This is a genomic window from Peribacillus sp. Aquil_B1, assembly GCF_022603275.1.
Classification (GTDB): Bacteria; Bacillota; Bacilli; order Bacillales; family DSM-1321; genus Peribacillus.
The window spans coordinates 461373-519043 of sequence record NZ_JAKXEE010000003.1 but is presented as its reverse complement, the minus strand read 5'-3'; the positions used below and the strand labels follow the sequence as shown (position 1 = coordinate 519043).

Annotated in this window: 63 protein-coding genes, 1 tRNA gene, 1 pseudogene and 1 riboswitch (2 of these 66 cut by a window edge); of the genes and pseudogenes, 59 read left to right on the top strand and 6 right to left on the bottom strand. The window is 44.5% G+C overall.

Annotated elements, in window-relative coordinates; genetic code table 11:
* Window positions 1–1311, bottom strand: the 5' portion of a protein-coding gene (locus MPH60_RS20670; protein WP_034316019.1) for an ABC-F family ATP-binding cassette domain-containing protein. The gene continues 240 nt to the left of window position 1, outside the view; 1311 of the gene's 1551 nt are visible here — the first part of the coding sequence; it begins with the start codon at window positions 1309–1311; its stop codon lies off the left edge, out of view.
* 233 nt (window positions 1312–1544) lie between these two features.
* On the opposite strand from MPH60_RS20670, the gene MPH60_RS20665 reads away from it, so the two are divergent.
* Window positions 1545–3737 carry a DNA topoisomerase III gene (locus MPH60_RS20665; protein WP_241589513.1) on the top strand — a complete coding sequence of 731 codons (2193 nt, stop codon included), beginning with the start codon at window positions 1545–1547 and terminating at the stop codon, window positions 3735–3737.
* A gap of 202 nt (window positions 3738–3939) precedes the next feature.
* Here the strand turns inward: MPH60_RS20665 and MPH60_RS20660 are convergent, their stop codons facing one another.
* Entirely contained in the window at window positions 3940–4104 is a 165-nt protein-coding gene (locus MPH60_RS20660) for a hypothetical protein (RefSeq protein WP_241589514.1), read from the bottom strand.
* A gap of 521 nt (window positions 4105–4625) precedes the next feature.
* On the opposite strand from MPH60_RS20660, the gene MPH60_RS20655 reads away from it, so the two are divergent.
* Window positions 4626–6614 (top strand): acyltransferase family protein, encoded by a 1989-nt coding sequence (locus MPH60_RS20655; protein ID WP_241589515.1) that lies wholly within the window; start codon window positions 4626–4628, stop codon window positions 6612–6614.
* Window positions 6615–7053: 439 nt separating this feature from the next.
* Here the strand turns inward: MPH60_RS20655 and MPH60_RS20650 are convergent, their stop codons facing one another.
* Window positions 7054–7281: a helix-turn-helix transcriptional regulator gene (locus tag MPH60_RS20650; RefSeq protein ID WP_241589516.1), complete on the bottom strand. Its 228-nt coding sequence runs from the start codon at window positions 7279–7281 to the stop codon at window positions 7054–7056.
* Window positions 7282–7560: 279 nt separating this feature from the next.
* On the opposite strand from MPH60_RS20650, the gene MPH60_RS20645 reads away from it, so the two are divergent.
* From MPH60_RS20645 to MPH60_RS20625, 5 genes are all read left to right on the top strand, one after another.
* Window positions 7561–8865, top strand: a complete 1305-nt coding sequence (locus tag MPH60_RS20645; RefSeq protein ID WP_241589517.1) for an FtsK/SpoIIIE domain-containing protein — start codon at window positions 7561–7563, stop codon at window positions 8863–8865.
* Window positions 8798–9412 carry a replication-relaxation family protein gene (locus MPH60_RS20640; protein ID WP_241589518.1) on the top strand — a complete coding sequence of 205 codons (615 nt, stop codon included), beginning with the start codon at window positions 8798–8800 and terminating at the stop codon, window positions 9410–9412. The genes MPH60_RS20645 and MPH60_RS20640 overlap by 68 nt, the downstream gene beginning before the upstream one ends.
* A gap of 12 nt (window positions 9413–9424) precedes the next feature.
* On the top strand, window positions 9425–9877 hold the full coding sequence (locus tag MPH60_RS20635; RefSeq protein ID WP_241589519.1) for a hypothetical protein: 453 nt from the start codon (window positions 9425–9427) through the stop codon (window positions 9875–9877).
* On the top strand, window positions 9874–10536 hold the full coding sequence (locus MPH60_RS20630; protein ID WP_241589520.1) for a M23 family metallopeptidase: 663 nt from the start codon (window positions 9874–9876) through the stop codon (window positions 10534–10536). The genes MPH60_RS20635 and MPH60_RS20630 overlap by 4 nt, the downstream gene beginning before the upstream one ends.
* Before the next feature lie 82 nt (window positions 10537–10618).
* Window positions 10619–11107, top strand: a complete 489-nt coding sequence (locus tag MPH60_RS20625) for a hypothetical protein (protein ID WP_241589521.1) — start codon at window positions 10619–10621, stop codon at window positions 11105–11107.
* A 103-nt stretch (window positions 11108–11210) separates the two neighbouring features.
* Here the strand turns inward: MPH60_RS20625 and MPH60_RS20620 are convergent, their stop codons facing one another.
* A complete protein-coding gene (locus MPH60_RS20620; RefSeq protein WP_241589522.1) occupies window positions 11211–11480 on the bottom strand; it encodes a helix-turn-helix domain-containing protein in 270 nt (89 codons plus the stop codon).
* A gap of 260 nt (window positions 11481–11740) precedes the next feature.
* On the opposite strand from MPH60_RS20620, the gene MPH60_RS20615 reads away from it, so the two are divergent.
* The 37 genes and pseudogenes from MPH60_RS20615 to MPH60_RS20445 all read left to right on the top strand — a co-directional run bounded on the left by MPH60_RS20615 (window position 11741) and on the right by MPH60_RS20445 (window position 44699).
* Window positions 11741–12007 carry a hypothetical protein gene (locus MPH60_RS20615; protein ID WP_241589523.1) on the top strand — a complete coding sequence of 89 codons (267 nt, stop codon included), beginning with the start codon at window positions 11741–11743 and terminating at the stop codon, window positions 12005–12007.
* Between the two features lie 201 nt (window positions 12008–12208).
* The gene (locus MPH60_RS20610; RefSeq protein WP_241589524.1) at window positions 12209–13366 is read left to right on the top strand and encodes an AimR family lysis-lysogeny pheromone receptor; all 1158 of its coding nucleotides are present in this window, start codon (window positions 12209–12211) and stop codon (window positions 13364–13366) included.
* A 16-nt stretch (window positions 13367–13382) separates the two neighbouring features.
* The gene (locus tag MPH60_RS20605; protein ID WP_241589525.1) at window positions 13383–13535 is read left to right on the top strand and encodes a hypothetical protein; all 153 of its coding nucleotides are present in this window, start codon (window positions 13383–13385) and stop codon (window positions 13533–13535) included.
* Between the two features lie 2087 nt (window positions 13536–15622).
* The gene (locus MPH60_RS20600; RefSeq protein WP_241589526.1) at window positions 15623–16603 is read left to right on the top strand and encodes a hypothetical protein; all 981 of its coding nucleotides are present in this window, start codon (window positions 15623–15625) and stop codon (window positions 16601–16603) included.
* Between the two features lie 820 nt (window positions 16604–17423).
* Window positions 17424–18302 carry a hypothetical protein gene (locus tag MPH60_RS20595; RefSeq protein ID WP_241589527.1) on the top strand — a complete coding sequence of 293 codons (879 nt, stop codon included), beginning with the start codon at window positions 17424–17426 and terminating at the stop codon, window positions 18300–18302.
* Between the two features lie 120 nt (window positions 18303–18422).
* The gene (locus MPH60_RS20590) at window positions 18423–18620 is read left to right on the top strand and encodes a hypothetical protein (protein ID WP_241589528.1); all 198 of its coding nucleotides are present in this window, start codon (window positions 18423–18425) and stop codon (window positions 18618–18620) included.
* Window positions 18617–19105 carry a hypothetical protein gene (locus MPH60_RS20585; protein WP_241589529.1) on the top strand — a complete coding sequence of 163 codons (489 nt, stop codon included), beginning with the start codon at window positions 18617–18619 and terminating at the stop codon, window positions 19103–19105. The genes MPH60_RS20590 and MPH60_RS20585 overlap by 4 nt, the downstream gene beginning before the upstream one ends.
* Window positions 19102–20034, top strand: coding sequence for a hypothetical protein (locus tag MPH60_RS20580; protein WP_241589530.1), 933 nt, complete (start codon window positions 19102–19104; stop codon window positions 20032–20034). The genes MPH60_RS20585 and MPH60_RS20580 overlap by 4 nt, the downstream gene beginning before the upstream one ends.
* 476 nt (window positions 20035–20510) lie before the next feature.
* Window positions 20511–20909 (top strand): phBC6A51 family helix-turn-helix protein, encoded by a 399-nt coding sequence (locus MPH60_RS20575; protein WP_241589531.1) that lies wholly within the window; start codon window positions 20511–20513, stop codon window positions 20907–20909.
* A 24-nt stretch (window positions 20910–20933) separates the two neighbouring features.
* Window positions 20934–21254, top strand: coding sequence for a hypothetical protein (locus tag MPH60_RS20570; RefSeq protein WP_241589532.1), 321 nt, complete (start codon window positions 20934–20936; stop codon window positions 21252–21254).
* 475 nt (window positions 21255–21729) lie between these two features.
* Window positions 21730–23556 (top strand): phage terminase large subunit, encoded by a 1827-nt coding sequence (gene terL, locus MPH60_RS20565; protein ID WP_241589533.1) that lies wholly within the window; start codon window positions 21730–21732, stop codon window positions 23554–23556.
* A 19-nt stretch (window positions 23557–23575) separates the two neighbouring features.
* Window positions 23576–25045, top strand: a complete 1470-nt coding sequence (locus MPH60_RS20560; RefSeq protein WP_241589534.1) for a phage portal protein — start codon at window positions 23576–23578, stop codon at window positions 25043–25045.
* Complete coding sequence (locus MPH60_RS20555) at window positions 25045–25872, top strand: phage minor capsid protein (RefSeq protein ID WP_241589535.1); 828 nt, start codon at window positions 25045–25047, stop codon at window positions 25870–25872. Before MPH60_RS20560 ends, MPH60_RS20555 begins: the two co-directional genes overlap by 1 nt.
* A gap of 75 nt (window positions 25873–25947) precedes the next feature.
* Window positions 25948–26574 (top strand): hypothetical protein, encoded by a 627-nt coding sequence (locus tag MPH60_RS20550; RefSeq protein WP_241589536.1) that lies wholly within the window; start codon window positions 25948–25950, stop codon window positions 26572–26574.
* A gap of 69 nt (window positions 26575–26643) precedes the next feature.
* On the top strand, window positions 26644–27450 hold the full coding sequence (locus MPH60_RS20545; RefSeq protein ID WP_241589537.1) for a N4-gp56 family major capsid protein: 807 nt from the start codon (window positions 26644–26646) through the stop codon (window positions 27448–27450).
* 144 nt (window positions 27451–27594) lie between these two features.
* Window positions 27595–27978, top strand: a complete 384-nt coding sequence (locus MPH60_RS20540; protein WP_241589538.1) for a hypothetical protein — start codon at window positions 27595–27597, stop codon at window positions 27976–27978.
* Complete coding sequence (locus MPH60_RS20535; protein ID WP_241589539.1) at window positions 27978–28298, top strand: hypothetical protein; 321 nt, start codon at window positions 27978–27980, stop codon at window positions 28296–28298. Before MPH60_RS20540 ends, MPH60_RS20535 begins: the two co-directional genes overlap by 1 nt.
* Window positions 28298–28717 carry a hypothetical protein gene (locus MPH60_RS20530; protein ID WP_241589540.1) on the top strand — a complete coding sequence of 140 codons (420 nt, stop codon included), beginning with the start codon at window positions 28298–28300 and terminating at the stop codon, window positions 28715–28717. Before MPH60_RS20535 ends, MPH60_RS20530 begins: the two co-directional genes overlap by 1 nt.
* Before the next feature lie 3 nt (window positions 28718–28720).
* Entirely contained in the window at window positions 28721–29164 is a 444-nt protein-coding gene (locus tag MPH60_RS20525) for a hypothetical protein (protein ID WP_241589541.1), read from the top strand.
* Window positions 29165–29314: 150 nt separating this feature from the next.
* Entirely contained in the window at window positions 29315–30250 is a 936-nt protein-coding gene (locus MPH60_RS20520; RefSeq protein ID WP_336275380.1) for a phage tail sheath subtilisin-like domain-containing protein, read from the top strand.
* Window positions 30251–30267: 17 nt separating this feature from the next.
* On the top strand, window positions 30268–30705 hold the full coding sequence (locus MPH60_RS20515) for a phage tail tube protein (protein WP_241589543.1): 438 nt from the start codon (window positions 30268–30270) through the stop codon (window positions 30703–30705).
* 62 nt (window positions 30706–30767) lie between these two features.
* Window positions 30768–31133, top strand: a complete 366-nt coding sequence (locus MPH60_RS20510; RefSeq protein WP_241589544.1) for a phage tail assembly chaperone — start codon at window positions 30768–30770, stop codon at window positions 31131–31133.
* A 186-nt stretch (window positions 31134–31319) separates the two neighbouring features.
* Window positions 31320–33401 (top strand): phage tail tape measure protein, encoded by a 2082-nt coding sequence (locus MPH60_RS20505; protein WP_241589545.1) that lies wholly within the window; start codon window positions 31320–31322, stop codon window positions 33399–33401.
* A complete protein-coding gene (locus tag MPH60_RS20500; protein ID WP_241589546.1) occupies window positions 33401–34063 on the top strand; it encodes a LysM peptidoglycan-binding domain-containing protein in 663 nt (220 codons plus the stop codon). Before MPH60_RS20505 ends, MPH60_RS20500 begins: the two co-directional genes overlap by 1 nt.
* Window positions 34060–35919, top strand: a complete 1860-nt coding sequence (locus MPH60_RS20495) for an XkdQ/YqbQ family protein (RefSeq protein WP_442957024.1) — start codon at window positions 34060–34062, stop codon at window positions 35917–35919. The genes MPH60_RS20500 and MPH60_RS20495 overlap by 4 nt, the downstream gene beginning before the upstream one ends.
* Entirely contained in the window at window positions 35880–36203 is a 324-nt protein-coding gene (locus MPH60_RS20490) for a DUF2577 family protein (protein ID WP_241589548.1), read from the top strand. The genes MPH60_RS20495 and MPH60_RS20490 overlap by 40 nt, the downstream gene beginning before the upstream one ends.
* On the top strand, window positions 36203–36622 hold the full coding sequence (locus tag MPH60_RS20485; protein ID WP_241589549.1) for a DUF2634 domain-containing protein: 420 nt from the start codon (window positions 36203–36205) through the stop codon (window positions 36620–36622). The genes MPH60_RS20490 and MPH60_RS20485 overlap by 1 nt, the downstream gene beginning before the upstream one ends.
* A complete protein-coding gene (locus MPH60_RS20480; protein WP_241589550.1) occupies window positions 36623–37666 on the top strand; it encodes a baseplate J/gp47 family protein in 1044 nt (347 codons plus the stop codon).
* Window positions 37663–38232, top strand: coding sequence for a YmfQ family protein (locus MPH60_RS20475; RefSeq protein ID WP_241589551.1), 570 nt, complete (start codon window positions 37663–37665; stop codon window positions 38230–38232). The genes MPH60_RS20480 and MPH60_RS20475 overlap by 4 nt, the downstream gene beginning before the upstream one ends.
* A gap of 15 nt (window positions 38233–38247) precedes the next feature.
* Window positions 38248–39153: a pyocin knob domain-containing protein gene (locus tag MPH60_RS20470; protein WP_241589552.1), complete on the top strand. Its 906-nt coding sequence runs from the start codon at window positions 38248–38250 to the stop codon at window positions 39151–39153.
* 16 nt (window positions 39154–39169) lie between these two features.
* Window positions 39170–39523, top strand: coding sequence for a hypothetical protein (locus tag MPH60_RS20465; protein WP_241589553.1), 354 nt, complete (start codon window positions 39170–39172; stop codon window positions 39521–39523).
* Between the two features lie 2 nt (window positions 39524–39525).
* Window positions 39526–39636, top strand: a complete 111-nt coding sequence (locus MPH60_RS27840; protein WP_272492792.1) for a CD1375 family protein — start codon at window positions 39526–39528, stop codon at window positions 39634–39636.
* A 131-nt stretch (window positions 39637–39767) separates the two neighbouring features.
* On the top strand, window positions 39768–40280 hold the full coding sequence (locus tag MPH60_RS20460) for a phage holin family protein (protein ID WP_241589554.1): 513 nt from the start codon (window positions 39768–39770) through the stop codon (window positions 40278–40280).
* The gene (locus tag MPH60_RS20455) at window positions 40277–41074 is read left to right on the top strand and encodes an N-acetylmuramoyl-L-alanine amidase (RefSeq protein WP_241589555.1); all 798 of its coding nucleotides are present in this window, start codon (window positions 40277–40279) and stop codon (window positions 41072–41074) included. The genes MPH60_RS20460 and MPH60_RS20455 overlap by 4 nt, the downstream gene beginning before the upstream one ends.
* 56 nt (window positions 41075–41130) lie before the next feature.
* Window positions 41131–41316, top strand: a pseudogene (locus MPH60_RS27995) (hypothetical protein); the annotation flags it as partial.
* A 174-nt stretch (window positions 41317–41490) separates the two neighbouring features.
* The gene (locus tag MPH60_RS20450) at window positions 41491–43338 is read left to right on the top strand and encodes an Ig-like domain-containing protein (protein ID WP_442957025.1); all 1848 of its coding nucleotides are present in this window, start codon (window positions 41491–41493) and stop codon (window positions 43336–43338) included.
* Window positions 43339–43352: 14 nt separating this feature from the next.
* Window positions 43353–44699: a hypothetical protein gene (locus MPH60_RS20445; protein WP_241589557.1), complete on the top strand. Its 1347-nt coding sequence runs from the start codon at window positions 43353–43355 to the stop codon at window positions 44697–44699.
* 164 nt (window positions 44700–44863) lie between these two features.
* Here the strand turns inward: MPH60_RS20445 and MPH60_RS20440 are convergent, their stop codons facing one another.
* Complete coding sequence (locus MPH60_RS20440; protein WP_241589558.1) at window positions 44864–45913, bottom strand: tyrosine-type recombinase/integrase; 1050 nt, start codon at window positions 45911–45913, stop codon at window positions 44864–44866.
* Window positions 45914–46062: 149 nt separating this feature from the next.
* Window positions 46063–46136: transfer RNA gene (locus MPH60_RS20435), tRNA-Arg, on the bottom strand.
* A 225-nt stretch (window positions 46137–46361) separates the two neighbouring features.
* Between MPH60_RS20435 and MPH60_RS20430 the strand changes: the two genes are divergently transcribed.
* The 15 genes from MPH60_RS20430 to MPH60_RS20365 all read left to right on the top strand — a co-directional run.
* Entirely contained in the window at window positions 46362–47213 is an 852-nt protein-coding gene (locus tag MPH60_RS20430; RefSeq protein ID WP_245406244.1) for a polysaccharide deacetylase family protein, read from the top strand.
* Between the two features lie 86 nt (window positions 47214–47299).
* Window positions 47300–47474, top strand: a riboswitch (cobalamin riboswitch).
* 159 nt (window positions 47475–47633) lie between these two features.
* Window positions 47634–48605: an ABC transporter substrate-binding protein gene (locus MPH60_RS20425; protein ID WP_405390513.1), complete on the top strand. Its 972-nt coding sequence runs from the start codon at window positions 47634–47636 to the stop codon at window positions 48603–48605.
* Window positions 48568–49623 carry a FecCD family ABC transporter permease gene (locus tag MPH60_RS20420; protein WP_241589561.1) on the top strand — a complete coding sequence of 352 codons (1056 nt, stop codon included), beginning with the start codon at window positions 48568–48570 and terminating at the stop codon, window positions 49621–49623. Before MPH60_RS20425 ends, MPH60_RS20420 begins: the two co-directional genes overlap by 38 nt.
* A 6-nt stretch (window positions 49624–49629) precedes the next feature.
* On the top strand, window positions 49630–51102 hold the full coding sequence (locus tag MPH60_RS20415) for a heme ABC transporter ATP-binding protein (RefSeq protein ID WP_241589562.1): 1473 nt from the start codon (window positions 49630–49632) through the stop codon (window positions 51100–51102).
* Complete coding sequence (gene cbiB, locus MPH60_RS20410; RefSeq protein WP_241589563.1) at window positions 51099–52064, top strand: adenosylcobinamide-phosphate synthase CbiB; 966 nt, start codon at window positions 51099–51101, stop codon at window positions 52062–52064. Before MPH60_RS20415 ends, cbiB begins: the two co-directional genes overlap by 4 nt.
* Window positions 52039–53112 carry a threonine-phosphate decarboxylase CobD gene (cobD, locus tag MPH60_RS20405; RefSeq protein ID WP_241589564.1) on the top strand — a complete coding sequence of 358 codons (1074 nt, stop codon included), beginning with the start codon at window positions 52039–52041 and terminating at the stop codon, window positions 53110–53112. The genes cbiB and cobD overlap by 26 nt, the downstream gene beginning before the upstream one ends.
* A complete protein-coding gene (locus MPH60_RS20400; RefSeq protein ID WP_241589566.1) occupies window positions 53085–53660 on the top strand; it encodes a bifunctional adenosylcobinamide kinase/adenosylcobinamide-phosphate guanylyltransferase in 576 nt (191 codons plus the stop codon). The genes cobD and MPH60_RS20400 overlap by 28 nt, the downstream gene beginning before the upstream one ends.
* Window positions 53657–54448, top strand: coding sequence for an adenosylcobinamide-GDP ribazoletransferase (gene cobS, locus MPH60_RS20395; protein WP_241589567.1), 792 nt, complete (start codon window positions 53657–53659; stop codon window positions 54446–54448). Before MPH60_RS20400 ends, cobS begins: the two co-directional genes overlap by 4 nt.
* On the top strand, window positions 54406–55023 hold the full coding sequence (locus tag MPH60_RS20390; RefSeq protein WP_241589568.1) for a histidine phosphatase family protein: 618 nt from the start codon (window positions 54406–54408) through the stop codon (window positions 55021–55023). The genes cobS and MPH60_RS20390 overlap by 43 nt, the downstream gene beginning before the upstream one ends.
* Window positions 54939–55403, top strand: coding sequence for a bifunctional adenosylcobinamide kinase/adenosylcobinamide-phosphate guanylyltransferase (locus tag MPH60_RS20385; protein WP_241615860.1), 465 nt, complete (start codon window positions 54939–54941; stop codon window positions 55401–55403). The genes MPH60_RS20390 and MPH60_RS20385 overlap by 85 nt, the downstream gene beginning before the upstream one ends.
* A gap of 14 nt (window positions 55404–55417) precedes the next feature.
* Window positions 55418–56002 carry a cob(I)yrinic acid a,c-diamide adenosyltransferase gene (locus tag MPH60_RS20380; protein ID WP_241589569.1) on the top strand — a complete coding sequence of 195 codons (585 nt, stop codon included), beginning with the start codon at window positions 55418–55420 and terminating at the stop codon, window positions 56000–56002.
* Between the two features lie 2 nt (window positions 56003–56004).
* Window positions 56005–56499: an ECF transporter S component gene (locus MPH60_RS20375; RefSeq protein ID WP_241589571.1), complete on the top strand. Its 495-nt coding sequence runs from the start codon at window positions 56005–56007 to the stop codon at window positions 56497–56499.
* Window positions 56496–57194 (top strand): ATP-binding protein, encoded by a 699-nt coding sequence (locus tag MPH60_RS20370; RefSeq protein ID WP_241589572.1) that lies wholly within the window; start codon window positions 56496–56498, stop codon window positions 57192–57194. Before MPH60_RS20375 ends, MPH60_RS20370 begins: the two co-directional genes overlap by 4 nt.
* Window positions 57195–57329: 135 nt before the next feature.
* The gene (locus MPH60_RS27990) at window positions 57330–57446 is read left to right on the top strand and encodes a GntT/GntP/DsdX family permease (protein ID WP_405390657.1); all 117 of its coding nucleotides are present in this window, start codon (window positions 57330–57332) and stop codon (window positions 57444–57446) included.
* Window positions 57447–57485: 39 nt separating this feature from the next.
* Window positions 57486–57671 carry the 5' portion of a GntP family permease gene (locus tag MPH60_RS20365; protein ID WP_241589573.1) on the top strand. The gene runs 126 nt beyond the window's last position, so the window shows 186 of its 312 coding nt (coding positions 1–186); the start codon lies at window positions 57486–57488; the stop codon falls past the right edge of the window.

Sequence of the window (57671 nt, the reverse complement as noted above, 5' to 3'; positions counted from 1 at the left end):
CATCGGACGTGTAATGTGCTCGTTTTTCAAACCGACACGGGCAAGAATCGCACGTACCTGCGGTTGGTCCAAATGCGGAAATGCATTCCATACTTCATCGATCGGCGTCGTATCGCCTGCTTTCACTTCTTGTTCAAAATAAGAAGAAAAAAGGAAATCGCCAAGCGATCTTTTACCGCCTAGAGGATCGATTTTACCCAAAATCGTTTTTAATAGAGTGGATTTACCAACACCGTTACAGCCGACCACGGCAATTTTTTCTCCCCGCTCGATGGTCATGGACAACTTCGGAAGCAATGGGCGGTCATATCCGATTTCCAGATCTTCACCCTCAAATACATAACGGCTGCTCGCACGTGACTCTTTAAAGTCAAAGGTAGGTTTCATTGCAGTTTCTGGACGATCGATACGTTCCATGCGATTCAATTGCTTTTGACGGCTCTTTGCCCGGCCGGTCGTTGAATAGCGGGCTTTATTTTTTGCAATGAAATCTTCCTGCTTTTTAATGAATTCACGCTGTTTTTCATAGGCGTTAATATGTTGGTTTTTATTCAATTCAGCCAGCTCAAGGAATTTTTCATAAGTTGCCGTGTAACGGGTCAGTTTAGAAAATTCAAGATGGAAAATGACGTCGACGACGCCGTTCATGAACTCAGTGTCATGCGAAATTAATAAGAATGCATTAGGATATTCCTTTAAGTAGCTGCTCAGCCAGCGGATATGCTCCACATCCAAGTAGTTCGTCGGTTCATCAAGGAGCAGTACTTCAGGCTGTTCCAAAAGTAGCTTGGCTAGTAAAACCTTTGTCCGTTGTCCGCCGCTTAGGGCAGAGACATCACGGTCCAAACCGATTGCATCCAAACCTAAACCGCGGGCCGCTTCTTCAATTTTAATATCCAGATTGTAAAAACCGCCGGCTTCCAGCTTGTCCTGAATTTCACCCATTTGTTCCAAGAGTTCTTCAAGTTCCTCCGGAGTGGCAGTACCCATTTTCTCTGTAACTTCATTCAGTGCTTTTTCCTGCTCGAATAAAGGCAAGTAGGCATCCCGTAAGACGTCGCGAATCGATTTACCTTTTGAAAGTATCGTATGTTGATCAAGATAGCCATATTCGACACCTGGTGTCCATTCGACCCGGCCATCATCATGGATAAGTTGTCCTGTAATGATATTCATCATCGTTGATTTCCCGACACCATTTGCCCCGACCAGACCAACATGTTCGCCGGCCATCAGGCGGAAGGAAACATCCTTGAATAAGGTACGGTCGCCAAAGCTGTGTGCTAATTTATCTATAGAAAGTAAGCTCATTTTATATTGAACCTCCCAATTAATTTGAAAAAATCCCTACGTTTCATCATACTAAAATCTGTACGGGAATGCTATCTAATCTATTAATTTACATATATGTGGGTACGGGGAGCCCCCCGAAGGGTAATCCTTAATGTGAATCAATGGATTCAATGCCATGCCGTGGATGATCGCCCTGTCTTAAATTATATGAGATAATAAAGGAACCAGTTTAAAAGCGAAAGGATGTTATTATGAGTAAAACAGTCGTACTGGCCGAGAAACCTTCGGTCGGCAGAGATATAGCAAAAGTGCTGAATTGCGGGAAAAAGGGTAATGGCTTCTTTGAAGGCGATCAGTATATCGTCACTTGGGCACTGGGTCATTTGGTCACCCATGCTGATCCTGAATCTTATGATGAAAAATATAAAACGTGGCGCCTTGAGGACCTGCCCATGCTGCCGCCTGCTTTGAAATTGGTCGTGATCAAGCAATCAGGCAAACAATTTCAATCGGTTAAAACACAATTGAATCGCAATGATGTCAAGGATGTCATCATTGCAACAGATGCAGGCCGTGAAGGGGAACTTGTTGCACGCTGGATTCTCGAGAAAGCGAATGTGAAGAAGCCGGTCAAACGGCTTTGGATTTCCTCTGTAACGGATAAAGCGATCAAAGATGGATTCAAAAATCTGAAGGATGGCAAGGAGTATGAGAACCTATTTGCCTCTGCTGTAGCAAGGGCGGAAGCGGACTGGATCGTTGGGATGAATGCGACACGTGCCCTAACAACGAAGCACAATGCCCAGTTATCCTGCGGGAGGGTCCAAACGCCGACACTTGCGATGATTGCAAAAAAAGAAGAAGAAATAAAACAGTTCCAGCCTAAGAAATTTTATGGCGTTTCGGCAATTGCCGAATCCAATTTGCGCCTGATCTGGCAAGATGCCCAATCAAAAGATATCCGCACATTCGAAAAAACCAAGGCAGAAAAGGTTCTTGCAGCCGTTAAGGGGAAAAGTGCAGAAGTGGTTGAAGTGAACAAGTCACATAAGAAAAGTTTTGCCCCTTCTTTATATGATCTAACAGAACTTCAACGGGACGCCAATAAGAAATTCGGCTATTCGGCGAAAGAGACGCTTTCGATCATGCAGCGCTTATATGAAAGCCATAAGGTCTTGACTTATCCAAGGACGGATTCACGCTTTTTATCAACGGATTTGGTTGATACGCTAAAGGAAAGATTACAGGCTGTAAGCATTAAACCATATGCCCAGTATGCATCAAGGATCCTGCGCAGCCCGATTAAAACCAATAAATCGTTCGTGGACGATAGCAAGGTTTCCGATCATCATGCAATCATCCCCACTGAGCAAACGCCGCTGCCGGGAAAACTGAGCGACAAAGAATCGAAAATCTATGATTTGGTCGTTAAAAGGTTCCTTGCTGTATTGATGCCGCCTTTTGAATATGAACAAACGACCATCACCGCAAAAATGGGGCAGGAAACGTTCGTGGCAAAAGGGAAGGTCGTCCTGAAATCGGGATGGAAGGAAGTCTATGATCACCAATTCGATGAGGAAGAAGCTAAAGATGGCCTTGCCGAGCAACTGCTTCCGAATGTTCAAAAAGGTGACCGTTTAACCATTTCGACTGTGAAACAAACAGAGGGTGAAACGAAACCGCCGGAACCATTCAATGAAGGGTCGCTTCTTTCGGCAATGGAGAATCCTGCTCGTTTCATGGCAGGGGAAAGCAAAGAGCTCATCAAGACTCTTGGTGAAACTGGCGGGATCGGTACTGTGGCAACGCGGGCTGACGTTATTGAAAAACTGTTCAATAGCTTTCTGATCGAGAAGAGAGGAAAGGGCCTTCATGTTACCTCGAAAGGAAAGCAACTTCTTCAATTGGCACCTGAAGACTTGCGATCTCCAGCTTTGACAGCCCAATGGGAGCAAAAGTTAACTGCGATAGCAAAAGGGAAGCTGCCAAAACAGGCCTTCATCGGCGATATGCGCGCTTACGCCAAAAATATCGTCCTTGAAATCAAAAATAGTGACCAAAAATTCAAGCATGATAACGTGTCAGGAACGAAATGTCCTGAATGCGGCAAGCTGATGTTAGAAGTGAATAGTAAAAAGGGAAAAATGCTTGTCTGCCAAGACCGTGAATGCGGCCACAAAAAAAGTGTTTCACGTGTAACAAATGCCAGATGCCCGCAATGTCATAAAAAGATGGAAATGCGCGGTCAAGGAGAAGCACAGACATTCACCTGTAAATGCGGTTTTCACGAAAAACTTTCTTCTTACAATAAACGAAGAGGGCAAAATAAGAATCAAAAAGTATCCAAAAATGAAGTATCCAATTATATGAAAAAGCAGAATAAAGAAGAGCCGATCAATACTGCATTGGCGGATGCCTTGGCAAAACTGAAATTCGATAAATAAAAGAAAAGAGTCCTTCACCTCCAGCTCCATGGTGAAAGGGCTCTTTTTTATGAGGTGATATGCATGGAACAGGACTGGGCAAAGTTCCTTGTGAAGGCCCGTCTTTCGACAACAAGGTGAAGTGGCAAAATGGTGTATAAAAGAAAAAGGCAGAAAGGGATGGAGCGTTCGCTCCATCCCTTTCCATATATCGCTGCATCTGTTAAGTTTCATTCAGTACGGTGCCATGTAAATCATATTCAAGTGTTTTGTCAGTGTGTGTGTGTTTATCCGAATCTACTCGTATGAGCGTACTGAATGGCTTCTGATCACCCGGACTGAAAATTGCTTCATCATTCTCTGGATTCCATAGGCTGTAAATACTCATGATCGTATCCTCCTCCTTTGGATGAGAAGACTAGTAATTCCCATATTTGATTATCATCCAACTCTTCAATTGACTCTAACGCTGATCACCGGGACTAAACACCGCTGCGTCATTCTCTTTGTTCCATTGGCTTCTGATTGTACTCATCATGCACTATCATCTCCTTTGGTGAGAATGTCTTACAGTATTTATATACCCGGATGGGACAGGTTAAAACATATATTTTTAAAAAACATGATTATGTTTCTGAAATAACAAGTTGTAACATGCTGAGTTTGCGTCTGCTTCCAAATATCCATAATGCCCCATGGTGGACTGACTTTTTTTCATAAAGCAACGTTCTGTTGTAGGCTTCGTGCCCAGGCAACGACATTTTCTGTAAGGGGCCTTGGTTGAAAAGTTGGAAAAAAATCCGTACTTGTGAAAATTAAAGAACCTTATCTACTATGTTGACAAATCATTATTGTAAAGTGATATAATTTTAAATTGTATGCATGACAAAAGGTAGGAGATAGAATCAAATGAATCAAAAATTAATTAATACTGAGAGTAAGTTCAGACCCGAAATCGAAGGGTTACGCGTTGTTGCCGCACTGCTGGTGGCGGTTTATCATATATGGCTTAATCGTGTCTCTGGCGGGGTTGATGTATTCTTTGTAATTTCAGGTTTCCTTATTACTACTTCAATTGTTTCCACAATCAATCGAACAGGGGAATTTCGTTTTCTTCCATATGTCACAAAATTAATGAAAAGATTACTTCCTTCTGTATTTTTTATTCTTGCCATTGTTCTGGTTTTAAGTTGGTTTTTATTACCTAAATCAATTTTGGATAAAACTATACATGAAGTATTTGCCTCCATGTTTTTCTATCAAAACTGGCAACTGGCTTTTTCGAGCACGGATTATTTAGATTCCAGTCAAATGAAAACACCTGTTGAACACTTTTGGGCTTTGTCTATACAAGGACAATTTTATATAATTTGGTTTTTATTATTCACTTTGATTTTATTTTTAATAAAAAAATATAAATTAACTAAAGTTAAAACATTAATTAATACGATTTTAGGAATATTATTTATTTCTTCTTTTATATATTCCATATATTTAACCTCTGTCAATCAGCCATGGGCTTATTTCATAACGATGACACGTGTGTGGGAATTTGCTTTAGGCAGTTTGCTCTGTATCAATTTATCATCCATTAAGGTAAATAAATATATAGCAACAGTGATAGGGTGGCTTGGATTAATCGGTTTAATTTTAACGGGAATAGTTTTCAATGTATCTGAAATGTTTCCGGGGTATATTGCCTTATGGCCAATGACCTGCGCATTATTCATTGTTTTGTCTGGTACACGCGATACGAAATATGGTGTAAAACGCTTTTTAGGTTCACCCGTAATGGTGAAGCTAGGTGGAATCGCTTTTGGAATCTACTTGTGGCATTGGGTATTATTGGAGTTCTATCGTTATAATGTCCAGGAAACTCCAGGATTCATCGTCGGAACGCTTATTATCATTTCATCAATTGCCCTTTCATTTTTAATGACTCGATATATAGAAGAGCCAATTCGAAGCTCAAAGGATAATAAATTCTCATTCAAGAGAATCGGGATAATGGGCAGTGTGAATGTACTCTTGATTGCATCTCTTTTAATTGGGGTATATATAGATCAAAATAAGCTGGAAAATAATATAAACGATAAAAATTATCCAGGAGCGTTAGCTGTGAAAAACCCTGACGATATACCTGAACAAGAACCAATTCCATCATATTCTGAAGTCTTTGATGATTTACCAAAAGCACATTTGGACGGCAGTAACCAAGGGCTAAAGGAAAGTGACTTGAAAATTGGGGAATATGGCGAAACTGAAAATTACGATGCTACAATTGCCCTGATCGGCAGTTCCCATTCAGAGCATTGGTTAGGTGCCATTTTAGAAGCAACCAAAGATGACAATTATCGTGTATTGAATATGACTCGTTCAGGTACACGTTTTTCAACAGGTTATGCGGATGATGATTTGAAAGGTATCTGGGTCAATAATGTTCTCGATTATCTAAAGGATTCAGATGTAGATCTTGTTATTTCTCACGCCACAGCTTCTGATTCACCCAATAATAAAATACAACAACAAATGGTTGATCAGCTGCAGTATGTTAAAGATGAATATGGTATTGAAGTGTTAGCGGTTCGTGATGATCCAAGATATAGTTTTAATGTACTGGAATCATTAGAAACACATGGAATAGAAGAAACAACAAAAAAAATGAATTCAGTAGATAATCAGAAAGACGAAAGCTTTTGGAGACAATTTGAAAAAGAGAATAAATCATTGCATAAAATTGACTTAACAGAGTACTTTAAAGTGAACGGTAAATTTCAGCCCATTATTGGTAATGTTATCATTTACCGGGACAATAGACATTTAACGAATACTTATTCTGAAAGTTTCGGACCTATTTTTGATAAAAAAATCAACGAGATAGGCTTAGATGGGAAGTAAGTATAGCTAAAGGGAATTTTGTTTGGAACTATTGGTTATCTTTGATATAAAAAATCTGAGTTCTGTGTTTTACAGGGCTCGGATTTTTTTATATGAACTTGTGATTAGCTTTGTCTAATCGCATCATAAATCACAGAAAAAAACCCTGTTACTACGCGGAAGAACCGCATTGTAACAGGGTTTTTAATTAGCGTCCCAGATAGGAATCGAACCTACGACCTACAGCTTAGGAGGCTGTCCGTTATGTCTTTCGCTATGTCAACGTTATGTCAAAACGTTATGTCATCGGTGATTGTGACGTATTTCTCGTCGTAAGAGTGACCGACAGTGTCGTCGCAAGTCCTACGGTGTAAAATTCTTGTACCTACATACGCTATTTTGCCGAAATAAGGCGGACATGTCAATGCGTAAAGATTTCCGGTTCGGTTTGCGTAGGAGGCTATAGGTCAAAGAAGTCCTCCGAACGCGCATCCTTGTCGACCGTTCGAATCGCTGCCATTATTTTCTTTATTGTTTGCACGGTAGGTTCCCGTTTATCGGCGCAAAGCTCAGAGATAGTATTACGACTGACCTTCGATTTCTTTACAAGCCATTCCTGCGATATTCCCCGATCATCTAACCACTTACCCAACTTCGAACGCGACTTTCCTCCGAATAATCCAAACATATTAATCTCCCTTTCAATCCCTTGATACGTCTATTTATGCCCGTGAAAAGTACGAGTTATACCTACGGATAGGGAAATTATTTTAGCCGGACGTGTAAACGTGGACGTGCGTAGTTGCATACACTCTACTATACGGATTCACAAACGGTCGAATCTACGATAACACGAACGGTTAAAATCTGGCGAAATCCCTTTACCTGATAACGTTTTAATCCTTCGTTTTTAGAATTCGTTTTCCGAGGAACTATCATTCTGATATTTAAAAAGGGGAGTGGCGTTTTGTTATTCGAATTGTTTTCAACGGCGAGCATGCTAGGAGTTTGGGGAGCAAGTCATTATTACAAAACGAATTCTAACGACGAAAGCGAGAAGATTTTAAGAATCGCTGATAACTGCGGATTGAACAAAGGAGAGGATAAGTTACGCTTATACCGCCGAAACACCAATAAGAATAACGACCCGAACTATACGGAATATGTCTTCAAAATTCCATTAGGGCTCGAGCTTAGCGACTTCCAAGATAAATACGGCAAGTTTAAGGATGGACTTAATAATCGGAGTGCTTATCGGATCAATTTACGGCAATTTAAAGAGCTTAAATTTAATCGGACATTTATTAAGCAATTACGGAGCATCCTCGAAAATCGCGAGCAGTTTCGGAAGGAAATCGAAATCGAGTACGATGGTATGTTAATTTTCCGAGTATACGACAAGGGGCTTACCCGTGACTATACGTTCGACGATGCGCTACTTAAGAAAGTTTCGAATTGGGAAATCCCTATCGGCATTACTTTACGCGAATTTATCCGCCATGACTTCGAAAAGCTGCAGATGTTGGTAGTCGCCGGAATGACTCGGTACGGGAAAACCGTTTTTCTAAAGAACGCGGTTACTACGCTTATTCATAACGAGCCAGATAACATAAAGTTTACTCTTATCGATTTAAAAGGCGGGCTGGCATTTAGTCGTTTCGCAAATTGTAAGCAAGTAAATACGGTAGCCAAGAACGCGGAGGAAACAATCGACGCACTCGAAGCCATACACGCGGAGTTATTAGAACGGCAGGAGCTATTCTTAGCGAACGGGTGGGAAGACATTACCGAGGCAGGATGGAAGGAAAGGCACTTCGTAATCGTTGACGAGGGTGCAGAAATCTCAGGCTTTCCCGATAATAAAGAGCGGGACCGATGCTCGTATTTACTTGGCGAAGTGGCTCGAATTGGTGCGGGGCTCGGCTATCGGTTAATATTTGCGACTCAATATCCGACTGCCGATGTTTTTCCGCGGTCGATAAAATCAAATACGAGCGCAGCCTTATGCTTCAAGCTGAAAAATAGCACGCAGAGTATGGTCGTATTGGACCGTAAAGGGGCGGAGTCCTTGCCGATAAAATTGCCAGGGCGAGCGATTTACCAAACAGACTGCGACCTGATCGTGCAAACGCCATACATTACGAATGACTTTATCGATACGAAAATAACGCCTCATATAACAATTAAATCTAGGAGTGAAAGCCGTGCACCACAAAGAAGCGACGAGAAAGCAACGGGAGGAACATATACTGCGCAGTTTGAAGAGGTTTGACTACCTGACACGCGGGCAAATACAGGCGATTCACGACCTTAAAAGCGACCGTAATGCTCAGCGAGTTCTAAAACAGATGGAAGACTACGTTAACATTTTAAAGGATGGCGAGAATATTTATTACCTCAATTCGAAAGGTCGGGAAATAGCGAACTGCGAAAAGATTCGAAAGAGCACCGGAAATATTCAGCACTTTATTATGAGAAATCACTTATACATTGCTTGCGGTTGTCCGCAAAACTGGCGTAATGAAATACGTATTAAAAGCGAGGGCCGTACAAAAAAGGAAAATATCGTTTGTGTAGCCGATGCCTTATTCACAAAGGGCGATGCCTATACAATCGTAGAGGTCGATAATACGCAGAAGATGAAAAAGAACCAGTTGAAAATTGAAAAGTATCGGGAATTAAAACAGCGTGGAACCTTCGGATTTATGGCACCAACTTTCCTATGGATTACAACCTCAGAATACCGCCGCAAAGAGCTCCTAAAATTAAGCCACGGATTGAATACGCAGGTCTTTTTATTATCGGAATTAACCAACTAAGGGGGAAACATCATGTTATTTTCACGTAAAGAAGAGGTTTTTACTATTAAAGAGTTTATGGCCCGTAAGGATAGGAACGTAGTCGCATCGGATACTTTCGAATTTAAAGAAGAGGTACGCGAATCACTCGGCGTAATGGGAGCGCTCGGCCTTATCCCGTTAGCCATGAAACCTTTATTCGCCGCCAGTCCTGCGTTTGCTGCCGGAGCCGTTACCGCAACGCAAGCCAGCAACGCTATGTACGACAAGATGTTGCATGCGTTCGATCCCCTTATCGTTTTAATTCAAGCACTCGCGTACCCCGTGGCCCTTACCGTAGTCCTCGGCGGAGCAATTATGATTATGATCGGCGATAAACCGAAAGGCGTTTCCATGATGTCCGGCGCAGGTCTTGGTTATGTTCTCGTCCAAATGACTCCCCTTGTACTCGGAATCCTAGTCGATGCGATGAAAGTTGCCGTATGATAGTCCGCATTACTTCGAAGTTTGGAGCGGTCGATGCGGTCCACAAAACGCCCCATACTGGCAACGATTACGCAATACCGGAGGGAACAACGTTGAGGGCGGTCGGCGATGGCATAGTCGATAAGGTATTCGATGGCTCGGATAAAATCGGGCGGGGCTTATCAGTGCAGTTCGATGATGGTTCACGGGTTATATACGGACATATGAAAGAGGTAAGCGTAAAGGTAGGCGAACACATAACAAACGGTGAGGTCGTAGGACTTAGTGGAAATACGGGACACTCAACCGCCCCGCACTTGCATATTGGCGCGAAGGATGCGGCGGGAGGTTGGTTGGATCCTACACCTATCGGCGAGCGGGTCGTAAAGAGTGCCGGAGATTTAAACATATTCGAACGGTTCATGGCGAATGGTCGAGTCGGTGATGGAATCGGAGATATTCCGAAATTTAGCGTTTGGGAGTTTTTACATGAAAAAGTGGCGGAAGTTACCCTTAACGGCAGCGTTGATTTTATCGCGGATATTGCTATTTCGTTGCCTATCGTCTCCGTTGTTGGCGCTGGCGTGTATTGTCTTATTAACATGTTTAGTAAGAGCCTTGCAAAATGGGGCATGGTAGGGACGGTTATATACGGGATATGCGTTATAAAGAACGTTTGATTTCCGAAACTTCACAAAATTAGACGAATTTACCAAGATACGTGATATTCTAAGGATAAAACTAATAATTGGGGGATGTACGATGAAAAAATTACGTAACAGTATGGGCTTATTATTACTTGCGTTCGCTATTACGGGATGTTCTTCCGAAGAGAAGCCGACGGAGCCAGTTAAGGCAGAGGTTAAGGCGGGGCCGGTGCAGGAAGGCGGAACGGTCGATGTATCCTTTTTTGAGATAGCCGAAAAGGTGAAAGTTACAGAAGCGAAAGCCGAGAAGCATATCGACCTCGTAATTACTGCGGATTCAGAGTTTAATTCGGTTCAATCGGGCTATATTTTTCGCGATGTCGTCGAGCAGACCTACGGATTTTTGCAGCAGTCGGGCATTGAGTGGGCCGAAACAGTTACGGTCGGCGTTATGCAGGGCGGTTCCAGAGTCGCACAGTTTACCGTAGAGACTGCGAAGTTTGAGGCCGGAAAAAACAAAAATGATTCCGTATTGAATGCCTCTACTATCGATAGGATGGACGACGACATCCGCGAATTCGGATCACTGCAGGATAAATGGTAATAAGCTCAGCGCCCGGCTAACGAGTCAGGGCTTTTTTTTTATTTGTACCGAAAGAGGAGAGGAAGCCGTAAATGGCCGCCCCTCCTCTTTTTTGTTTAACCACCTAGTTACCGCCAATACCTCCGTGAGGTTTAACTTGCTCTACGCTGATAAATTCCACAACTTCCTCGATTCGGCAATCCAGGTATTCGCAGATCAATGCGATTACATCTAACGCTATATATTCGTTATTTGTCATTTTCGCCAGGGTAGATGATGAAATACCGATATCATTACGTAAGTCTACACGCTTTTTATCTCGCTTGATAAGTGTTATGTCCATCGGCTTATACGACGGGATAATACCCTCGGCTTTTCTGCGTTCCTTCTTCATTTACCTATCACCTCACCTTCATTTTACCATAAACTTCGCCCATTTGCACAAAAAGTTTGAGAAATCGAATTTATTTAGTATTTTTTGGTTGACATGCCATATACTAAGAGTGTAAGATAAAGACAGAAACAGCGATAAGTCGAACTTAAAAACCGAAATATCAAATTAAATGAGCGATTTAAAAAGAATGGTACGGAGCTTTAAGAGCCGGCAAGCTCACTGTTCTGTACGATTTCGGATATAGGGGGGGTCATCACATTATGAAGGTCTACGTAATAGCAACCGGCGATCCTTGCTGGGAAAACGAAGTAACTGACTATCCGGTGTTTGGCGACAGTTGGATAGTCGAGATTCAAGAGGGTTTTCTTACCTTTAAAAAACTTACTGACAAGCGAGTAAACGGACTGCCGGTCCTCGATATCGGAGTATGTCCACGGTTTGAGATTGTTTGGGATAAAGGAGTGCCGGATTTAGAGTGGTTACGCAGAGCAACGTTACTGGAAGTAATGGAGAAATTCGCAAGATAAAGCCAGTAAGAGCGTGTGAGCTATTACGTTCCTACGTCAAGGGCATAGGCGTAGGAGCAAGTAGCCTTTAACGATATCACGAAATACTACGGAGCGAACGAGCCGGCAAGCTCGTAGTTGTGTACGATTTCGGCACAAATATCGGCATGCTATCGATTTATTGAGCGGCTACTTAAATAAAACTTAGGGGGCAAAATATATATGGATACGAGAAAATTTTTAGAGGAATTAATGGAAGGTAAAGAGCGAGACGTAAAGGCGGCAGAATTAGCAAAAGCTATCGGATGCTCTAAGACTTATATTTCTAACTTTTTCGGTTATAGATGCGAGCTTACGTTTCACGTTTGGGTACGAATAATCAGGTATTTAAAACCGGAAAGAGAATCCGAATTAATAAGCACGGTAACCGAAATGATGCTCTTAGAGGGAGATAGCCCGAAGAATATACGCTCACTAATGGAGTATTATTCTACGCAAAGAAAGATCAGTCTCTTAGAAGCGTTACTCGATTCCGATGAAGTAAAGAGTGCGGGAGTGGAAACTAAGGATTTCGCGAAAATTTACCGTATAGCCTTACAATTCCAAAAAAGGGCCGTTCCTAACGAGGAGCTTTTATTCCAAATAGAAAGCTTCCGCACTCAATCCGTCGAAGCTCAAATATTCGCGAACATTCTAAAGGCTTACGTACTCTATATGCTAGGCGAATATAAAACGGTTTTTCGTCTCGGCAATAGTCTCGAAACTCAAATCGCCAAAATTAAAAACCCACTAATTCGAGATAGCTATTCGGCAAGGATCAGCGAAATAATGGCACGCGGTTATATGAACTTAAAGAACGATGTTAAAAAGGCGAGATTTTACGCTAATGTCGTCCTAAATTCAACGTACTTAGGGAAGGATTTCAAAGTGCATATGTACCACTTGTTAGGAACTTCTTACCTTTTCGAAAGTTACGAAGAGAGTATTAAATGGTTTACCTTATACCGCGATACTATGGAAGAAGCCGGCCGTTACGATATGGCGGACGAAGTAGCCGATAAGGAAATGTTCTTCGCGAGAGTGCTATGGAATAAGGCCGGAGCTAACAGCCACGACAGCCTAGAAAGTGCGCACCACTTGGCTAGAAAAGGCGATGTCACTGCGGTAGAGGCTATATGTAAGGAATACGAAGACGATCCTTTCGCGCTATGTTATCTTGGCATCGCGAAGAAGAATGCGGAGCTATTACTTAAATCGATGGCGAAGTTTATCGAGACTGGCGATAAATTCTACGCTGAGCTTCCGCGACGTGAGCTTACGAATAATCATCCGGATTTTACCGTATCGGCCAACGTAATTAGTAACATCCAAATAGCTTGAAAGGAGGTGAAACGTAATGAAGAAAGTAGTTATCGTAATGTTAATGGCAGTAGCTATAACCGCAGGCTTTTCGCAACCGGCACCGAGCACTAGCACGGACCAAGCGAGTGAGATTATTATAAACGGTCCTGGCGGAGGTATCGGAGGGAATAGATACGTAAGGTCTTAATTATTAGGACTAGGTACTAATTTATACTAATATATCTTTTAAGGCATTCGGACAGCAATCCGGTGTCTTTTTCTTTTAGGTATCCGGCAGCGGTCGCAATTTAGGCGGATCGGCTACGTATGTCGTTTTTGCTTATTCTACACGGGAAAATAGCGCTTGAAGGGTCGAGGGGTTACGAATACCCTCGGAAGACCTTAGCGCCTTTAAAACGCCGTGTATTTCGTGGGAAAATCGTACAGAGAATCGATGGCAAGGGGCTCATTTCAAATGATACCCCCGGAATAATCCCTCAGAGGCCCATACGGGCGTTTTAAGGGGAGGTGGCTGTATTGGTATTCAAACGGCAGACAAACGGATATATGCCCGCCTTAAACGTGCGAGAAACGTATGCCAAACCGTAGGGAACGCTACAAGGCGCCTGAGAGGCCCGTGAGAGCATTTTAGGGGCGGGGTGCTGTATTTACCCTCGGAGGCTATTACGAGGGCTTAAACGCCGTGCTGAGCGTGCGAGAAACGTATCTCAAAGCGTAGGGGAAAGCCTGCCTATGCGAAATCCTTGTTTTTTGGGCGCGTGCGGGCGTTTTAAGACGTGGGGGTTGTCTAGGTATCTAAACGGGGTTAGGAGCGCTATATGCCCGTGCTGAGGCCGTAGGAAACGTATGCCAAGCGCAGAGGGGCGATGGTAAGGCGGTATTACCTTTGTTTAAAGTAAATTGTTAGGGTATTTCCTTCGGGAAGAGCGCCCTCAGTAAAACCCAATTATTAAAGGTCGTCACGCTTTAGCCTTCCAGTCTACTTTTAGCCCTCCATTCCATTTGAGAGGGCGTAAAAGCTAGCCTTACAGGCAAAAGCTTAGCCGAAACGGGCCGGGCAAACACCTAAAAAGATAGTTTTTAAGGCGTTTTTCTTTGAGAAATGTAGGTGTGACGCGGGTTTTAATACGTTTTTTAAAATAAATTTAAATATTTTTAAAAAAGTGTTGACTATTCGTTTTGCTTGCTGTATCCTTAAAAGATTTAGAACTTAAAGAACTTGAACTTAAGTACTTAAAGATCTTAGTAATTAAATACATTGCACCAAATTTAAAAATTTGTTGCCAATAAGCGCGAATAAAAACCGTTAAAAAACTCCAAGTGCTGCCGAAAAGGGAAATACAAAGAACAAGGACCAAGGGAAAACGTTATAAGGCGTCATTAAAGACCTAAGAGACTGCAATCGGACAAAGAACGTGTCCTCTTGCCAATATATTTACTTTTCGATGGACCTTACAAGCTAAGAGCTTTACGAAAAAGGGAGTTGGCAGAGCCGAAGGCGAGGCAATCTTTTGAACTTAATTCGTTGTTATTACGTTGTTCTCGTTAAATTCCCGCTAGTAGGAGTCGATTGATTCCCGCTAATGGGAGTCGGGGGCTGGCGATCCTTCTGGCGGTGGGTAAAGGATTATATAAGATTTCGCGGCTAAAATAGCGCTATCCATTGCGGCAGTAAGCACGGAGCCACTTCTCGTATGTCCGGATAGAAACACACTTTTCGCCGTATTTGTCCGAATGGCGACACACTTTTCGCGTTTGGAAGACTAAGACACCTACCGCAGCCTAAAACGCCCGCAAGCCTTCCGTCAGTAGCCACGGACCCACATTTTCGGCGTTCTGTTTTCGCCACACTAAAACGCGAATATGTTCTGTTTTCGCCACACTAGAATTTTCGAGGAGCCGTTTAAAATTAGCGACGTCGCTAAAATCATCCGATGTCGGACGGTTTAAAAACGAGTACGTGCTCGCATTTGTAAAACGGGAAGACATCTTCCCACTTTCGAACGACCGTACGACATCGTACGTACTCCGAATCGTTGCACGTTCAACGAAATAGCCGGTACGACATCGTACCACTTCGGCGATTAAAACTGACGACATCGTCATATTTGAAAAGGTGCGACGTCGCACTATTTGATTCGTTGAACTGTACGACATCGTACACTTTACGAAGGGTTAGAAGCTTATCCGCTATATTACAATAACAACTACGACTTATATCGCTTATATTCTTATGACCAGGTACTAACTTATAACGAAAGGGGATAATTAAAAATGGCAAACGACTTTAAATCGAAGGTAATCGCGTACCAACAATCGGGGGATAGGACGATCATTAACGATATCATTTCCTCAGTAGAGACTGATTTCATGATAAACCACGGGCGCTATCGTGTTAATGACGGCACAAAGTCCGGAGGCATCCGCATACGACTCGCTAACCACCACGAATATATCTCGTATCGTATCCGGGCTATGCGCGAGCTAATGATGAAGCACGTTAAGGACGAGGTAATCACGAAAAACGATGCGGAATTTCAGCGGCTTCTTTCTATCTTATATATCGACTTAAAAATCAACTTCGCGAAGCCCTGCAACTCGGACTACTACACTTACGAATGGGAGTTAAACGAGGAACTATTCGCGGTACTGGCTCGTAACTGGCGTCAAATTAAGCGCAGGCTTACCGAAGCCTTTGACGAATACCATTTCGCATACTTTAAACGCTTGTATAAGGCTCACCAAGCGGAGGAAATCGAAACTCGCGCGGTATTTGAGGCTAGGAAGAAGGAAATTGAAGAGTCGGCAGTCTCCGGAATCGAGTACGCCTTGAAATTCGTTAACGCGGACCGTAGCGAAATGGAAATCGTGAAGTACATTAATAAAACGTTTAGCTGCAGATTTGCTGACGATGAGAAGGAGCGCAACGGAATGCGTAAAATACAACGTAAAGAGGATGGAAAGCGAAGTAATCACGTAGTAACGCCGCACTTTGCGGAGGATAACTACCGTACAGCGTTAGGAATTGACGTAACGGTCGAGAAATTGAAGAGATTAAACAAGGGGCAAAGCGAATTCGTGGAGCAAATCGTGGATATCGTTATCGCGGACCGGATAAAAGGTGCGATGGAAAACTACACTTGCGACCTATCGGGCGAAATATTGATACGTAAGGAGTACATTTCGGCAGAATTAGGGATAAAAGGGGCCGCGGTTAGGCAAAAACTTAAAAGAATTAAGGAAAAGCTTGCATAAAGTGTCACGCTATACCTGTATTTATAAAATAGTGAAGGGATAAAAGGAAGTAAAGTACTTTTTCTCTTCCCCTGAGTGTTTGTTTTTGTGGGACTTACTAACGAGTCCCTTTTTTTATTCAGTTTAGAAAATATTTTTAAATAATAGGTAGCTATTTTGCTCTCCCGACACCTATAGATGGGAAAGAGAAATAATAACCTTCGTTTTCGCCTTTTAAGCACCTATAAAGGGGGAGAAACTTATTTTAAAAATAGGTTATATTTTCGCCGTTTAGGCACCTATAGATGGGATGCGGAAAATTTAAAATTGAGGTTGTGATTTCGCCGTACGAACACCTATAGATGGGGAAAGGTAAAGTTTTTATAATCTAACACAATTTCGCGTTTTAGACACCTATAGATGGGAAAGACAACTATTTCTGAGTAACGCGGTGCAATTTCGCCTTTTACGCACCTATAGAGAGGAATAGGTTGCAATTTACCCTTATAAGCACCTAAAGGTTGAGATAGGGTATATTTTAGCCTCTCAGCCGCCGTTATGTTTAGAAACAGAAATACATACCTTCTGCTAACGCGGAGGGATAAATATTTAAAAGGAGGAATTTATAATGGAAAAATTGAGCACAGAGCAAATAGTGGATATGGTGAAAGAACTTAATGAAATACGGGAACTAATGAAGTCTATCAGCGGGAAAATGGACGAAATCATTAAGAAATAACGATCATTAAAACTAAATATAACTTTTTCGGGAGCTTGGTAATTATACCGGCTCCTTATTTGCGTTCAAAAAAAACTTACTTATAAAGGGGAGCTATTTATTATGAATACATTATCGATTATTGAGGTTAACGGGAAATGGTTTTGTCAATCTAACGAAGAATTAACATTAGTACACGGAGAAAAACGACTACGCAGAAAACACTTAATCGACGGGACTGGCAAAGTGGTCGCTAAGTGCTGCTCGATATGTGACGAAATGAAAATCGCAACTAACGAATTCTTTCGCGCTGATGACCGCAGGTTTACCGGCCTACAAGCCAAGTGTAAAAGTTGTCATTCGGCTATGGATGCGGTTAACAAAACGGGCGCATCGGTTCGCGGCGGAGTTAAGAAAACGCAAAAGCCTCGCGCAGAGCGCTTTTATAACGAAGACGGCGAGTGCATCGCGAAAGTTTGTCCAGGTTGTTCGAAACGTAAAGAACGCAGTGGATATCGCGCAGCATCGTATAACCATGACGGCATGTTTCCGTATTGTACCGACTGCACGACTGACATTTCGAATCGTGTATCGAGTCAGAATGCGCGTGCGATTAGCGCAGGATTGCCCGGCACTCTTACGGCTAAGGAATGGGAAAATACGCTTGAAGTTTTCGGCGGTAAATGTGCGCTCACGGGCGAGGATATCGACCTTTCTTTCGAGCATGCGGTACCAGTATCGAAGAACGGCGGCACAACGGCTTATAACTGCTATCCGGTATCAGCTACGCTTAATCGTTCGAAATTTACGAAGCACCTGTTTAAATGGGCGGAGACTGCCGGAGTTGATTCGGTTCGTTTCGATAAGCTCGTTAAGCACTTGGCGGATCATTGCGACATGACACCGGCCGAGTATCGCGACTTTTACGATTGGGCTTACGAATCGACGGGCGATGTTTCTTTGCGCGCTTATAAGAAATTATCGTATAAATCCGCATCTTAACAATACCATACAAACTCATATAAAACAAGCATTAAAACACGCCGGCACCGAATGAAAATAGAATTTCGAGGCGAGCTGACCGGCGTAAAATACTTATCTAAATTCAAGGGGGCAAACGTAATGACAGAATTAACGACGAAAGACCTGTATTTTTCATATTCTCCTCCACAATATCGCTTTATTAAAGCTTCGGGGATTAAGTTCCTTTGTACGGGGCTAAGCGAGAACACGAGCCGCCAGTTTTGGGCCTACCAACGTACGCCGGGGCTTGATAACGTTTTGAAACAATACTCTGCGGCTAAGCCAAGCGGGCTATGAGCAACGAAAGGGCGCTACGCCTTAGACTCGAGCATTTCGTAAAGCAAAACGTACACTATGCCATTTTCGACAAGCTAAGCGAAGACTCAACGAATCGCTTTTACGAAAAAATGACGATCCTATTTTGCAAAGAATATTCGCCGACAGCAACTTACGGCATCAAGAAAGCCGAAGTTAAAACGGCATTAATCGAAATGATAGCGCGGCTCAACAAAGGGCTGGTTATCGACCTCAACAACGAAAACTACTACGTATATAAATCCTTCTTAAATACGCATTACATCGTCCGAGCAAGCACGAAGAAAGCCGCAATCGAAACGGCAGGGCTAGCGACTAAGTACAACGTACCTGCCAGTAAACAATCGTTTCAGCAAATCGCCGGTATTCGCGGCGGTTCTTTCGTTATGTCTACGGGCGAACTAATCGAAATTGACGAACCATATTTAAACACGATTAACATATTTGAAACGGAGGCTCCAAAATGACGAGACAAACGGAACTACAGGCGTGGAATAACTTAACGATACCGCAGAAAAAGGGCTTCATGGCGATTAAGGAAAACGCAATCGTAAAGGACGGCAAGGTATACAACGAACACGGCGAAGACATGTCGCATCGCGCAGAGATAGCGGTAAAGACTACGGAGAAGCAACGCAGAGGCAAACAAGTAACGGACGAACTTAAGGAGCATGAAGCGGAGAACGGCGGCTTTGTGTTCGCCTTATTCGAGACGTGTACGACGATGGCCGGGCGTTTCCCTTCGTTAACACAGGCGGACCTAGCTCGCTTAATGTTCGTCGGGACATACACCGGATGGCGCTCAGGTCGCCTGGAATACGATAACGGTCGCGTAATAGACCGCAAGGGGCTCGAAAAGCTAATCGGAATAAGTAGGCCGAAGTTCAGCACGTTCTTTAAAAAGCTGATTACCGAGCAAATCGTACAGGAAGTCGGGAAAGAGATTATCGTTAATCCTAGCGTGTTCTATCGCGGATCACTTAAAGAGGCCAAACTCGATAAGCTCGACGAATACAGACATACGCGGTTATTCCGCAAGACAGTCCGGGACTTATACGAATTACACCAAGGAAAGAAAACGGCTCAGTTAGCGGTAATATACGCGGTCCTTCCGTTCCTCAACTTCAATACGAATATAGCGTGCTTCAATCCGCAGGAGAATAACGGAGATGAACTGCGCCCGATGTCGTTGGAAAACGTAGCGGCTGCGCTTGGCTACCAGGATACGCATAAGCTTAAGGTTGCGCTCGAAGCCGCAAAGGTTGACGGTAAGCCGGTGTTTTGGTTGCCTCCGAATGTTAACGATAAGAGGCAGCGCAGGATAATCGCTAATCCACGGGTAGTATACGCAGGTAACGCCGAGTCATTAAAAGCGGTTAAGGCGATGTTTAACTAAGCGTAAGTCGTTCCGACCTAAGACATTGCAAGCCGGCCCTAACGTGCCTTACTTGCCCTATATATATTCCCTTTTCGTAGGTTCTTAAAAGAGAAAACATTTGGCGCGAAATGAACATGCTCTTTGTTCATGGAGCGCAGGGTTCAAGCCCTTAGAGTTAGTACTGATTAAGAGGGATAGAATTCTGAATAAATGAGCAAAAACACAATATGTAGTAAATAAACCTTGTAATATAAACGTTAATCATACCATATATAGTGATTTTACCTTTTTTATTTTGTTCCCTAAAAGCAGTGTATTTCCGGGATTTTGTTCCCTAAAAGCAGTGTATTATTTTTTGCACCTTAAAACCTAACTATGCAGTATATGAAATCGCACCTACTAAACGGAGGAGTTAACGCAATGAACGCACTAGAACGTTTACTCATTAAGCTATATATCTCGCAAGGAGTACGAAATCAAAGGAGGGAAAGACGATGACATTATCACAACTAGGACCAGAACATTATAAGGCAATGGCGCTACTGGCTACGCCTAAACGTGGCGGTCTAACATTCGAACAGATTGCGAAGGAGTGCGACATACACGTTAATACTTTGCTTAACTGGCGGAAGGATCCGTTATTCGAAAGGGAATTTAAACGTGAGGTTATACGTGGTACTCAGGACAGATTACCGGAGATGATGGACGCAATGATTAACGCAGTAGTCGAAGATAGGAACGCAGCCGCCGCCAAGCTAATCCTTACAGCTAACGATATGCTTACGGATAGAGTCGAAGTTAATGCGGAAGTGAGTACGGATAAGAGCCTCGATGCAGTTAAGGCGAGGATAGCAGCAATGCGTAAGACTAACGAATCCACAACGGAGGAATAAGCGGACTATTATATATGAAGGAACTTGTCACGGTGGCTTATATCGGACTGTTTAACGTTGTGCATTACGGATATACTTTCGGCTGATTACATCGGTTGCGGGTATCTGACGCGTGCCCTCCTCGAAACTTTTCGGCGTTTCCTTTATGCAGTCCAATCGGCGGCACGATGCGAACACCGGCGCCATAAACCGCGCTATATCAACGATGTATATAACGGTGTATATTCGATAATAAATGTGCAGTCGAAGAACGGCGGTACGACAGCGTTTGTGCAAACGGAGAACTACCGCGTATATCTATTATGTAAACAAGGTTTTGAATACCGAGTGTATGCCGGTGTATAAACGGAGGGAGTGTCGGTGCATATCCGCAGGGGCTACGATAAGCCTACCGCCTGCACACCGCAGGGCTACCGACTGGCAGTACCGCACAGCTCCGAGCTACACATCGCATGCACACTCGACAGTACTGCGCCGGCCGACGAAGCAAGCACACCGCAAGCCTAGCGCCTGCCGACCGCCTGCCCTACCGCATCCATACGCAAGGGATAGCGTGGCATATACGTACGTACGCGAGAAAATAAATAATAAAACGTTATTATAATTAATTTTTATTAACGAATGGCCGCCGGGTGCCCTCCGCAAGACGATCCGAGAGGGGGCCGCAAGGGGGTCGGGCCTTCCGATTTCCTAGGATTAGTGCAGAATTAATCCGCGCATCATTTTTAAACTCTGAATTCCTATCGCATGCCTAACGGTAGGAATAATCGAACTGCCTACGCCACTCAACGAAGCGGACCGGTGGCAGTCTTACATAGCCGTGATTTCAGCGGTAATAAAACTAAACGGAAAGGAGGCGGTCGCTATCGCATGGGTTAGCGGAAAATGGATCGGGCGCGAAGAACGCCAAGAATTAATCGACAGCACGGCAGAGTTAATCGATATCATGCTCGCAAAGGAAAGCGATGGCGACTTTACTCCGGCCGATTACGTAGAACTTGAAGGCTTTATGGACGAACTAGAACGACTTAAACGGATACATCGCGCAGAGGTCGACTTGCTTTACTTCTCACTCGAATACTTTAGCGAGCCCTTTAATCCCGGAAATGGTGGGAATTGGGACGGTTTCGAATTAGAGTCAGCGGAAGCAGGGGCGGAGTTTCACCGTGAAATATGCGCCAGTATTGACGAAGTATCAAACGAGAATAAAAACGCCAAGATTGCACGCGCAGCACCTAGAAGTCACGGAAAAAGTTCGTATTTAAGTAAGGCCGCACCACTGAGAGAAACCTGTTTTCGCAAGCGTAAATATATAATCATCATTTCGGAAACTCCTTCCGTATCGGAACCGAATCTTGAATGGCTGGCAACGCAGCTTAAAAATAACGCAAAGCTTCGCGAGGATTTCGGACCTCTATTATCGCCGAAGCAACAATTAAACCCGAAGGATAATACGACAAGCTTTATCGCATGGGAGCCGCAGGGCAAAGAAGGAACGCCGAAGCTTTTAACGATGGTTCAAGCGGCATCCACGGGCCAAGCGCTCAGGGGCCGAAATTGGCAGGGCGTACGTCCGGACTTAATTATCGGGGATGACCTCGAAGATATTAAGACCAACGCAAGCACGAACGAGCAACGCGAAAAGCTTAAGGATTGGATGGCTCAGACGGTCATGCCGTTAGGAGATGCGAAAGGCGAGAAGACGGCCTTTATCGTAATGGGAACGGTCGTACACGAAGCAAGTTTGCTCAATGACTTAATACACAATCGCGCCGACTTCCAATCGAAGAAGTATCGCGCTCTTATTAAAGAGCCGGACCGTATGGACTTATGGGACGAATGCAAATCGATATATCAAAGCGATTCCATTCCGATTAATGAACGCGAACCAAAAGCCCGCGAATTCTACGAGGCAAACAAAGCGGAAATGGACGAAGGGGTCGAGGTACTATGGCCGGAAGTACAGTCCATATGGAAGCTATTAACATGGAAGTGGTCGAATGGCTCAAAAGCCTTTAATACGGAATATCAGAACGAGCCGCGCGATGAGGAATCGCAAATATTCAATCCGAGCACGTTCCGTTATTTCGACGAGTCTGATTTATACGATAACGGTCGCAGGATGCCGTTAGACTATTACGCTTATTGGGACATCGCAGCCGGCAAGAATTCTCGCTCAGATTATAACGCGATAGTTACGATAGCAAGGAATCGAGTGACTGGCGTTATCTATATCGTGGACGCTTGGGCGCAAAAGTGCCTCGCACACAAAGCGCTTGATAAGGCAGTCGAGAAAATAAAGGAATTCCAGCACGTTGTTTTTGCCGTAGAGACGATCGGCCTTGGACACGACATGCACCGACAATTAAGCGAACGATTAGCGAAGGAACGTATTTACTTTCGTACAAAACTTAAGCCAATCGGACACCACGGAACACAGAAAGAAAAGCGAATAGAAGCATTGGAGCCTCTTTGTGAAAGTGGCTTTTTGCGTTTCAATAAGCATCACAGCTTGTTATTAGAGCAATTAGAGCAATTCCCAACGGGCCAGCATGACGATTTACCGGATAGTTTGGCCGGAGTAATCAGCGTAATCGGCGGCGGGAGGATGCGCAGGACATATAAAACGAAGCCAACAGGAACATAAATCATTAGGGGGTGCGGTATTGAGTCTATTTAATGTCGGCGAGTATTTTCCGCCACAAACACACCAGGAACGAGTAGAGCGGTATCGAAAAAATAAACTGATTTTTAAAGGGGATCACAGCTTATTCAATAACGACGTATTAACGGGGGAACAAGCAAGCCTCGTTTTTATCGCGTCCAATTTACCGGGCACTATCGCGAAAAAGTCAGCGGATTTTCTTTTCATGGAAACGCCGGTTTATAGCGCGGGCAAGGATTCAAACTCGAAGGAACAAAAGGCTATCGAGCGATTAGTCGAGGAAAACGACCTTCACATTACGAACTACGAATCGGCTTTATCGAATGCTTATCGTGGGGATTCCTTCTATAAGATACGTTGGGGCCAGAAATACGGCGGGCTATTAAACGAAGACACGGACCCTTATCGAGTGTTTATCGAAGCTCAGAAAGCCGGGTACGTATTTCCCGAAACTTTAGCCGGAGACGATACGAGCATATATGCGTACCATATCGCGGTGCCGAAGGTAGTCGATGGCACGGGCGACCAAGATTGGATATTGAACGTTGAATCGCATTATCCTGGCAAGATTACGTATTCAAAATACCGGATGAGCCCTTTTAGGAATTCCAGTTTCGAGAACGCGGTCGTTGAGTGGAAGATTCAAAGCGAAATCGTAAACGAACAAAGGGAAATATCTACGGACGTACCTTTTCCATTACTCGTACACGTTCCCAACTATTCGACCGACGAGGATTGGCAAGGGATTGACGATATCAGTGAGAACGAAGGGTTATTCGCCGAGATTGACAACCGCCTCAGTAGAATCGCAGAAATTCTCGACAAACATTCGGATCCATTGCTTATCGTACCTTCCGGAACACTCGGCGAAGATGCGCAAGGTAATCCGACATTCAAAACAAGCGAGCATAAAGTCGTTGAAATAATGGATAAAAGCGAAGTCGTACCGCAATACGTAACATGGAACGGGCAACTCGACGCAGCTTTTAAGCAGCTTGAACTATTGCTCGAGCATCTTTTAATCGTTTCCGAAATACCTCCGGTCGCACTAGGTAAAACCGATAGCGGCACGTCAGGAGCATCGGGATTCTCCGTAAAATGGCGCTTAAATCCATTGCTTGCGAAGGTGAGCAGGAAACGCCAGTACTACGACAAAGCGCTTAAACACGTTCTACTCATTGCGCAATTATTGGAGCATGCCAAGTCGAGCCAGAAACCAGATTACGAAGTTACGGTCCCGAAAATCAAGTTTAAAGATGGATTGCCGGAGGACGCGTACGAGCAAGCGCAGATTACGCAAATACGTACAGGCGGTAAGCCGGTGCAATCACAGTTGCACGCAATCATGGAGACACACGGATACACCGAAGAGCAAGCAAGGATCGAGCTCGCAAGGATTAACGAAGAAGAAGCATCCGAAAGTTTCGTCGATAGTGACGTATTTAATTCGGAGGGCGGAGGCGATAACTAATGCCAGAATTAACGCCTAACTATGATTACGATTCCGAAGTATTAGTAAAAGCATATCAAAAGGCAATCGACGATATCTTACGGGAGCTTGAACGAATGGACTTATCGGAGTTTAGCCGGGCGAATCAACTGGCGACTTTAAAGTCCGTAGGCGAAATATTAAACGGGCTAAACAAAGAAGCGGGAGAGCTTGCGAAGCTGAGTATCGAAAAGGCCGCGAAGGATGGCGTAATCAATGCGATTATTTCGCTTGGAGTCGTTGAGACAGTCGCAGAGGCCGAGAATATAGTCGCTTTTAACCGAGTCAATAAGGAGTTAGTAAAGGCAGTCGTAGCAGATACGCAAAAGGATTTACTCGCCTGCTCGCTAAACGTAGACAAGAAAATCCGGGCAACCGTGCAGAAAGTAAGTGCGGAAGTCATGCGGAACAATCTAACGCGAGGAATTAACGCAACGGCTACGCTACGCCGCGACATCACCGCAGAGTTACGAAAGCAACTAGGCGAAGCGGTTAATACCGGAATAATCGATGCTGCGGGCCGCAAGTGGAGGCCGGAAAAATACGTAAATGTATTAGTACGTTCGAAAATGATGGAAGCCCACAAAGAGGCGACCGTTAACGAAGCACTTAGCCGCGAGGTACTTTACGGCATTATCAGCAAACACGGAGCGAAAGATGCCTGCGCCAAATGGGAGGGCAAGGTCGTAAAGTTTACGCGAGGAGCGCCCGGAGATTATCCGTTTATCGGCGACCTCCCGAAGAACGAAATTTTCCATCCATTTTGTCGGCATCTTATAACGCCCAAACGCAAGCCCGAACGAGTTTAATATTTGACCTGGCGGAAGTCATTAAAAGACGTAAATTCGTGTCGTTGCACGTTAAAAACGAAAGGAGCAAAACACATGATTAAAAAGGACTTACTAAATTTAGATTTACAATTCTTTGCGGAGGAAAACGCTGGCTCGCCTGACGGGGCGGAAAATACGGAAGAACAAGCGGGAACTCCAAACGAAACGGAGCAAGAAAAAGTAATGATTCCGAAAAGCCGTTTCGACGAGATTAATCAGAAATACAAAGATGCGCAGGCGAAGCTAGATGCGGCTAACGCGGAGAAGCAGTCGGCGGATCGTAAAGCGCAGGAAGAATCGGGAGAGTTTAAGTCGTTATACGAAACAACTTCGAAGGAATTTTCCGAGTTTAAAGCGCAGTATTCAAGCGTTGAGGACCGAAACAAACAACTCGAAGGAGTCATTAACGGGCTACTCGAAACTAAACTGCAGTCAATTCCGGAAGATTACAGAGATTTAATTCCGGAAAATTTAACGCCAGAGTCGAAGCTTGAATGGATAAACAGAGCGGAGACAAAAGGGTTATTCAGCAAAGCACCACAGCAACCGGTCGGAGAACAAACGAACGGGAGCGACAAGACAGGAATTACGAAAGAACAATTTAGTAAAATGTCATACCCGGAAAGAATGAAACTTTTCGCAGACAATCCGAACGAATATAACCGATTGACAAGTAAGTAGGTAGCCGTAAAAGCTAGCTGCTTTTTTTATTAACAAAACAAAAAACCAAAAACGAGGAGATGTTTTAAAATGGCACAAACAAAATTAACTAATATGGTAAACCCGAAGGTAATGGCAGACATGATCGGGGCTTCACTTCCAAGCAAAATTAAATTCTCACCTTTAGCAGTAATTGATACAACTTTAGTCGGTCAAGCTGGCGATACGATTACAATTCCAAAATACGGATATATCGGAGATGCGGACGATTTAACTGAGGGAGTAGCAATGGGTACAGTCGTACTTACTACTACTACTCAACAAGTAACAATTAAAGAAGCAGGTAAGGCCGTTGAAATCACTGACCAAGCCGTACTTTCTGGTTACGGTGATCCGGTTGGAGAAGCAGGTCGTCAATTAGAAGACTCAATCGCTGCAAAAGTAGACAAAGACCTTGTAACAGCTCTAAACGGTGCTACTTTGCTACAAAATGCTTCCACGGTTGTTATCTCTTATGGCGGTATCGTTGATGCAGTTGACAAGTTCCAAGAAGAAGACGATGAGCAAAAAATCTTATTCATCCACCCACTACAAAAAGGAACTTTACGTAAAGACCCTCAGTTCATTGCGAACGTTCCTAATGCTTTCATGACTGGCACAATCGGTGAAATCGCAGGATGCCAAGTAGTAGCTTCGAATAAAGTCCCTAACAACGCAGGAGTTTACACTAACTACATCGTTAAGCCGGGCGCACTTGCAATCTATCTTAAGCAAGATGTACAAGTCGAAGACGATCGCGATGTACTTGCTAGAACTACGGTTATCGCTGCTCACGAACATTACGTGGCTGCACTTAAAGACGATTCAAAAGTAGTTAAATTACAAACTAAAGCTTAATAAATAAGGGGTGATTTACATGTTACTAAGACGACATAAAGATTTACGTTTAAAAGAAGAAGTAAAAGCGAACGAACCGAAAAAGGCGGAGGAAAAGCCGAAGAAAGCTAAGCCCTCCGAAAAATAAAAACGGAGGTGTTTTAGATGGCTTTATCAATATTCGAAGCTGACGATTATGTTTCGCAAAATGTTATCGATATCGAGGATTGGGAGAACGCGGACGACGAGAAAAAGCAACGGATAATTAACGTTGCGAGTAGGACGATATCCGACCGTTACAAGGATTGCGTAATTCCAGACGAGGCCGTTTACGAGTTTGTTCCTAAACTTGCAGCGGTCTTTAACGATACGTACAAAATGCAACAGTACGGCGTACAGAGCCTTTCCTTCAAAGGAATCGCGTATGCCTTTAGAAATGGGGAGGCCGATCTTAGGTCCCTTATTCCGGCAACCTCAATCGGCTTAATCAGCGATGCGAACGGCGGAATCACGGTATCGAAAATACGGTGGGGAAGGTCGGTGCGCTAATGGCATTAATCCCTTTGAATCAATACGTAACAATCATTCGGCAAGGGGAAGCGGACGAGTGGGGCGAGCATCATACGCCCCCTAACCGTATTCGAATGAAATGCAATTTAAACGAAGACAGCCAACTCGTACAAAATCAGATAGGCAAGGAAGTAGTCGCGGGAATGGAGATTATTTTCGATAAGTTGGCGGATATACGTTACGAGGATCAAATCGAATATACAAACGAGCTTAACCAAACGATTACCCGCAGTCCTATTCGCATTACTCCCCAAAGGATGATAAACGGTAAGGTCGTTCAAACGGCGGTGTTTGCGTAATGGCTAAAGAATTTACGCTAGACTTAGGACCACTTGAAGACCTCATACGGAAAACACCGGAAGCAGTCGCAAGGGGCGCGAAACTTGCGCTAGATGAGATTAAGGACGATTGGGTCGAGCAGGCCCGTAATATTGCTCCGTTAAACACCACGAACTTACGGCGAGAGATTGACGGGGAAGTAACGGGGTCCGGCTTCGATGCGAAGGTTATTGTCGCGGCAAATGCTACGGGTAACTACGGAGGAAAAGATTTCAACTACGCGTACTACATTCACGAAGGACATATGGCCGAGGATGGGAAATCATTACGCACAGCCGGCACGGTCGAGAAGTTCTTGGAGGAATCGCAGGACGAGGCGAAATGGCAACGATGGCTAGAAGAGAACATTAAGAGCGAGTTAAATGGGGAGGGGTGGTAAACGGTGATTGATATTAAAAACGAGGTCGATAGTCTAGCGGATTATATTTCGGATAATCTATCCGAGGTTAAAATCCTAAAGAAATCGCCCATTAAGTATAATTCTGGCGACCTCCTAATCCGTTTTGTAAAAGGTTCAACCGAATCGGAAACGGGTTTCCATTACCGACTCGATCATTCTTTTCAGATAGTTTATTACGGCGCTTCCGACTTGGATTGTATATCGAAGATGGGTCAAGTACAGCATTTTTTCGGTGATAAAGTATCAATTCCTTTAGAGGGCGACGAGTCTCGGTACTTAGGTATCGAGTCTTTTTCGTTGTCGCAAGCATTTCAAACGGAAACGACAGGCATTTACGCAATTATCGGAATCGTGGAAGTCTCAATACGGCAAGCACGAAGCTACGAACAAGCAACGAAAATACAAAACGTGGAGGCTCGCTACTAATAGCGGGCTTTTTTTATTACGAAAGGGGACGGTCAAATGGCTTTTCAACAATGGGACCCGGCAAACGAACCAATTCGCCCAGGTCTTTATACAAACTTCAAAGAAGCTGCGGCGCTACAAATCAAAGGAGGCACACGCGGTATAGTCGCCATGCCTTTAAAAGCTTACTCCGGCGGAACTGCGGCAGCTAAGAAATTCTATACGGTCAGTGACGAGCAAGGGGCGCTTGAACTTTTCGGCTCAGCGAATATCCAATCGATTAAATTCGCCCTACAAGGTGGAGCTAAAGAAATCCTAGTTTACACAATGCCGGCAACGCCAGCGGTACAGGATTACGTAGACATGCGGAACGCTTTCGAAGCTCGCCCGTTTAACGTATTCGTTTTTGATGGCGAAGCATCTTCGGCTGAAATGACAAATACGAAGGCGTGGCTTGCAGTTAATCGCACAGAGAAAAAGCACTTCATGTTCGTAGCAGGCGGCACAGCGGCGGACGACCAAGTACCGGCTACAGGAAATACACGTACAGTCGGCTTTAACGACGAAGCAATCGTTAACTTGATTACTGGCGTAACTATCGGCGGAGTGAACTATTCAAGTGGGCAGTACGCATCGTTTATCGCAGGACTTATCGCAAGTACTCCGATTAATAGGTCGATTACTTATACGCAGGTACAAGTAGACGACGTAACAAAACGCTTACGTAATAGCGAAATCGTTACTGCCCTTACAGCAGGTTCTTTCGTTCTTGTTAACGATGGCGAAAAAGTAAAGGTCGAGCAAGGGATCACGTCAGGCGTAAAGAAAATCCGTACAGTTCGCGCACGTCAAGCCGTTGCTACAGACGTGGAAAAAACAGCACGCGACAGCTACATCGGAGCACTTGACAATAACGCCGATGGACACGCGGCACTTATTAGCGCTATTAAAGGCTACCTAGAGCAATTAGAAGCAAGCAACGTTCTTACAGCGATTCAAGTCGGAATTGATCCGCAATTCGAATCAGTAGGCGATGCGGTTTACTTGTCAATCTCATTCACGGAAATCGATTCAATGGAACGCATTTTCTTAACAATTAACGTTTAAGGGGAGGGTGAAAAATTATGGTATTAGATTCTAGTCGGACAATTAACGGCTCATATGGCGCAGTTTATCACGAAGGACAATGGTTAACAAATATCAAATCTGCCGAGGCAATGGTAGAAATCAACAAAGAAGAAATTCCACTATCGGGCACTCGTTGGATGGGACACAAAGTAACAAGCCTTACAGGATCGGGCAGCATGACAGGATACAAAGTAACTTCCGACTTTATTAAGTTGGTAGGAGCGGCGGCATACGACGACAAAAAGCCTTATGTTACGGAGCTTATTATGAAACTAAATGACCCGGCAGCATTCGGAGCAGAACGCGTTCGCTTGAAAGCAGTACAATTCGACCGTATCCCACTTGGAAGCTTCGAACTTAACGCAATCGTTGAGGAAGAGCTTCCTTTTACGTTCAGCGGATTCGACCTATTAGACGCAATTAAACAATCGTAACATTCGGCGGGCCTTCGGGCTCGCTTTAAATTCGAAAACAAACCAAATGGAGGTTTTTATAGATGGATATGCTAAGCAAATTTTTACAAACGGATTTAAACATTGAGAAGCCGGTTTACCTAAAAAGAATTGACGGAGAATTAATCGTTAAGGCAATCGATAGCAAAACACTTACAAGACTTCAAGCGCAAGCTACACACGGAAAAGAAATGGATGAGCAATTATTCGGAGCTGTCTTAGTTTCTCACGCATGTACGAACATGGATTTCGGCGACACGAAAATGCTTGAAAAGTTCGAGGCTTCGGATGCGGCTGACTGCGTACAAAAATGCTTACTTGCAGGTGAAGTTCTGAAGTTGGTTAACGCGATTATGGAAGTTAGCGGATTTAACGACATGACTACGCAGGTGGAAGAATCAAAAAACTAATCCGCGCCGGCGGTGAAGCGTGGCTCTTGCACGCCATATTCCAAAGGCACCACATTACTCCGGACGAGATTCACAATAAACAACCTCGCCAAAGAGCGTTCTTATATGCCTCGATGGAAATGACACTCGAAGCCGAAGAGCTAGAGCGCAAGAAAGAAGCACTAAGACAAGAAAGGAGGTAAAAGCATGAGCTACGAGTTAACGGCTATACTGCGGATGAAGGACCAAATGAGCTCGCAAATACGATCGATTACTTCAAGCCTAAAAGGTCTTAGCAATACAACGAACCAGACACGTGATGCAAACGGAAAGCTACGGGATGAATTCGGCAGATTCGTAAACCAGGGCGGGCGGGCAAATGCTACATTCGGCGCGATGTCGGGAACGTTGTTAGGACTTGCGGGCGCAGCCGGAGCGGTAGGCGTTGCGATGTCATCCGTTAATAAGGCGATGGACTTCGAAAGTCAGATGTCGAGTATCAAAGCATTAACCGGAGCTTCCGGCGCAGAAATGAAAGAAATGACGGACTTGTCGCTTAAGATGGGTACGCAAACGAAATACTCAGCGCTAGAAGCGGCGCAAGGTATCGAAGAATTACTTAAGGCGGGACTAACGCCAGCGGCAGTAAAAGCGGGCGGACTCGAATCGGCCTTAAACCTCGCAACAGCGGGCGGATTAGATTTAGCGAAAGCTTCCGAAATCATGTCCACGGCACTAAATTCGTTTAAAGACGATGCTTTAAGTGCGGAGCAAGCTTCGAACATACTAGCAGGAACCGCAAACGCTTCGGCTACATCGGTCGAAGAATTACAGTACGGATTATCGCAAGTATCCTCAGTAGCGGCCGGCATAGGGATGTCGTTTCAAGATACGAATACAGCGCTCGGACTATTCGCCAATAACGGGCTTAAGGGATCCGATGCAGGTACGTCACTTAAAACGATGTTATCGAATTTACAGCCGAAAACTAAAGCGCAAACGGAGGCTTTCTTCGACCTCGGCTTAATGGCTGAAAATGGAGCGAATGCCTTTTTCAATGCGCAGGGTGAACTAAAAAGCCTAAGCGACATATCCGGGCTATTACAGAAGTCAATGAAAGGTATGACAGATCAACAACGTATGTCTACACTAGAAACACTATTCGGAAGCGATGCGATAAGGGCTGCGAATATCCTCTACGCAGAAGGAACCAGTGGAGTAAAAGACTTTAACGCGGAAATGTCGAAAGTAACCGCGCTAGACGTGGCGAAAGAAAAAATGAACAACGCGGCGGGCGCAGTTGAGCAGTTTAAGGGCGCACTCGAAACGTTACAAATATCCGTACTAACGCCGTTATTACCTGTTATCAAAGACGGGGCGAATGCGATGTCCGAATGGGTATCAAACTTAAAGCCGGAGACGATTGCGGCGTGGGGCGAAAACATTAAGACGAGCGCACAATCAGCGTTAGATTTCGCAATCATGATAAAGGACAATTGGGGACCGATTAAGGAAACCGTTATTTCCATCAGCGCCGGATTAGTCACACTTAAAGCCGGATTAGTAGCGATGTCAATTATCGAGACAGTAACTACGATGATGAAAGCATACAGAACGGCGACAGTGGGCGCGACAACAGCGCAGGCATTACTCAACGGAGTGCTTTTCGCTAATCCAATCGGGCTAGTCGTAGCAGCTTTGGCTTTACTGGTTGCAGGCGGAGTCTACGTATATCGCAATTGGGATAAGGTGAAGGCGAAAACATTAGAGCTATGGAATAAACTCGGCGTGCTAAAGGGTGCAGTAATCGCAATGCTCGGGCCATTCGCGCAAATCGCGTTCGCGGCAGTTAAGATATATCAAAACTTCGATACGATTAAATCGAAAGCCGGAACGATGGTAAACAGTGTCATATCGAACGTGAATAAAATGATCGGCGTTCTAAACAAAATACCGGGCGTAAATATACCCATTGTACCTATGGTCAATTGGGGAAATATTACAAGCGCACCTGAGTACAGCGCATCAAGGGGCCAAGGACGACAGACTTCCCACGCGGGCGGTTTATCGTATGTCCCGAAAGATGGTTACGGAGCCAGTCTTCACAAAGGCGAGGCGGTTTTAACTAAGCAAGAAAATAAAGAGTACAGAAGCGGAAGAGGCGGGGCTACCTACAACTTCACCGGCGATATTAACGTAAACGGAGTCGGCAGTTCGAAAGAAGCAGCGCAAGAAATAATGAAATATATTGCGGACGAAGTACAAGCAGCGGGAGGTGCAGGTGCATAATGAGCAATGAATACTGGTTAATCAAAGGTAAAGATAAGCTTCGCCTGCCCGTTAATCCCGTAAGTAATGCGTATATATCTCCGTTCGGGTACGAGGAGGTCGAGGTCGAAGGGTTAGGCGAAATCACAACGATTAAGAAACGGGGCTTACGGGAGTTCGAAATCTCTTCATTCTGGCCCCGCGAGTATAATCCTTCCTATTGCGGATACAAGGATTTTATTAAGCCGAGTGCATTCGTTACGAAAATCGGTTCATGGCGTAATGATCGCGAGCCTATTCGCTACGTTGTAACGGGGGCAGGCGGAATAAATGTCGAGGTTACAATTCGCGACTTTCAAATCGAGCCGGAACGGGCCGGAAATCCTGGCGATATATACTTTACGATACCCTTAAAAGAGTGGCGCGAAGTAAAGGTCGAAAAGGTAAAGGTTGCAAAACCGAAGCCTAAACCGAAACCACGACCGCCAAAACCGAAGCCGAAGCCGCCAAAGATGTATGTAGTCAAGAAAGGCGATTGTCTATGGAATATCGCGAAGAAGAAGTCTATATACGGCGATGCGATGAAGTGGCGTAAAATCTATAATGTTCCGGCGAATAGGAAAGTAATCGGCAGGAATCCGCACTGGATTTATCCTGGTCAAAAGTTGGTGATTCCGAAATGAGTTTTTCAGTTCGGTATTACGAAAGTTCGTCGAGCTATACACGATTGGGCGAGTTTATAACTTCGCTAACGTGGTCCGGTGAGACTACGCAAGTAAGCCGTAAAGTCGATATCTCTATGCACAATACGATTAACGGTACAACTAAAGCGGTTAACGTAGAGGTCGGAAAAGAGATTCGTTTGTATAACAACAGCAAAGAGATATTTCGGGGCGTTGTCTTTTCGACTCAAATCGAAAGCAAGGGATCCTTTTCGTTTACGGCGTGGGACTACAATTACTACCTTACGAAGAATACAGACTCGATAAAATTCGTTAAGGATAAAGCCTCGGAGATTATAAAAACAATATGCAAACGGTACGATATTCCTTACGGCCATATCGACGATACTGGCTACGTTATCCCGAAGCTAATACTTCGCGGCAAAACGCTTTACGACATGATCACTATAGCCTTGACCGAGACTCGAAAGAAGACCGGCAAGGTTTTTTTGCTTGGAAATGAAGGCGGAAAGCTAGTACTTCGCGAACGCCAAACGCAGGTCAAGCGATTAATTATACAAGATGGGGCGAACTTGCTTAGTGCTTCCTATTCGGAGTCAATCGAGGATTTACGTAACAGCGTGAGAATCACCGGAAAAACTGGCGAGGAATCTAAGGGCGTTACAGTAAGCGATTCGGCATCCGTTAAGAAGTACGGCTTAATGCGGGAAAAAGAGCACGAAAGCGAGAAGACAGATTCGCAGCTTAAACCGATTGCCAACGCACTACTTAAGGAGCTCAACAAAGTCGAGAAAGATTCGAGCGTAGAAGCAATCGGAGACGATTCGATTATCGCAGGCCGCATGGTCCAGGTAAGCGAAAAGATGACCGGAATTAGCGGGGGATTTTACGTTATAACCGATTCTCATTCGATAGATGCTAACGGCTTGCATCGGATGTCGCTACAAGTTTCGAAAACGTTAGAACTTAACGAAATCGAATACGAGCCACCGGAGGAGCCTGCGAAGGATAAGCCGCAAGACAAGTACGTAGCAGCCGAAGGAAAGAAAATCGTCGGTATTGCTTATACAGGCGGGTACGTGGCTACAGCTTACGCCCCTTCACTTGGCGGAATTAATAGCAGCGGAACCGGCTTAACGGCTAGCGGTACGAAGGTAGTAGAAGGGCGGACAATTGCGGTCGACCCTAACGTTATCCCTTACGGATCAATTGTCGCGATTTATGTACCGAGTGCAAACGAGTATTCCGGCTTATATCTTGCGGAAGACACCGGTGGAGCGATTAAGAATAAGCGAATTGATATTGCCGTTAAAGCCTCGAAAGCGATGGCGTTCGGCGTTCGGAATGTACAAATTAAAGTACTAGAACGCGGGAAAGGGCGCTCAGATGCACGGAGCAAGGCGAGTAAGTGGAGCAGTATCGAAAGGAAATGGATTGAGAAACTTTCGGGCAGCGCAGCATCCGGAAGTGCTTCGATGGATAAAGCGGCTAACGTAGTCAGATTAGCGCGAAGCTTTAAAGGTCAAATTCGTTATGTATTCGGAGGTAAAAGCATCGTAAACGGAACAGGTGACTGCTCAGGCTTTACGTACTACGTGTTTAATCGTGCTATCGGCATGAATATCGGACACGGAACTTCGACTCAAATACGAAAAGGTAGGCAAGTTTCGAAAGCGAGCGCACAGGCTGGCGACTTAGTTTTCTTCAAAGGTACGTATCGAGCGGGCGTTTCGCACGTTGGTATCGTAACAAGGCCGGGCTACTGCATGAGCTTAGCATCATCCGGCTGTAAAGAGCACAGCTATACGACAGGTTATTGGGGGAGTCACTACATGGAGATAAGGAGGGTGCTATAACGATGGAAAAACGAATGAATAAAATCGAAGGTTCACCGGCTAGTCAAATAATACAATTAATGCGAAAGCACGGACGAAACAAGGATATAACAATCGAGGTCGGAACGGTCGTATCGCCATCGCCTAGCCTTTCCGTAAATGTTGACGGGATAGTGCTCGACTCTGACGACTTAATCGTATCGCAAACGGTGGCCGATAGAGGGCTCGCGATGGGCGATGCAGTTATCGTAATCAGCGACGACGACACGCAGTTTTATTTCGTAATCGATAAGGCGGTGATTTAATGGCGTTAACACCAGAAAGTTTTATACCGGAAACTAACGAAGAGGAAACGGAAGAGATAACGGAGCCTTCGAAAACGTGGGCGATTGATTTCGCGAACGGTACGATTGGCGGCTATATCGACGAGGAGTTAGCCTTGCGGCAGTTTGTCATTAAGGCACTTCTAACAGAGCGGTCGAAGTACGCTATCTATTCGGATGACTACGGAAACGAACTGCAGGAATTAGTCGGCGAAGACTTTTCGCCTGCGCTACTTGATTCCGAAATCCCGCGAATGGTGTACGAAGCCCTCGCGTATGACGAAAGAATAGAAGATATAGCGGATATAGAATACACACGCAGCGGCGACAAGCTATATGTAAGTTTTACAGTCGTTCCCGTTGCAGGCGTGTCGCAATTTACGGAGGAGGTGGCGATATAAATGGCTTACGAAGAAATGACACCGGAGCAACTACTCGAAACAATGCTCGATAGCATGGATTCGGCAATAGATAAGCGGGAAGGATCGGTCGCACACGACTTAGTATTTCCGGCTGCAATCGAAATCGCAAATAATTACGTCGAACTTGACTCAGTACTCGGCCTAGGATTCGCAGAAACAACGGAGGGCATTTTCCTCGATATGCGGGCGAGCGAGTTTGGCGTAGTACGAAAGCCGGCAGTTAAAGCGCAGGGCGTTGTTGAACTAAGGGGTCCGGAGGATTTACCAATCCCGGCAGGAACGCGAGTGCAAACAGATTCGGAGATATTTTTCGTCACACTTGAGGACGATGTACTGCCAGCTGCAGTTATGGTCGAAGCAGAGGTCGGAGGAATTGACGGGAACGTAGCGGCTGGCGACATTACATCGCTAGCGCCTGGCGATTTATACGGAATAGTTACGGTATACAATGAGTTTAACTTCGACGGGGGATCGGATGAAGAGGACGATTTATCGCTACTAACACGGCTTAAGGACCGCGTACAAAAGCCAGTTACTTCGGGCAACGCGAATCACTATCGACAATGGGCGTTAGAAGTGGCAGGGATTGGAGATGCGAAAGTATATCCGGTTTGGAATGGCGGGGGCACGGTTAAGGTCGTTTTACTTGATACAGAAAAAACGGCACCTTCGGCGAGCGTTATTACTCAGGTAAGGGACTATATCGAAACGAATCGCCCTATCGGAGCAACTGTTACCGTAGTCGGGGCGAGCGAACTTGCTATCGGCGTTACGGCTACGCTTACGTTAAAAGCCGGGTCTTCGTTAGCGAATGTCACAGCGCAATTTAACGAGGGGCTTACGGAATACTTAAAGTCCGTCGCATTTACTGGCGAGGCGATCCGTTATACACGTATTGCAAATCTAGTCCTTGATGTTCCCGAAGTTATTGACTATACAAACTTAAAAGTTAACGGAGGAATCGTAAATATAACGCCGACAGCGGACCAAGTAGGTATAACGGGCGTGGTGACATTCACATGAACAGGAACATACGCGATATAAACCAAGCCATGCACGACTATATACCACGCTACTATGACGAGATTCGTGAAGCTAATGCGGTTATCGACGCAGAGTCGGCCGTTATTGCGAAACTGAATGCAGATACGAACGACGTACTCGATCAATTCTTTATCGATACGGCTACGTGGGGCCTAGCGAATTGGGAACGTTTCGCTGGCGTGCCCGTGGACGAAAGCAAGCCGTTAAGCCAGCGTAGGGGATTCGTAAAGTCAAAGATTCGCGGCGTTGGTATGGTGACGGTGAGCTTGATTAAGAGTGTAGCGGAATCCTACGTTAACGGCGAGGTCGTGATTATTGAGGACAACGCCAATTATAAGATAACGGTCAGGTTTGTCGGCAAGCTCGGCGTGCCTGATAATCAGCCGGATATTGAGAAAGCTTTACGCGACATTATCCCGGCACACTTGGCGGTAGCATTCGAATTTACCTACGCGACATATACGCAGCTTAAAGCGAAGTACGCGAGCTACACGGCATTAAAAACAAGCGCCAAAACGTACGGATTTATATTAACGGACAAATAACAGAGGAGGCGGAACATGGCTACTACAAAATTAGGACTGCCAATAATCACGGACAATATGACAGCGGATGTAGTGCGGGATATGAACGCACTAGCAAACGGAGTCGATGCGAAAGTCGGAGTCGCGAACGGATTGGCTACGCTAGATACTGGCGGAAAAGTACCAACAACTCAGATACCGGCATCTATAGAAACGACTTCGGGATCGACAAGTAAAGCGGGTACGGCTGAGACTAACGCAATTAATTTCGCTAAGTCGTTCGGTCTAGGCGATGTTGCAAAAGTTATTACGAATACGGATTTAAACGCTTTAGATGCTACAGGATTTTATATCGGAACTAATCTAACAAACTCCCCGAACGCTGCGAATCTTTATTACGTCATCAATATGAAGTATGGCGTAAACGCAAGGCATCAGATGTCTTTCCGAAACTCGAATACTGCTTATATGGAACTTTTCATGCGTAACCAAACTAACGGGGCCTGGACAGCGTGGAAGCAACTCGAAACAACCGAAGGAGCGCAAGCGAAAGTAAACGCATTGAGAGCGGAGCTTTATACTCAGGAAGTTTTATGGTCTGGCGGAGTCTATCCAATGGCCGCCGATACTGTTACACCTGCGAAAAAATTATCCGAATGTCGTACCGGTTGGATATTGCTATGGAGCGATTACGATGTCGGTGCGGGGTCTAACGATTATCAATTTGTTTCGACCTTCATTCCGAAAGAATTCCCGAACATGTTCCCAGGGGTTGGCGCAAGTATGTATTGCTCTATACCCGGCTTTATAAGTGAAGATAAGCTCGAAACAACGATTAAGCAGATAACAGTTACCGATTCAACGATAAAAGGCAACGACATAAATAAAAACAGCTTCGCGAAATCTGACGATGCAGTCTTACGTCGTATCATATCGTTCTAAAAAAGGGGTGGAATAAATGCAGGTTTTCATAAATGTCGACAAGGATAAACGTGTTTGCGGTTGGGGAAGTACTCGCGGTAATGCCTCCGATATCGAGGTAGTAGTTACAGACGACCACGAACTTTTAAGGAATCCGTTCATTTTCACGTATTCAAACGGAAAGCTAGTGAAGGATGCCGAATATCAAAAAAGTCTAATCGCAGAGAAAGAAGCAGCGAAAAACGCACCTACGGAAATGGAACTTTTAAAAGAGGAAAATCTCGGATTGAAGTTGGTAATCGCAGAAATGGCGGAAGAAAGAGAAGCTGATCGGAACGAAACTCAATTGGCTATAGCGGAATTAGCCGAACTAATATCGGGAGGTGCTTGATTATGGTGAAAATATACTACGACTTGATTCACGCAGGACTAAGGACTATCGAAAAGGTTCCGGTACGTTGGAGAGCGGAAGTGCAAGCTCTACTTGACGCGGACGAAGCTTAATCGACTTAAATAAACGCACAAAAAAGGCCGCCCCTACCGTTGAAGAGAGAGGCGACCTTTTTGCGTGGCTTGAACCACTACCTAAATATACTAAAGGCGGTGTAATAGTGCAACAGAAAGGAGCAAATAAAATGTTTAAGCTTACACTTTTTTCGAGCATGGTCGGAATTCCGTTAACCTTTTTATTCGGAGCGTGGACACCGTTACTAGGCGTATTGCTTGTAATGATCGTATTAGACATCCTTACAGGTGTCGCAAAAGGATTTTACGATAAAGCACTTAGAAGCCGGAATATGTCACAAGGCATGATGCGGAAAGCCGGGATTATCGTAGTCCTCATAATCGCAAATATGCTTGATATCGTAATGTTCGCGGGTATGCCGGTGGCTAAAACCGCAGTAATCTCGTTTTATATCGGCATGGAGGGCTTAAGTATCCTCGAAAACTTAGGCTTAATGGGCGTTCCGTTACCTTCGTTTATTAAAAAATATTTACTTGTCTTGAAGGAAAAGGCGGACACCATCGAAGTAAAACAGGTCGAGCAGATAATCGTTAAGCAGGGCGAAGATGGAGTACAGATGGAAACTACGACAATCGAAGAGATAACCGAAACTAAAACAATCGAAAAGGAGCCGACAAAATGAATAAATTCGTAATTTCGAGTGGTCATGCTAAGTATGTCAGTGGAGCGGTGGACATTTTAAACGAGGTTTTCGAAGCGCGTCGGGTCGTAAGTAAGGTAACGGACTATATGAAAGAATTAGGTTGCAGCGTAGTCGAATACCACGATAATACTTCGCGGACTAAACGCGATAATGTTAACGGAATCGTACGGTACCATAACAGCAAGGAACGCGACCTGGACGTATCCGTTCATTTTAACGCAGGGACGAAGGAAATCGGCGGCGTGGAAGTCCTTTATCTTTCTAGCGGAAACAAAGCAATTGCCGCAAAAGTATCGAAGGCAATCGCGGAAGCTATCGGGATTAAGGACCGCGGAGCTAAGAAGCGGGAAGACCTCGGCTTTTTGAACGGCACGCATAAACCGGCTATTCTTATCGAGGTTTGTTTCGTTGATACTGCGACAAACGCCGAAGCATATCTTAAGAACTTCGATAAATGTTGTCGTGCGATTGCGGAATCACTTTCGGGCAAAGAGATAAAAGAAACGCCGAAGCCGGAAGTTAAGCCCGTAAGCAAGCCGTTAAGTAAGCCCGCAAGTAAGCCGGTAGTCAGCGCTAAGGGTACGGTTAAGGTTTTAGTCGATGGCCTTTGGTTCTACGATAAAGCCGACTGGAATGCCAAGAAAGCGAAGGTCAATAAGGGCGAAGTTTTTACGGTAGTCGGATCCCTGACAGTCAGTGGCTCGAAAATGTACAAACTGAAATCAGGGAATTTCATCACAGCCGCAGCGCAGTACGTCAAATATACAAAATAGATGATTGTGGCGACCTTAGCGGGTTGCCTTTTTCATATACAAAAGGAGGATAACCGATGTCGTTTGATTTCAATCTTAATATCGACGGACTCGTTCAAGGGAATAACGGGAACGTATTTAACTTCACAGTCAAAAATAATGGATTGGTCGTCCCTATCGTCGGGGCAACGGTCGAGGTGGCGATTAGAAGAGGAAACCAGGTCTACGTTAAAGAGGCGGAGATTATAGATGGCCCGAACGGGAAATGCCGGTTTGTACTAAGTAACGCGGATCTGTCCGCCCCTGGTCAATACTATTTTCAACCTACGGTATTTTTCGCAAACGGAACCGTCTATTCTGACATTGCGCAAAAATTTAAAGTAACGGAGAAATTGGCAGGAGAGCCGGCCCTACCTCCGTCCACTGCACCGTTAAGCGTGTGGAGTCGATTCGGTGTGAATGAAAACGGAAAGCCTACGTTTGATGGAGATGAGATCGCTGATACCGTTGAAAATACCGTGTCAAGAACTGAGTTTGACGAAAGCTTCAGTAATCTGGACGAGAAGGTGGCGGGGTTGGCAACAAAGAACGAACTAGCCAGTAAAATTTCTACAGTAAACGGAGTTGCACCTGATGCGAACGGGAATGTAGTAATTTCAGGAGGTGGTACCGGAAACGGTATTGTTACAAGGGACGTAACAACTGGGGAATCATTCACTATAGGAAGTGGAGCACCACCAGCAAACACCGCGCCAGTTTTATCAAGTTCGTTCAATCTTGCTGCTACCGATGATCTAACAGCCGTTTCCATACCTTATACAATAACGGATAATGGAGCGGGTTTTTTAACTGTTGTTCAATCGATTGACGGGGTTAACACTTCGGTTTCACTATCCAAAGGGGCGAATACCTGGAATGTTGGGCTATTGGCTGTTGGTACGCACACGTTAACGTTAAAAGCTACAGACTCCGAAGGGTTAGCAAGTAATACATTATCCTTCACTATAGCGGTAACGGCTCAGTCATCTAACGCAGCGCCTGTTATATCTAGTTCATATACTCCAGGAGCTATTGACGATCAAACAAGCGTTTCTATTCCGTATACAGTTACGGATGACAAAACGGCAAGTTTGACTCTTACTAAAACCATTGACGGAGTAACAACAACTGCAACAATTAGTAAGGGAGCAAATACGTGGGTGGTTGGTACACTTGCAGCTGGAACACATACCCTTACGTTAAAAGTGACGGATTCCGAAGGTCTTCAAAGTAACACATTGACATTCACTATTACCGCGACCGCACAAGTGGTTAATAAAGCCGTTACAGGGGTTACATTGAATGCAAGCACGTTGAACATTAATAAAAATACAACATCCCAATTGACCGCAACGGTTGCGCCAGCTGATGCAACCAATAAAGCCGTTACGTGGTCAAGTTCTAATCCAGCCGTTGCAACGGTAAACAGTAGCGGATTGGTTACGGGTGTAACAGAAGGGAATGCAATCATTACCGCAACTACAATAGATGGGGGCTTTACAGCAACTTGTAGTTATACGATTATTGTTACCAATTTTGACGGTACACAAAATGCCTATATTAACGGATCATACATGTATGTAAATCCAGAGACTATATTGGATGCAGACATAGCATTAAGACCAGAGGGAGAACCAAGCCACATTTATTTCTCCATGTCCCCTACTTTAACAAAAGTGAATTTAGCTTTAAGTGCAGCAACAGAAAGTAACGCTGCCAATGTATTCAATGGGGTTATTCCATACGCAGGCGCCCAACCATTAAGTAACTTTACAAGTGGAACGGTTGACTGTCCTGATGTTTGTTATATCACCAATCAAAACACGGTTTATCTAAGAATTCCTGCGTCCCTATACGCCAGTAATTCAAATAAAATACAACTTGCTCTATTCAGTATTTCGAATAGGTTACCTATATTAAACGGTCCAGCGAATGAAACAGTAGTAATAACGGACGCCATCATTGATGCCATTCCGTCACTGAGTACGATCACGGTTGTTAATGGAATGCATAGTGGGTTTGCGAATTTAAGTGCAGGGTTAGGGGCGAATACTTCCATTACAGCAGGTGTAAACTCCATTTGCGGAAGGTATATTTCAACAACAGATACCAAGGAAACATGGTACGTTAACGCTACCACTCGACTAAACTTTAAGATTCCTCAAAGTAAAATGCCTACTTGCAATTTGGTAAATGTCAAACAGTATCTAAAAGATAATCGACTAACATTCTGGATAGCTAAATAAAGGAGAGTGGTATTATGGAGGCGAAAGTCCAAGTCATTGAAGGAGTATATCCTGTTACATTAGGCGAAGCTGTTTATATTTCACCTACTAAAACATTGAAACAGGCGATAGATGACGGAAGCATAGGCGGTGGCGGGAGCGTAACGACGAACGCGAATTTTGTAACGAATTCATTCGTCCTATGTGGTGATATATTATTCAAACCGGATGGGAATAAATCCGTCACAATAACGTTAAATGCGGATTTATCTTTAAATCGAATAATGGTAGTGACTTTTTCAAATGGGACCGTTAGACAGGAAACTATACCGAGTCCTTTTGTATTGCAAGACAAAGAATACATGGTCTGGAATGCAACGAACGGATTTCAGATTAAATCACAGTTAGGCGGGATTAAAGTACCTTTTGATAGCGTATTAGTCGCTATGAATTGGGATGGGAAAATAACGGGCGGAATAGTCTTTAGTATATACCAAAGAAGATACCCGTTATATGAAAAAGAATACTCATTAAGATTTAATGAAAAATCAATTGGTTCGGGTAAAACCTATCATTCTATGTTCGTTTGTGATGATGAATTAATCACGCTTGAAGTGCCATCTTTGGGCGCTTCGAATGTGTTTTCGTTGCCTGATTTAACACCTGTAAAATCGTTTAATGTGTCTTTAGTGGAAACGAATGCTGATTTAACCACAAGTGAATTGCGTTTGGTTGCATCCGACTATAATCAAAATGTGAGGGCTTTGATTATGGGGAATTCTACAAATTCCTTGTCCGAAGAATATATGAAAGGTTATATTTTTTATGAAGCAGATAAATGGAAAAACTCAACTAATACAGTAACATTTGATAATTGCGGACTATACACCAAGTTAGATTTTTTATCAGCGTTATTCCCTGGTCAAACGACAGCTAAAATGTGCTGGGCAGCAGAGGACGATATGGCTTATTTAACCACAACAAACCTCCAATACGTTCATAAACTTCTGTTAGGGGTAGGAACCAACAAACTCGAAAACGGAGTTTACGATTACAACGCTTCAAAGAGGTATAACGGAACGTACAAGATCGTTAAAACATATACACAAGACGTTGTTAAATTTGGAAATAAAGACTTGCAATTTTATAACGGTGCTTTGTGGTATCCGATCAAGTACACCGCGGGAGGTTACAAGATTTGTAAGACATATTTGTCATCAGAAAGCGGACAAATTAAATCCGATTTGATTATTTACAACCCTATTGGGCAAGATGGCAACCCTTTATTAACAGGAAGCCCAGAAGGGATAATGATTTATAAAGGAAAAGTATATTGTGGTCATGCTACTTATCCTCAAATTTATTCGTTTGATGTAATCTAGTGCATCTTTGGAAAAACGGCTGGCGCTTCGGCGCTGGCTTTTATACATATCGGGTGCTTGTAGGGCGCCCTCAGAGCGAATTAACTTTCGTTTGACATACGAATAACCCGTCTCATTTCGTTAGAGGCTTAAATAGAAAAAGCGACCGCAATGGCCGCCTTGTTTTAAACTCGTTTCGTCCGATTAAGGATGCGTCGAACGGGCGAGAATTTATTATGTTGTTCCCGAACGTGTTCGCTATCCATTTGCACATACTTACGCGTGGTCGTTATATCCGCATGGTCGAGGATCCGTTGAAGGGTAAATAAATCTCCGCCATTTAAAATATAATTACGTGCGAAGGTATGTCGGAATTGGTGAGGGTGCAGTCGTTCTATTCCGAGCTTCCTTTTCAGCCGGTTAAGTCTACGCCTAAAAGCATCGTCGGTAAACGGCTCGCCATACGCATTCATAAAGAGCATACTTTCTTCGCCGAAATATGACTGCGTTTCGTCCAATAATTGCCGAAGCCTTTTCGCAATCTCGCGGCTGATTGGTATTTCGCGATGCTTCCGATTCTTGGCTATTTGCGAAGGAACCGAAACGGACAACTGCCGGAAATCAACTTGGTCGGCGGTTAGCGCCAGGGCTTCGCCTATTCGCATGCCCGTATCGAGTAAAAGGAGTATCAGCGTTTTATCGCGCCATTGAGCGAACTGGCTATCGTCATATGAGGCGAGAATAGCATCGACCTCCTCGTCGGGTAATCCCGGCACCTCTTCGCGTTCATCGCCTTTTATCTGCGCGATATTCTCCATAGGATTTACGTTAATCAATCCTTCGACCGTTAAAAAGCGAAACATCGTCTTAAGCGTTCTAATCCGAATATTAATCGTACTAACGGATAGCCCTTTACTTTTACGTATTCGCTGCGTATCTTCCGCATACGGAGTCCGATCGGTCCGAAGGTAGTTAATGTATTCGCGGAGCATGTCGGAAGTAATTTCGTCGATATAACTTACCTCTACGTCGAGCCATTCGGAAAGGTAGCGAACCACGTCGCGGTATCCTTTAACGGTGCCCGGACGTACTCCTTCCGCCTGCTTCGCCCTTACGAATATTTCTAGTGCTTCGTCGATTGAGTACCGTACTTCCGTAAGCTTTTGGTCTACCTTAGTCTTTAGGACATCCGCCGAAGCTTTAGGCCCTCGGCTACCTATATATTTGCGTGTCATTATCGTATAAGCCTCCCGGATATGTCACCGGTGTCCTACGTTCGCCGTATCGGTGTCCTACAGACCACGAGAAAAAACGCTATGTCACCGAATATGTCACCGTTTGATTGTACGGATAACATACCGAAAACATAGCGTTCTTTAATTAGCGTCCCAGATAGGAATCGAACCTACGACCTACAGCTTAGGAGGCTGTCGCTCTATCCTGCTGAGCTACTGGGACATATAAAAAAGTCGACGACTTATTTATTATATTTCTTATAGGCAAACTTTTCAAGCTAATCGCACATACTTATGAAAAAAAATCCTCATAAATGCTTAACAGGTCACTAAACTCTCGTCTTTCCCTTTTTTTCATTTACTGGAATACTTTATTAATCACGAGTTTTCTGGTACTATTTCACTATAAAAAATTAGGAGAATGATAGTGGGGAAATATAGAGTTTTAATGATGGCGGCATTGCTGGGAATTTTGATTTTATCTGGATGCTCACAAGGGATTTTAGAGGGGATAGGCACAAAGACAGCTGTACCGATTGCGGAAGATGAAATTGAAGTGGCCGAAGCGGCTGAGAATGGGACCGGGCAGGATCCGGAGGGACAAATCGATACGGGAGACTGGATAACGGCTGAGTCCCCGGTCCAGCTCCCGATATTGATGTATCACAGCATTTCTGAAGGTAATGACCTTCGGGTTCCAAGAGAGGAATTCCGGTCACAGATGGTTTGGCTTCGGGAGAATGGTTACTATACATTATCCCCTGAAGAAGCATTCCTCGTTTTGACCGAGAATCGGATGCCAAGTGAGAAGTGCGTCTGGCTTACTTTTGATGATGGCTACACAGATAACTACACGGAGGCTTTCCCGATATTAAAAGAAAATGATATGAAAGCAACTGTCTTCATGATCGGGAAGTCCATTGATAAAGGTCTTCACCTGACTGAAAATCAAATGATGGAGATGAGCGGGAATGGGATTTCGATCGAAAGCCATACTATCAACCATTTGGAGCTGAACCGCATGACGGCAGAGCAGCAAGAAGCTGAAATGGTCCAGTCGAAGAAGCTATTCGACCGTATTCTCGACCAGGACACGACAGTGCTTTCCTATCCGGTTGGCCGGTATAACGAAGAGACTCTCAGGCTGTCAGAAGAAGCTGGATACAAGATGGCAGTCACTACCGAACCTGGGGGAGCTTCAAGGGAACAAGGGATGCATGCCCTGCATCGAGTTCGGATTTCACCCGGGTTATCAGACGATGGGTTTGCGTCACTGATTGAAAATGCTTCAAATCATTGAAGGTGGAAGGATCATTTCGAACCTGTTCAGAAAAATCATATAATAATCGATTCTTACATGGTGTATAATGAAGGCAGTGAAAATTATATACATATGAACGATTTGGTGTCGTAATGACTTAAAAGGGAAGCTGGTGAAATGCCAGCGCGGTCCCGCCACTGTATATGGGAGCTGACGGCTGTGTACCACTGTATGAGATATGGGAAGGTGCCGTTGACGATGACCATGAGCCAGGAGACCTGCCAAAATTCGTACACCTGTAACCTACGCGGATGGGAAGGTGTGTGGCAGACCATAAGAAGTCCGTAATGATATTGTTGCCATACAAGCACCTTCCGTTTAACGGGAGGTGCTTTTTGTTTTGGGGGCATCTTCCGAGATTATTAGGTGGAAAGAAATTAAATAAAAAGATTGTGGGGAATGAAAATGAAGAAAATTTTTGGTCTGATACTGTTGATGTTGCTTGTTGCAGGCATGATGGTCGGCTGCAGTGACACTACTGATGAAGGAAAAGAAAAGCAGCAAACGAATCATGCTCAACACGAAGCTTTCCCGATTACGATTAAAGATGCAACTGGGGAAAAAGTAACGATAGAACAAAAACCGAAGAAAATCGTTTCATTGATACCAAGTAATACGGAAGTGGTCTTTGCACTTGGTTTGGGTAAAAAGGTCATTGGTGTTTCCGACAATGATAATTACCCGGAAGAAACGAAAGATATAGAAAAAGTCGGCGGAATGGAAATGAACACGGAGCTGATTGTCTCCATGAAGCCTGACCTTGTTCTTGCCCATGCATCAAGTGCCCATAATTCGAATGAGGGTTTACAGCAGCTTAAGGATGCTGGAATAGATGTCCTCGTAGTCAATGATGCACAAAGCTTTGACCAAGTCTATGAGTCTATTGAAATGATTGGAAAGGCAACGGGTGAACATGATAAGGCAAACGAAATCGTTTCCGATATGAAAACGAAGCTCAAGGATATCGAGGAAAAAGCCAAATCCGTAAAGGAAGAGGATAGGAAGACTGTTTTAGTGGAAGTTTCGCCGTCACCGGAAATATACACACCGGGAAAAAATACGTTCATGAATGAGATGCTTCAAATTATTTCAGCGGATAATGCTGCTGCTGATTTGGACGGTTGGGCAAAAATTGATGAAGAGTCGATGATTGCTGCAAATCCGGATGTCATCATTACAACATATGGTTATTATACGAAAGACGCAGTAAGTGAAGTGAAGGGCCGAAAAGGATGGCAAGATGTAAATGCCATTAAGAATGGCCAAGTCTTTGATGTCCATTCAGACTTGGTGACCCGTTCAGGTCCACGCTTGATAGAGGGAGTAGAGGAACTTGCCAAAAAAGTCTATCCGAACCTATTTGACAACTAAATGGACGGTTGCTTATTTGATTGCGTTGTTAATTTTGTTATTCGCAATGACGATAGGCATTTCCTTTGGTTCGGTGTCAGTACCGATTCCCGTACTTTTACAAATAATCGGCAAGGAGATCTTTCATTTGCCGATTTCTGCTGATCCGGATGTGATGCTGACGAATATCGTGATGAACATCCGCTTGCCGCGTGTGTTGCTTGCGGGTTTGGTCGGGGCATCGCTTGCGATTGCGGGCGCGGCATTTCAGGGGCTGCTCCGGAACCCGCTCGCTGATCCTTACACATTAGGCATTTCATCAGGAGCATCGGTCGGCGCCGTATTGACAATATTCTTGAATATATCACTGCCGTTCATCGGTTTATACACTCTTCCGGCATTGAGCATCTTATGCTCGGTGCTCACGATGCTCTGCGTATTGACTTTTGCAAAAAAAATGGATCGATCCATGAAAGTGGAAACGATCATTTTAACGGGAATCATTTTCAGCTCGTTTTTAAGTGCATTCATTTCATTGATGATTGCGCTGACGGGTGATGAATTAAGACAAATCATCGGCTGGCTGATGGGAAGCGTTTCAATGCGCGGATGGAATTATATTGCTATCATTTTGCCGTTTTTTATTCTTGGTTCGTTGATCTTGATCATGAATACAAGCGAATTGAATGCGATGACTTTCGGGGAAGACCGGGCAAAACACTTAGGTGTGAATGTTAAGCGGCGGAAAATGTGGATCTTGATAGCCGGTTCGACTTTGACAGGGGCAGCGGTTGCCGTTTCAGGGGCGATTGGCTTTGTAGGATTGGTCATTCCTCATTTTGTCCGAAAGTTATGGGGACCTGACCATAAACATTTGCTACCGCTGTCATTGCTGATAGGAAGCGGATTTCTAATTTTGGCTGACTTTGTAGCACGGACGGTCATTGCCCCATCGGAACTGCCGATCGGGGTGATCACCTCACTTATCGGGGCACCTGCATTTGCGCTGATTTTATTAAAGAGACGGAGAGAAGGGTAAAAACGAATGCTTGAAGTTAAAGGGTTAACAGGTGGGTATGACAACAAAGCTGTTTTGGACTCTGTCTCTTTTGATGTACATAAAGGAGAATTATTCGGGATTCTTGGTCCTAATGGCAGCGGAAAAACCACGCTTTTAGGTATGCTTAGCGGGGTGCTCGATTATAAGGGCGGAAGCGTACGGATAAGAGGGAGGGATTTGAAGGAGTATTCGTCAAAACAACTTGCACAGGTCATTGCTGTGCTCCCTCAACATTCCTCATTAGCTTTCTCCTATACAGTAAAAGAGACGGTCTCACTTGGGCGATATGCTCATCAATCAGGTTGGTTCCATAGTTGGTCCGCAGAAGATGAAGCGATTGTCCAACGGGTTATGGAACAAACGGGCGTAGCCGATTTTCAGGATCTGCATTTTGAACGATTATCAGGAGGGGAGAGGCAGCGGGTCCTGCTGGCACAGGCACTTGCCCAAGAGCCTGAAATCCTTTTTTTGGATGAACCTACGAATCACTTGGATCTTTCCTATCAAAAAGACCTTCTTGATTTAATGAGGAAAATGGCAAAAGAGCAGAATTTGACCGTTATTTCAATTTTCCATGACCTGAATTTGGCTGGGTTATATTGTGATCGGCTGATGTTGCTTGAGAAAGGGAAAATTCAGGTTGTTGATGTGCCGAATGAAGTGCTCCAGCAGGAACGGATTCAGGGTGTATATCATACGACGATCGAAAAACATCCACATCCCGCCCTTCCGAAACCGCAGATGTTCATCGTTCCGGAAAAGCATGTCCATGATACTATCTCATTGGAAATCGATGAATCTTATCTGACAGTCGGACCTGAGATGATTCAATTGGATTCTCCGATCCCGCTTAGAACGATGTCTTCCGGAGTGACTGGTTCGGGGACGGGCTGGCATAAACATTTTGTGAATAGGCACGTCCATCATGGCTATGATTGCGAGGATCATCATGTTGAAATGGCCGATTATTTAAGAACTCATGGTTTTGAACCTCAGGAGACGGTAGGGATGATGACAGCTGTCTTTCTCGATACGGTTGCTTTCAAGCTTTTAAGAGCTGAAGATTTCTCTGTTTTCATTATCGTGACGGCTGGTGTAGGGAATGCCATCGACGCTTCTTTAGCTGACCGGCATTCTTGGAGTTCCGCTCCGGGAACGATCAATACATGGATATTCGTAAATGGACATTTGGCAGAAGAGGCTTTCATTCACAGTATCGTTACTGCGACCGAGGCAAAAGTAAAAGCGCTTCATGATTTGCATGTACTGGATCGGGTGACAAATACATGTGCAACAGGAACATCGACTGACAGCATTTTGATTGCGGCTGCTCAAAGAGGGGCAAAGCTTCAATATGCAGGCACCATCACTCCGTTAGGGAAGCTGATCAGTCGCGGCGTATATGATTGTACAGTGGAAGCATTAAAGAATAATCGGAAACGGATTGAGGATTTATGATCTATCATCATCTTTTTGCGGTTACGCTGGCATTTTTCCTTGATCTATTAATCGGTGATCCGCCAAATTGGCCGCATCCGGTCAAATGGATAGGAACGATGATAAGCAAGCTGGATCTGGCATTCAATAGAGGGGCATATAAGAAACGGAATGGACTCTTCATGCTGATCATCGTCTTATCGGCGGTGTTATTGATTACGGGTCTTACCGTCTATTTGGCTTATCTAATCCATCCGCTTGCAGGTATCCTTTGGGAAGCTGCTGTCATTTCTACTACGATAGCTCAGAAGGGCTTGAAGCAAGCTGGGATGGATGTTTGCCTTCCGCTTAATGAACGCGATTTTCCTGAAGCGAGGCTAAAGCTTTCCTATATCGTGGGCCGTGATACGGCGGATCTTGATGAATCCGAAATCGTCAGGGGCACCGTGGAAACTGTAGCGGAAAATACCAGTGATGGGATTACGGCCCCCATGTTTTGGGCAGCTATTGGCGGTGCGCCGCTCGCTATGGTGTACAGGGCAATTAATACATGCGATTCCATGGTAGGGTACAAAAATGACAAATATGGGAAATTCGGCTGGGCTTCAGCCAAGCTCGATGATATTGTGAATTGGATTCCCAGCCGCCTCACCGGTTACCTGATGTTACTGAGCTCAAAATCCCGCTATCATGGATTTGGTTCCAGATGGAAAATATTATTCAATGACGCAAAAAAACATCCAAGCCCGAATAGCGGGTGGTGTGAAGCAGGCGTTGCTGCGATTTTGGGAATACAGCTTGGAGGCCGTAATATGTACAAAGGAATTGTTTCCGACCGTGCGAGGATGGGAGTTCCGCTTGTTCGATTGGAAGCAAAACATATACCAAAAACGATTACCATCATGCATCGGTCATCTTTTCTATTTCTGCTGATGCTATGGCTAGGGGGGCTTATACTTGACATTACCTTCTCATGGCTCTAATCCTCATTATCTTTATGAAGCGCTGAAAATCAAGATGCCTGAAGCGGTTCTCGACTTCAGTGCTAACATCAACCCATTGGGTCCGCCTTCACGCATAAAGGAACAGTGGTCTGGGTTTTTCGAAGGAATCCTTCAGTACCCAGATCCGCATGCCATTGAACTGACAAAATCCATTGCAAAAAAAGAAGCTCTTCCTGAGCAATCCGTTTTGGTGGGGAACGGTGGTGCTGAAATAATTATGCTGATAGCGAACGGATTAGCCAATCAAAGGGTGCTGATCATTCAGCCGGCATTTGCGGAATATGCTGAAGCTTGTTTGGCAGCAGGATGTAAGGTTGATTTTCACCAGCTTGATGCTCCTGAGTGGCAATTGGACTTGGAGCGATTGATTCCGCGATTACCCGAATATGATGCAATTTTCTTATGTACGCCTAATAATCCGACGGGTGTTTCATTTAATCGGGATGCAGTCAGGGAATTGATCATGGAATGCCAAAAAGCGGATTGCCTGGTAGTCTTGGATGAGGCTTTTTATGATTTTACGGAAGATGCCTTTAGTTATGCTTCTTTAATCCATGTATTTCCACATTTACTCATTCTTAGATCAATGACTAAAATCTTTGCAATCCCGGGTTTGAGACTAGGCTACTTGCTTGCGGCACCTGACATCATAAAACGGGTAAGAAACTATAAGCCGCATTGGAGCGTCAACCACGTGGCGCTTGAAGTGGGGAAAATCTGTCTTGCGGAAGAAGCCTATATGAGAAAAACAAGAGACTATATTGCATGGCAAAAGCAAAAACTATTCCGGTTTTATGAGGAGCAAGGGTTGAATGTCTCCGCTAGCACAGTTAATTTCTATTTGGTGAAGGATGAATCTCTCTCCCTTTTCCCCTTTTTGCTAAAAAAAGGAATCGTACCGCGCCATACCTATAATTTTCCGGGTTTGGACGGAGTGTGGCTTCGGTTTGCAGTGAAGGGTGAACATGATAACGAAGCACTGATGGAGGGGGTAAGACAGTGGAGAAAGCAAGGCTCTGTTTTATAACCGGGGGTGTCCGTTCAGGAAAAAGCAGCTTTGCAGAAAGAAAAGCACTGGAGTTTGCGCTCCAAACGAATGGGAACTTGCATTACCTCGCCTGCGGCCGTGTCAGTGATGTTGAAATGGGTGAACGCATCCTTAGGCATCGTAAAGATAGAGAAAGCAGCCCGATTGCTTGGAAGACCTCTGAATACGCAACGGATATTACAAGAATAGGGGCTGACATTGATCATGAATCCATCATTCTGCTTGATTGTCTGACAACCCTGCTTGATAACGAGCTATTTGGCCCTGGCATTCCGCTTGAAGAAGAATTCTTAAATAGTGTTTTTTCAAAAATAATAACCGGGATCAATGAGATAAGAAAACAATCCAGCTGTTTAATAGTCGTGAGCAATGAATTGGTACAGGAACCGATTTTCCAGGATGATTTCCTCCATATATACGGAAAAACACTGGGCCTGCTTCATCAAACGATCGTCAGGCAGGCCGATGAAGCCTATCAAGTGGAAGCGGGAATTCCATTGCGGAAGAAAGGGTGCATGGAGGAATGAGCGGAGTGATCGGATTTTTAATTAACCTGCAGTTCTTTACGGTCTTTCCAATAAAGAAGCAGCTTCCGATGGAGAAGAAATATATTCACCGTGCCATTCAGACCTTTCCATTAGTAGGTCTTTTGCTAGGCTTGATATTGGGCGGCGTTTTATATGCACTAGTGGAATGGACCCCATTGTCATCGCTTGCGATTGCCTTTTTCCTTTGGTTTTTAACGATGGCGTTAACGGGTGGTTTGCATCTTGATGGCTGGATTGATGCAAGTGATGCTTTTTTTTCCTATCAGGATAAGAATAGGCGTTTGGAAATCATGAAGGATTCCAGGACAGGTGCATTCGGTGTCATTTCCGTCATAGTCCTGTTGGCTGCCCGGTTTCTATTTATCTATGAAATTGTCCAAATGGTAAATGAATGGACATACTTCTTGATCATAGCCCTTCCGCTCTTAAGCAAATGTGTGATGGGTTATTTACTCATCCGGATGCCGCTCGCTAAAAAAGAGGGGCTCGGTGCTTTTTTTCAAAGTGCAGTAACGAAAAGCAGTTTGCCCATTTATTGGCTGTACATCCTTGTAAGTCTGGCGTTTGCCTGGGTCATCGATTTTAAGCTTGTCACCTTATTTTTCGTCATGTGTCTGGCTGCGGTGTTTTTCCTGGTTTATATAAAACGTAAAATCGTCAGTTGGTTCGGTGGGATAACGGGGGATGTACTGGGGGCATCCGTGGAAGGGGTTGAGCTTTGGTTATGGCTGATATTGTGGCTATTACACTACTTCGCCATGGGCTGACAGTGGCAAATGAACGAAAGGCCTATTTAGGCTGGACGGATTCTCCATTAAGTATCGAAGGAGAAAAGGAAATACTGGACTTAAGGGGTTCTTACCCACAGTATGAAAAAATTCACAGCAGTGATTTGCCCCGCTGTGTGGAAACTGTACGACTTCTGTTTCCGAATGCAGTTCCGGTCAAAAACGCTTCGTTCCGTGAGATGAACTTCGGCAATTGGGAAGGGCGGACGTATCATGAGTTGAAGACAGATGGAGATTATCTTAATTGGCTGGAACGTCCCATGGAGGCACTGGTGCCTGGGGGTGAAAGTTATCCGGCATTTTCCGAACGTGTGAATAATGGCTGGAAACAATTGATTGCCTGTAAGGAGAACCGATTTGCCCTAATGACGCATGGAGGGGTAATTCGTGATTTATTGGTCCGCTATGCCCCGCGGGAAAAGTCTTTTTTTGATTGGGGAATTTCCCATGGCAGGGGATATGAGCTGATATGGGAAGACCGGAACAGCATAAGGAGGGGAGAACGCTGCACTTTGTTACAGGAGGCGCCTATAATGGCAAAACCAAATGGGTAAAGCAATTGTATGGTATGGAAAATGATGTCCTTTGGCTTTCCGGTTATCGAAAAGAACAGCCGGAATTGATTGATTTCCAAGGCAGGACAGTTGTATTGCAAGGGTTGGACGCATGGATTCAACAAGATGCAGAAAAGATGGATTCAGACTCGATTCGAAAAAGATGGAAGGAAATCATGGCTGATTGGCGAATATGGGAGAATGAAAGAGATGAACACAATTGCATTGTGATCGGTTCTGATATTTCCAAAGGCATTGTCCCGATCGAAGCAAAAGATCGCAGATGGCGCGATGCCTGCGGATGGGTCTTTCAAGATGTAGCATCCATATCAAAGCGAGTTGATATCATCTGGTATGGAATTAACCAGCGAATAAAGTAGAGGAGGCAATTGGGATGAAAATCTATACACGTACAGGGGATAAGGGACAAACAAGCGTAATCGGAGGCCGGCTTGATAAGGATGACATCCGTGTTGAATCATATGGAACGGTGGATGAAGTGAATAGCTATATCGGTCTTGCGGTGACTGAATTGGATCCTGCGATATTTACGGATATACTGGCCGATCTAGAGAAAATCCAGCATGAGTTATTTGACTGCGGCGGAGATTTGGCAACCGTTTCCGAGAAAGCCCCACAAAAGCTGACGGATGAGGCCATTACCTATTTGGAAGAACGAATAGATGCCTTCATACTTGAAGCGCCGGAACTGGAAAAGTTCATCCTGCCTGGCGGCTCAAAAGCGGCTGCAACCATTCATATTGCCAGAACCGTTACAAGAAGGGCAGAACGATTGGTCGTTTCATTGATCAAGTCGGGTGCGGCTGTTTCACCATTATCACTTCAATACTTAAATCGTTTGTCGGATTACTTCTTTGCTGTTGCACGTGTGATCAATTTCCGTCTTGGAGTGAAAGATGTGGAATATATCCGCAGCGCAAATGTATTCCGTGGAGGGAAAAGAAAGGAAAAAGAGTAAACATGGACGTAAGAAAAATTAGTGCAATCGCTATATTCATTGCCTTATCGGCGGTAGGGGCAATGATTAAAATCCCTTCCCCGATCGGGAGCATCGCATTGGATAGCTTTCCGGCCCTTTTGGCGGCTGTCATACTTGGCCCGGTTTCGGGGGCTATAGTAGCTGGGCTTGGCCATATCATTTCAGCGTTCATCGGCGGCATGCCGCTTGGGCCATTCCACTTTTTGATCATGGTCGAAATGGCAGTCTTGGCATGGATGTTTGGCATTTTATATATACACGGAAAAAAAGTAGGCGCATTTTTCCTCTTCTTTATCGGTAATGCCTTCGTTTTAGCCCTGCCTTTCGCATTTCTGATCAGCCCTGGTTTTTACACATTATTGGTGCCGGGATTAACGGCAGCGACGGCGGTAAATGTAGTTTTGGCTGCCCTTTTACTGCCACGCTTGGAGCCTGTTTTGAAAAAAATGATTTTTAAAGATGGACTCGTAGAATGAGTGATTCGTTGATTTTGCCATTTTCCGAATCAGATTCATTGATTGTTTCTAGTGATAATAGCGGCGGTATCGGGCTGAAGGAGATGGACCTCGTCCATGTTCCTTATGAGGTCGTTGGCTATTATTCCTTTCGGGTTGCCGTCATGGAGTGTTTAAGCATTGGCGGAAGACCCGTATCCGTCGTTCTAAATAATTTCTGCGGTGATGAAGCCTGGGAAAACTTGACCAGGGGTGTCAAAAAGGGGCTGGGTGAATTGGGAATGGAGGACCTTCCCATTACTGGCAGCACAGAAAGTAACATGCCGCTTCTTCAATCAGCACTTGGTCTTATGGTGATTGGTAAGCGATTGAATGAACGTGTTAAAAAGCAGCATCCTTCACGGAAAATCGCTTTGATCGGCAGGCCGCTCGTCGGAGAAGAAGTAATGGAACAGCAAGATTGGGTCGCGCCATTATCTTTATATAAAAGCCTATGTGAAATGGAAGACGTTCAGGCACTTCCAATCGGCTCAAAAGGGATAGCATATGAATGGAAGCACCTCGATCAAAGTGGTGAAGGTGTTTCTGTGCATATAAGTGATAAAGTCGATATCGAAAAATCATCAGGACCATCCACCTGCTTCCTCATTGCCTATCCTGAACATCTGGAGAAAGAAATCAAGCATATATCCGGTCCTCTTTTCATTGGAGAATGATTCCCATGACTGAATCAGGTATCGAGTTGGGTTCACAAAGGAACTGATTCGATGCTTTTTTCATTTAATCTTACTTTTATTGTTTGTTAGCCATAACAATGGTTTGCTCTTGATCGTTATCATAGCCAAAGCAAAATCTCCCCATTTATTGGGTTACTTTATGCTTCCGTCATTTTAGCGATTATCGCAGGTATGGATATTCCGGATGTTGCAGATGCTGTTCAGATAGGGGGAGGTAATACTCTTAGTTAGATGGCACTCATTTTCGGTTTAATAACATTTCGTGGGAAGATGATGGCAATACCGGTCTTATTATTGTTGATCGAGGCTTTCGGTGCTTTGTTTGCTGAAGATTCAACATGTAATGATTGGAATGCCTTCATTGGAAAACCAATCATCGCCCTAATGATTTCTGTGGTCGTTTCATTCTTTACATTAGGATGCGCTAGAGGTTTTAATAAAGAAGAAATAAACCAA

Bases quoted from the DNA above. Each gene is read 5' to 3' on its own strand.
- MPH60_RS20480 (WP_241589550.1), top strand. From the start codon at position 36,623: ATGGCTTACGAAGAAATGACACCGGAGCAACTACTCGAAACAATGCTC.
- MPH60_RS20390 (WP_241589568.1), top strand. From the start codon at position 54,406: ATGGCTGATATTGTGGCTATTACACTACTTCGCCATGGGCTGACAGTG.
- MPH60_RS20505 (WP_241589545.1), top strand. From the start codon at position 31,320: ATGAGCTACGAGTTAACGGCTATACTGCGGATGAAGGACCAAATGAGC.
- MPH60_RS20520 (WP_336275380.1), top strand. From the start codon at position 29,315: ATGCCTTTAAAAGCTTACTCCGGCGGAACTGCGGCAGCTAAGAAATTC.
- MPH60_RS20460 (WP_241589554.1), top strand. From the start codon at position 39,768: ATGTTTAAGCTTACACTTTTTTCGAGCATGGTCGGAATTCCGTTAACC.
- MPH60_RS20470 (WP_241589552.1), top strand. From the start codon at position 38,248: ATGGCTACTACAAAATTAGGACTGCCAATAATCACGGACAATATGACA.
- MPH60_RS20665 (WP_241589513.1), top strand. From the start codon at position 1,545: ATGAGTAAAACAGTCGTACTGGCCGAGAAACCTTCGGTCGGCAGAGAT.
- MPH60_RS20630 (WP_241589520.1), top strand. From the start codon at position 9,874: ATGATAGTCCGCATTACTTCGAAGTTTGGAGCGGTCGATGCGGTCCAC.
- MPH60_RS20600 (WP_241589526.1), top strand. From the start codon at position 15,623: ATGGCAAACGACTTTAAATCGAAGGTAATCGCGTACCAACAATCGGGG.
- MPH60_RS20425 (WP_405390513.1), top strand. From the start codon at position 47,634: ATGAAAATGAAGAAAATTTTTGGTCTGATACTGTTGATGTTGCTTGTT.
- MPH60_RS20625 (WP_241589521.1), top strand. From the start codon at position 10,619: ATGAAAAAATTACGTAACAGTATGGGCTTATTATTACTTGCGTTCGCT.
- MPH60_RS20530 (WP_241589540.1), top strand. From the start codon at position 28,298: ATGGCTAAAGAATTTACGCTAGACTTAGGACCACTTGAAGACCTCATA.
- MPH60_RS20535 (WP_241589539.1), top strand. From the start codon at position 27,978: ATGGCATTAATCCCTTTGAATCAATACGTAACAATCATTCGGCAAGGG.
- MPH60_RS20380 (WP_241589569.1), top strand. From the start codon at position 55,418: ATGAAAATCTATACACGTACAGGGGATAAGGGACAAACAAGCGTAATC.
- MPH60_RS20430 (WP_245406244.1), top strand. From the start codon at position 46,362: ATGATGGCGGCATTGCTGGGAATTTTGATTTTATCTGGATGCTCACAA.
- MPH60_RS20510 (WP_241589544.1), top strand. From the start codon at position 30,768: ATGGATATGCTAAGCAAATTTTTACAAACGGATTTAAACATTGAGAAG.
- MPH60_RS20635 (WP_241589519.1), top strand. From the start codon at position 9,425: ATGTTATTTTCACGTAAAGAAGAGGTTTTTACTATTAAAGAGTTTATG.
- cbiB (WP_241589563.1), top strand. From the start codon at position 51,099: ATGATCTATCATCATCTTTTTGCGGTTACGCTGGCATTTTTCCTTGAT.
- MPH60_RS20500 (WP_241589546.1), top strand. From the start codon at position 33,401: ATGAGCAATGAATACTGGTTAATCAAAGGTAAAGATAAGCTTCGCCTG.
- MPH60_RS20610 (WP_241589524.1), top strand. From the start codon at position 12,209: ATGGATACGAGAAAATTTTTAGAGGAATTAATGGAAGGTAAAGAGCGA.
- MPH60_RS20370 (WP_241589572.1), top strand. From the start codon at position 56,496: ATGAGTGATTCGTTGATTTTGCCATTTTCCGAATCAGATTCATTGATT.
- MPH60_RS20550 (WP_241589536.1), top strand. From the start codon at position 25,948: ATGATTAAAAAGGACTTACTAAATTTAGATTTACAATTCTTTGCGGAG.
- MPH60_RS20595 (WP_241589527.1), top strand. From the start codon at position 17,424: ATGAATACATTATCGATTATTGAGGTTAACGGGAAATGGTTTTGTCAA.
- MPH60_RS20575 (WP_241589531.1), top strand. From the start codon at position 20,511: ATGACATTATCACAACTAGGACCAGAACATTATAAGGCAATGGCGCTA.
- cobS (WP_241589567.1), top strand. From the start codon at position 53,657: ATGAGCGGAGTGATCGGATTTTTAATTAACCTGCAGTTCTTTACGGTC.
- MPH60_RS20485 (WP_241589549.1), top strand. From the start codon at position 36,203: ATGGCGTTAACACCAGAAAGTTTTATACCGGAAACTAACGAAGAGGAA.
- MPH60_RS20495 (WP_442957024.1), top strand. From the start codon at position 34,060: ATGAGTTTTTCAGTTCGGTATTACGAAAGTTCGTCGAGCTATACACGA.
- MPH60_RS20515 (WP_241589543.1), top strand. From the start codon at position 30,268: ATGGTATTAGATTCTAGTCGGACAATTAACGGCTCATATGGCGCAGTT.
- MPH60_RS20660 (WP_241589514.1), bottom strand. From the start codon at position 4,104: ATGAGTATTTACAGCCTATGGAATCCAGAGAATGATGAAGCAATTTTC.
- MPH60_RS20605 (WP_241589525.1), top strand. From the start codon at position 13,383: ATGAAGAAAGTAGTTATCGTAATGTTAATGGCAGTAGCTATAACCGCA.
- MPH60_RS27840 (WP_272492792.1), top strand. From the start codon at position 39,526: ATGGTGAAAATATACTACGACTTGATTCACGCAGGACTAAGGACTATC.
- MPH60_RS20650 (WP_241589516.1), bottom strand. From the start codon at position 7,281: ATGTTTGGATTATTCGGAGGAAAGTCGCGTTCGAAGTTGGGTAAGTGG.
- MPH60_RS20590 (WP_241589528.1), top strand. From the start codon at position 18,423: ATGACAGAATTAACGACGAAAGACCTGTATTTTTCATATTCTCCTCCA.
- MPH60_RS20555 (WP_241589535.1), top strand. From the start codon at position 25,045: ATGCCAGAATTAACGCCTAACTATGATTACGATTCCGAAGTATTAGTA.
- MPH60_RS20620 (WP_241589522.1), bottom strand. From the start codon at position 11,480: ATGAAGAAGGAACGCAGAAAAGCCGAGGGTATTATCCCGTCGTATAAG.
- MPH60_RS20375 (WP_241589571.1), top strand. From the start codon at position 56,005: ATGGACGTAAGAAAAATTAGTGCAATCGCTATATTCATTGCCTTATCG.
- MPH60_RS20385 (WP_241615860.1), top strand. From the start codon at position 54,939: ATGGGAAGACCGGAACAGCATAAGGAGGGGAGAACGCTGCACTTTGTT.
- MPH60_RS20580 (WP_241589530.1), top strand. From the start codon at position 19,102: ATGACGAGACAAACGGAACTACAGGCGTGGAATAACTTAACGATACCG.
- MPH60_RS20455 (WP_241589555.1), top strand. From the start codon at position 40,277: ATGAATAAATTCGTAATTTCGAGTGGTCATGCTAAGTATGTCAGTGGA.
- MPH60_RS20440 (WP_241589558.1), bottom strand. From the start codon at position 45,913: ATGACACGCAAATATATAGGTAGCCGAGGGCCTAAAGCTTCGGCGGAT.
- MPH60_RS20465 (WP_241589553.1), top strand. From the start codon at position 39,170: ATGCAGGTTTTCATAAATGTCGACAAGGATAAACGTGTTTGCGGTTGG.
- MPH60_RS20475 (WP_241589551.1), top strand. From the start codon at position 37,663: ATGAACAGGAACATACGCGATATAAACCAAGCCATGCACGACTATATA.
- MPH60_RS20540 (WP_241589538.1), top strand. From the start codon at position 27,595: ATGGCTTTATCAATATTCGAAGCTGACGATTATGTTTCGCAAAATGTT.
- MPH60_RS20615 (WP_241589523.1), top strand. From the start codon at position 11,741: ATGAAGGTCTACGTAATAGCAACCGGCGATCCTTGCTGGGAAAACGAA.
- MPH60_RS20655 (WP_241589515.1), top strand. From the start codon at position 4,626: ATGAATCAAAAATTAATTAATACTGAGAGTAAGTTCAGACCCGAAATC.
- MPH60_RS20585 (WP_241589529.1), top strand. From the start codon at position 18,617: ATGAGCAACGAAAGGGCGCTACGCCTTAGACTCGAGCATTTCGTAAAG.
- MPH60_RS20445 (WP_241589557.1), top strand. From the start codon at position 43,353: ATGGAGGCGAAAGTCCAAGTCATTGAAGGAGTATATCCTGTTACATTA.
- MPH60_RS20545 (WP_241589537.1), top strand. From the start codon at position 26,644: ATGGCACAAACAAAATTAACTAATATGGTAAACCCGAAGGTAATGGCA.
- MPH60_RS20415 (WP_241589562.1), top strand. From the start codon at position 49,630: ATGCTTGAAGTTAAAGGGTTAACAGGTGGGTATGACAACAAAGCTGTT.